Genomic DNA, 57,546 nt, shown 5'->3' with positions numbered 1-57,546 from the left:
CAAATTTAGTTTACTACTAACGGCTACAATTAATATGGTTAGCAACCAGCTCAAACTGGAACCAAGTAATTTAAATTTGATAAGTTGAGTTTTTTCTTTCTGCCAAGCTGTAACAGATTGGGCAATCAACCTGGTGGTGTAGGTGTGGATACCGAAATCGGCTAAAACAACGGTTAAGTTGGCAATAGCAAAGACATAAGATAATTCACCGAAATTAGAGCTACCCAAACTGTTGGCTAACCATACGACGACACCAAACAGAATGAAGCGGCTGACAAACTCGCTGGCGATTAACCAAGTAGCATTATGCTTGATGGATAAGGCGGTCATAAATTTGTTTTAAGGTAGCTGTTTGATTTGACCAACTAGATTGCTTGACAACAAAATCTTGCATGTGTTTTCTATAGTTTAAATCAACGGGTTGTTTTAAGATTTTATCCAAATCTGATAAAGACTCTATATAGGGATTAGCTTTTCTAAGTGCAATTGGTATAACACCGGCGGCCATATAATTTAATAGTTTACCACTACCCTCAGTTGATTCGATTGGTTTTGGTTCAAGGCCAAATTTGGTTGTCACTAACACATTAAGTAAGTTTTCGTACGGTACAGTGAGCCAGGTGAGTTTACTAGCAATGCCAAGCTGCTCAGCCTGAGTATGCCAATAACCCGTCACATCATTAGCAATTAACAGACATTTTACATCGAGTGATTGTAAAATGGTAAATAATAAATCTGTCCCTTTTTGTTTACCCAACCCGCCACTATAAACTAGATCATACTTATAATCTCCAGTGAGATTGGGTAAGGTACTACTGATACCATCAGGCAAAACAGTAATATTTTTTTTAAAGTGATTCGAACTGGCTACGACATAATCGGCGCTAGTTAGACACCAATTTTCATATATTTTACCTAAGGGTGATAATAATTTCCAGATCCCTCTATAACTGGTTAACTCTTCACTTAAATTGCTTTGTAAGTCTAATAAAATAGGGATACGATAAAAAAAACGCACCCACCAGGCAATGAACATACCTTCATGTAGGTGAGCATGGATTAAAACCGGGTGTGTTTTTTTAGTTATGTGCAAGGCTTTTAATATTAATAGTTTATCTAAAATAATTTTTGATAAAGCCGGACCAGCCGAAGTTTTTTTGTACCAAAACAAATTAGCCGTTCTTGTAATATGAGCTGAACCGATTGATCTACCTAATGGATAGGTGACTAATTCGGCTTGATAACCTAAGTTTGAAATAACTTTGAGTTCTTCATAGATTCGAATATGACAACCCCGATCAGAAAAGTACGGCGTTGGGGCGATGACCAAAATAGTTGCTTTAGCCATTGGTAACGATAGTTTTGATGGTGTAAGGTTTTCTACCCTCACTATAGTATGATTTTGCTAATACCTCGGCGATTAAACCGGTAATAAAAAGTTGTAAGCCAGCCAGAATTGACAGCACGGCAATCATTGGCCAGATGCTGGTAGAAAGCGGGTATTGCCAAACCAGTCGAGCTAGGGCTAACAAAAATAATAAGATACTACCGGATGACATTAATATTAAACCAAGTCCGCCAAATAGATGTAATGGGCGATACGAGTAATTTCTCCAAAACCAGAGACCTAATAAATCAATAAAGGCTCGAATAATTCGGCCGGAACCATATTTGGATTGTCCGGCGCGACGGGCCTGATGTTCTACAACTATTTCTCCAACTGAGAAGCCACTCAAATGTAAAATGGCTGGAATAAAGCGATGACTCTCGCCATACAAATTCACATCCTCGAAGCAGGATTTTTTGTAGACCTTTAAGGTACATCCGGAATCATGAATACTATCATGTAATAATATTTTTCTTAATACTAGCGCACCATAAGAACTAATTTTTTTTCCAAACCCATCTTGCCGGTTCTTCCTCCAACCAGACACAACATCATATTTGTGTTCCTGCATGTAGTTGATCAATTTTGGAATCTCTTCTGGAGGATTTTGTAAGTCACCGTCCAGTGTCACAATCACATCACCCTTGGCTTGTTTAATACCGGCGTCTAAAGCAGCGGTTTGACCAAAATTCTTCCGTAAGGTTATTACAGTTATACTGGGCAGTTCAGCTAATAGTTTGCTCGTATTATCAGTACTGCCATCATCGACCATAATGATTTCAAAATTACCAGACAGTTTTTTGGTCACGTCCAAAAGACGCTGGTGTAATTCAGGTATATTTAGGGCTTCGTTATATACTGGTACAATAATGCTATACATAAAACAGCGAGACTATACCAGTATTGCGCCCTTTTGGCAAGCCCGATATACTGTTTTCATGTCATCTGTACGGGTGGTTCGTGTTATCGGGGGATGTTTCATTATTCTAAGTTGTGTCTGGATAGTGTATTTGTATTTTGGCGGTAACGGTACGTTGCAGCTTAGTTATAATTTTAATGATACAAAAGGATCGGTGTCGGCTTTTTCGCCACATGGTCGGGCTTTAGATATTGAGCGCAATCTAGATAATGGTGAAACATATCAACGTTTAGTTGGAGAACCAGTTTATTTTACGGTTGATTTACCCGGTGCCTTCGATCACGTCACGGTGACACTGCGTTACCAAAACCCGAACCAAACAGTTGTTGAATTAGGCGTCAAAAAAACTAAGGATGTCGATCTCTTTGATTATATTATTCAACCACTAGAAAATAAGTTAGTAGATAATAGTGACTGGTCGAGACTAGAAAATGATGAATTAATTTTATTGCAGAAAGAGCCGGTCTATTCTTCCATAGATGACTTTATTAAAAATCCACCCCTAGATAAAAAAGTCGGTACGTATTTAGCACCGCCGACACCGGAATTTGTTGATCCAGATTATATGCCTAATCCAGCTACCGGTAGTGATATCAATGTGCCACTGCGTGGTAAACATGAATTTTATCTCTATGCTGCAGCGGGTGAAGATATTTCAGTTATTTTATCTACAACCAACTTAAATGTCATACCGGGCGAAGATCCAATTATAATGACGCTGTTCAGAAATGATGCAGCGGTGGTGACATCAGAAAATTCATCCCTCCAGTATCTTGCAGATACAGCCGGGGTTTATCGTTTAAAGGTTGACACAACGGATGACATTATAATAACCAGATTACAATCAAATCAGGAACGGCTAGTGGTAAATAATACGGCTTTATTAGCTGAATCAGCGACGCCAGTGACGATTAATTCCGATGGAAACTGGTTGACAATGATGGCTAAACATCCGGCGGGCGTTGGAATTGTACCAATGTATGATAGAGATTTTTTGTTGAATCGCGTTGATGTGCCAGTGACCTGGAACAATCCAATTACACGATATCATTTCACTGCAGTATTCCCACATGGTGATGTTTATTTGGACAGCGATTCTTACTTAGCTTTACCTGGTGCAACAGAATTTGATCCCTGGTTTGGTTTTAGACCGATTGCTAGATCAAATGATGGGGCTAAACTGGATTATGTTTTGAGTCGTAAATATTCCGAGCCAAGTCGTTTACGTGGTTGGACAACAGCGACGGCATCGTTCGATTTAACCGGTGTGACACAAACTAGACCAAATCAACTCCAGTTTATGTTATCGGCTCCGGGTTTAGATACGGTTCCGATTGGATTAAAAGTCAGTTCAATTGATATAACGGCCGAACAAACACCTTTGACAATAACATACCTATGGCAAAAACTCTTTGGCGGGAAATAACTATTACGTTTACCATTTGGTTGTTACTGATGTACACATTAGATAGTGTGTTGCATGGCTTTGTGTCAATTATTATGCCGTTGAATCTATTGGGTATTGTCTGGGTAGCCAATTTAATTTTGTTGTGGTATTATCAGCGGCGATGAAAGGCATAATATTAGCCGGTGGTAGCGGTAGCCGATTGGCGCCTCTGACCAAAGTAACGAGTAAACAACTTCTGCCGATCTATGATCAGCCGATGGTTTATTTCCCTTTACAAACCCTTATTAAGGCTAGCATTAAAGATATATTGTTTATTGTCTCACCTGACCATGCCGGCGATTATTTAAACGCCCTTGGTTCGGGGGCACACTTTGGTTGTCGTTTTACTTACGAGATTCAAGATAAACCGGCTGGTTTAGCACAGGGTTTGTCACTAGCCGAAACATTTGTGGGTGGGGATAGCTGTATGATGATTTTAGGCGATAATATTTATGAACATGATTTTACTGAGGCGGTCAAACAATTTACCTCCGGCGCTCACATTTTTGTTAAAGAAGTACCAGATGCGGAACGTTTTGGAGTAGTAGAAATGGATGAAAATAATCATGTTTTGAGCATAATCGAAAAACCGAAGCACCCCAAAAGTAACTTAGCTCAAACCGGCGCCTATATTTATGATGAGCATGTCTTTGATATTATTCGACAATTGAAACCATCCCACCGCGGTGAATTGGAGATTACTGATTTAAATAATCTTTACTTAGAGAAGGGTGTTCTCACAGCTAGTTTGATTGAAGGGGAGTGGATTGATGCGGGCACCTTAGAAAGCTTATTTAAAGCTGCCGAATTTCGGCGTAAACATGTCATATGAAAAAAATTATTTTAACTAAGCAAGATTACCAACCAAAACCTAAAATTGACGGAGTCAAATTAGTTGATTTAAAAGTTTTGCAAGATGACGGCGGTTGGTTTTTAGAACTGGGTCGCTTTCAGAAACATGTCTTGGAACATTTTCCAGAATTCGATCTAAAACAAATCAACCTATCAGAAATGGATCCCAGTGTAATCAAAGCTTGGCATATCCATCACCAGCAAGACGACATTTGGTTTGTGCCACCCAGCCAAAGATTATTAGTGGCACTGCATGATATTAAAAATCATGTCACCATGCGGTTTGTGTTGGGTGGGGGTAAGGCTCAGTTATTGTTTATACCGCGTGGTATTGCTCATGGAGCCACTAATTTATGGAAGAAACCAGCCATGATTATATATTTGGTTAGTCAACATTTTTCCGCCGATCCAAAATTAAGTGATGAGTATCGTTTACCATGGGATCAGTTTGGCGTCGATATTTGGCAGCAAACCAAAGGGTAATATGAAGTTATTAGTGACCGGTGGAGCTGGGTTTATTGGGTCTAATTTTATTCTCTATTGGTTGAATAAATATCCAGCTGATCAGGTGGTGAATTTAGATAAACTCACTTATGCCGGCAATCTAGAAAATTTGGCTAGTATCTCGGAACAACCAAATTATAAGTTTGTTAAAGGTGATATTTGTGACAGTAAGATAGTGAATACTTTAGTGCAGACTTGTGATGTGATAGTTCATTTTGCGGCTGAATCGCATGTGGATAGATCCATAACTTCACCAGGTGAATTTATTCAAACTAATGTGGTTGGCACCCAAATGTTATTACAAGCTGCTTTAGAGTATAAAAAAAGATTTCATCATGTATCGACCGATGAAGTATTTGGCACATTGCCCTTAAGTAGTTCAGCTAAGTTTAACGAATTATCACCATATAATCCACACAGTCCATATTCTGCCTCTAAAGCAGCTTCAGATCATCTCGTGCGTGCCTATCATGACACCTATGGGTTACCAATCACCATAACAAATTGTACTAATAATTACGGCCCGTGGCATTTTCCGGAGAAGTTTATCCCACTGGCTATTACAAATTTAATGTTTAATAAACCTGTCCCAGTTTATGGTCAAGGGTTAAATGTACGCGATTGGTTGTATGTGGAAGATCATTGTCGGGCGATCGATCTAGTCTTGAAGAAGGGTGTAATTGGAGAAACATATTGTGTGGGGGGTAATTCAGAAATAGATAATTTATCTCTCGTTAAGCTAATTTTAAAATTAATGGACAAACCAGAATCAGCGATTAAATTTGTGACAGATCGACTCGGTCATGATTTACGCTATGCCATGGATTACAACAAAATAGAACGAGATTTAGGTTGGCAACCCAGCGTGGATTTAATCACTGGTTTAAAACGAACCATCACGTGGTTTGAAAATCATCGTTCATGGATAAAAATACAACCATAGTTCTATTTGGCGGTAATGGTATGTTAGGCCGCGCCCTACAAGTTGCCCTAACAGGCTACCATCTGATTAGTTTAAAACACTATGATGTTGATATCACAAATAAAACCAAAGTATTAGAAAAAATTTCTGAGATTAAGCCAGATATAATAATAAATGCTGCCGCTTATACCAAAGTAGATGATTGTGAAACCAACCAAGAGATTGCCATGTTGGTTAATGGTCGGGCACCTGAATTTATCGCTCAAGCGGCTCGGGCAGCTAATGCTAGTCTTGTGCATTACAGTACTGATTACGTTTTTTCCGGAACTAAACCGACTGGTTATTCAGAAACTGATCAACCCGACAAACCGGTCAATGTTTATGGAGCCAGTAAGTTAGCTGGGGAGCGCGCTGTACAACAGTGGGAAAAATCATACATCATTCGTACTGCTTGGTTATATGGTCAACATGGTCCAAACTTTGTTGACACGATGCTAAAACTGGCTGATTCTAAACCAGAACTAACTGTCGTGAACGATCAACATGGTAGTCCAACTTATGTAGTTGATTTGGCTGAAGCTACTTTAGAATTATTAGAATCAAATCAAGCTTTCGGTATCTATCATCGAACAAATAATGGAACCTGTACGTGGTACGAATTTGCTCAAGAGATATTTAAACAGACCAAGCGAACTATAATGGTAAAACCATGTGCCAGTGAGGCTTTTCCTCGTCCGGCACATCGCCCGAATTATTCCATTCTACTAAATACCAAACTACCAGCGCTGCGCTCTTGGCAAGACGCGCTCGCTGATTATTTAGCAACCTCCAGAGGATAACTGTAAACTGTCGTTTGATTTTTTAGCAACATGGCTTTAGTGGATTTGTCATAACTCAATTGTGTGATGGGTTCAGGTAATGAACTAATTAATTGATCATGATAATCTGTCTGCTCACGCGTATCAATAATATGAAATTCACTGGCCGTAGAGTAGGCAATATATGGGGTATCATCAATCCAACTAGCCGCTGTTATGGGTTGGCTTAATCTGATTATCGTTTTTTTATTGGCACTAGTTTTAATATCAAGACTGTATTTGTTTAATGTCAAACCATCACGTAAATTCGGTTCAGATATGGCTGTAGTAGAGTCAATTTTAAATAAACCATGATCAGGCCACAACCGAATGGGCTCTAGTATGATTGTGGCACTGGGTTTAATTTCTAGAGTATAGTTGATTGGATAATAACCAGTAGCTTCAATTGAGAAATGATATGTACCGGGTAATAAGTGTGTAAAACTTCCGGCAGTTTTTGTGCTACTTTGGGCATCTGGTAGTAATAATACAAGCATGTTGTTGGCTGGCTCAATCGCAAAACGAATACTGCCGGTGGGCACTAATTTCCATTGTTGTGCATCAAGTCGATAACCGGAACCATAAATCAAAATATAAACTAAACAGATGAGAGCAGAGATTACTACACAAACAAAGATGAGTTGACGCGTTCGACTAGACATCGTAGACTCATTGTACATGTCCAAGTTTATTATACAAGGTGGTCATAAAATTAGTGGAATCATTCCAGTTTCTGGAGCAAAAAACCATGCTCTCAAGATGTTTGCAGCTGGCTTACTGAGTGATCAACCGCTAATCTTAGATAATGTTCCGGAGATCGAAGATATTTTTCGTTTAACTGAAATTATGCGTGATATTGGTGTTGATATAAAGCAGCTCGATCATGCTCAATATCAAATTACGACACCTAAAAAAATTTTCACTGAGTTGTCGGCACGCTTGGTACCACAATTACGGGCCGCCATCTTGCTGAGCGGCCCATTATTGGCACGGTTCGGTAAAGTCACCTTGCCGCATCCAGGTGGTTGTGCCATTGGCAAACGCCCAATTAATTTGTTTATTGATGCTTTTCAGGCCATGGGTGCAAAATACCGCTGCGTCAAAAATAAACATATTCTCATCGCACCAACTACTGGTTTACATGGGACGCATTATGTTTTTCCAGTGATCAGTGTAACAGGCACGGAAACATTAATGTTAGCTGCTGTCTTGGCTAACGGTGAAACTGTTATTGAAAATGCGGCGCGTGAACCGGAAATACCAGCGCTGGCAGATTTCCTCAATGCGGCTGGTGCGAAAATTTCCGGCGCCGGTACGAGTACTATTCATATTCAAGGGGTAAACCAACTCTCCGGTGGTAAAGCTCATATTATTCCAGATCGTATTGAAACATTGTCTTTTATATTTTTAGGCTTAGCGGCCAAAGCCAAATTAACTATCACAGCCTGTGAGCCAACCCATGTTGCTGTGCCTTTGCAAATTTTACGCGATAGTGGAGCTAAATTTACTGTTACAAATGATAGTATCACTGTTCATCCCTGGAAGACATTAAAACCATTATCGGTTATTACTCGTGAATATCCCGGTTTTCCAACTGACGGACAATCACCACTAACCGTATTATTAACGCAAATACCTGGCCAAAACGAAGTTATCGAAACCATTTATACTAACCGGTTATTTTATACCGATGTGTTAAACCGCATGGGGGCAAACATTACCATGCACACTTCCCAACATATTACTATTCAAGGTGGTACGCCCTTGAAAGGGAAGCAAGTAGAAAGCCCAGACTTGCGCGCCGGTATCGCCATGATTATCGCCGGAGCCATTGCTCAAGGGACAACTGAAATTGGCAATGCCTATCAAATTGATCGTGGCTATGAAAATATTGATACGCGTTTACAGCAAATTGGTGTCAGAATTTCTAGGGAAAAATAGGAGTATTGCTGGAAGTAAAGTAAGCTGCTAAACTACGAAAGTTATGTCGACTGAACGATCAGGAAAATTCTTTATTTTGTCTGTCTTAGTACTCACTATCAGTGCGGTGGCTTTTACCGGTGGTTATGGCGCTGCGTTAATCACTCAAAGTGCTGCGGTTAGTAGTCCGGCATACAGAGAACCATTGAAATCCGACATGTTTTGGAAAGTCTGGAATGCTGTAAAAAAGAACTATGTTGAACAACCAGTGGAAGATGAAGTGTTGTATTATGGGTCACTACGTGGTTTGGCGGGCTCGGTAAATGATCCCTATACAGTTTTTTTTGATCCGACGGAAACGAAGGAGTTTAATACATCAATTACCGGTAGTTTTGAGGGGATTGGTGCTGAAATTGGCGCCAAAGATGGTCAAATTGTAATTATTACACCATTGCACGGTACACCGGCCGAAGCAGCTGGGTTACAACCTAATGATGCTATCATTAAAATTGATGGGGCAGACACAGTCGGATTATCAGTTGATGAGGCGATTCAAAAAATTCGTGGACCCAAAGACACAGTTGTTACCCTAACCATCTATCGTACCGGTATGGATAATTTACTCGATGTTCCTGTCACCCGCGCTGCTATCGACATACCGAGCATGGAATATCACACGGTTGATCAATCTGGCAAAACTATTGGTGTATTATCTATCTCCATCATTGATGAAACCTCCACTGAGGATATGCGCGAAATATTGAATAAAATACTTTTAGACATGCCCGATGGTTTAGTCCTGGATGTGCGTAATAATCCCGGTGGTGTTTTGAATAAAGCCATCGACATTGTATCATTCTTTGTTGAAGATAGTGTCGTCGTATCTGAGCAAGATAGTAGTGGTGCAATTAAATCTTATCGTACGACCGAAGCCAAGATGGTACCGGATAGTTTGCCAATTGTCGTTTTGGTAAATGGCGGTAGTGCCTCCGCCGCTGAAATTATTGCTGGCGCTTTACAAGATACCAAGCGGGCTCATCTAATTGGTACAACTACATTCGGTAAAGGGTCAGTGCAACAACTACAGGAATTTCCGGATGGTTCAAGTTTAAAAATGACCGTATCACATTGGTTAACACCAAATGGACGGACAATAAATCACACTGGGATAACACCAGATCAAACTTCTGACGATGCCATGACCAGTGCGCTAGAATATCTGACTAACAAATGATATAATAACTCTATGCAAGTAATATTGAATAAAACCGGTCAACTAAAAGTAGTATCAGATGGTTATGCCAGAAACTATCTTTTTCCGCAGAAATTAGCCGTTCCCGCGACGGAAGCCGAAGTGGTGAAGGTCAAGAAAAATCAGAGCGTAGAAGAGGCTGTGGCTATAAAACAGGCTGAATTAAATGCGGCTTTAGTGGAAAAACTTAGTCACACCAGACTAACGTTAACGTTACCAGCTAATGAGCAAGGTAAATTATTTGCCGCGGTGCAGAAATCTGATGTTGCCACCGCCTGTAAAACTCAGCGTATGGATGTGACGGAAGATATGATCAATTTACAAACCATCAAACAAGTAGGGGAACATACTGTTGCGGTTCAGCTGCCCGGATTACCCGTGGTTGAGTTAAAATTAACCGTTCAAGCCGCATGAAATACATCTTTGTCGTTGGTGGAGTGATGTCTAGCGTAGGTAAAGGTATTACTGCCGCTAGTGTGGGTAGAATTCTTTTAGCCAAAGGTTTACGGGTTACAGCTGTTAAGGCGGATCCATACATTAATCTTGATGCCGGCACAATGAATCCAACCGAACACGGTGAAGTATTTGTGACCGAAGATCGCGACGAAACCGATCAAGACCTTGGTAATTATGAACGTTTTTTGAATGAAAATATTTTGTCAGTAAATTATATGACCACCGGTCGAGTGTACGACACTGTCATACGAAAAGAGCGAAATTTAGAGTATAAAGGTGCCTGTGTAGAAGTGGTTCCACATATTCCAGAAGAAATTATTAAACGTATTAAAGATGCTCAAAAACAAGCCAAAGCAGATGTTACTATTATAGAAATTGGTGGCACGGTCGGTGAATACCAAAATATTTTGTTTCTAGAGGCGGCGCGCATGATGAAAACACGTCAGCCAAATGATGTGTGTTTTATGTTGGTAAGTTATCTGCCGATACCGGAACGGGTAGGAGAAATGAAAACGAAACCCACTCAGTCAGCCGCTCGAGCTTTAAATGCCGCTGGCATTCAGGCCGACTTTATTATTTGCCGAGCCGCCAAACCATTAGATAAAAAACGTCAAGAAAAATTAGCCACGTTCTGTGGTATTCACAGTGAGAATGCTATTTCAGCGCCTGATGTGGATATGATTTATCAAATACCCCAAGTACTAGAAAAACAACAGTTAGGTGACAAAATATTAAAACAACTTCATCTTAAAGCTCGTCCGACTCATTTACAGAACTGGAATGCCATGGTGAAGCGGGCTATGCAGGTCACTAAGCCGTTAAATATTGCCATAGTTGGAAAGTATTTTGGCACGGGTGAATACACTTTGTCTGATTCATATATATCAGTTATCGAAGCACTAAAACATGCGGCCTGGTCTCAAGATCGTAAACCGCAGTTAACCTGGATTGACTCTGAAGCCTATGAAACTAATCCAAAAAAGGCTAAGGAATTATCAAAATATGATGGCGTGATTGTACCGGGTGGTTTTGGGACTCGTGGAGTTGAGGGGATCATCACAGCCATCCATTATGTGCGCGTTTCTGGCATCCCATATTTAGGCTTATGTTACGGCATGCAGTTAGCTATGATTGAGATTGCTCGACACGAGGCCGGTTTACTAGAGGCTAACACCGTGGAAATGCGCCCAAATACGCCAGAGCCGATTATTCATATCAACCCAAAACAGTCAGAGAATGTTAAGTTAAACCATTATGGCGGAACCATGCGGTTAGGCTCATTCCGGTGTGTTGTCCAAAAACAAACCAAGGCTTATCAAGCCTATGGTAAAGCCGAGATATCCGAACGCCATCGCCATCGTTATGAGTTTAATAATGCATATAAAGAAATCCTAGAACAAGCTGGTGTAGTGTTTTCTGGAATTAATCCAGAACAGGATTTAGTTGAAATAGCTGAATATACCAAACATCCCTGGTTTGTTGGAACCCAATTCCATCCAGAGTTTAAATCACGTCCATTAGAACCACACCCGTTGTATACAGGTTTCGTGAAGGCTTGTTTGAAAAAGCAGTGAACGAATAAAAGCAGTGAACGAATAATATTCGTTCACTGCTTCTTTTAAGCGACGTTTACAAACTGACGACGAACGATTTTTCCAGTGAAGCTTTTTACTTTTCTGATAACAAAGCTAACTGTGCCAGTTTTGGCGGCGTACAAAGTGTCATCTTCACCGCGTCGGACATTCTTACCGGGGTGATACTTGGTACCACGTTGTCGGATAATGATATCACCAGCTTTGGCAGTTTGACCGCCATACACTTTTACACCGAGTCGTTTTGATACTGAATCGCGGCCTAGCGCTGTAGAGCCGCCTGCTTTTGTGTGTGCCATACGTGACGATGTTAACAAGGCTTTACAAGCCTGTCAAGCATGTGGCATACTGTGCCCATGCTGACACTCACCAACAAAGAGTTTAACGAGTTAATTGTCTATCCGTTTACAGGTAAAAATTGGTTTGTTTTGATAGGTTTACAAGGTGCAGTACTGATGCTGCTATGTCCATTTTTGATCGGTATTCCATTGATCAATGGCTTCATGATTGCACATATTCAATCTGGTATTAATGGCACAAAAAATTATCCGGAGTGGGATTTTCAACTGTATTGGAAGTTGGGCTGGAAAGCGCTCGTAGCCGGTTTAGTTTACGGTTTGCCAATGATATGTTTTTTGCTCCTCTACGCAGTAATTCTAGTACTTGGAACCCTTTTAACCGCACTTATTAATGATGATGCAATCTTAATAATGTTCATGATCGTTTCATCGTTGTCATCTGTATTATTTTATTTGGTTTTCATAATGTATGCGCTATTTAATGCGGTTGTACAAGTGGCTACTAGTACAAAAATAGCAGCCGGTGGGTCGATTGCAGAGGCGATTAATCTGAAAAAATTTGTCTGGCCATTTTTAAAAGCCAATATATTTAATGTCGTGATTATTTTCCTGATCGGTTATTTTGCTTCACTAGTCAGTGGGCTAGGTGCGGTGGCCTTTTTTATTGGCATGTTTTTTACCATGCCGTTTGCGTTTGCTCTGATCGGTTACGGTTATGGCATAGTTTATCGGTTATCTCCCGTCAAATAAGGTATGGAGATGGAGCAATTAGTCGCGTTATGTAAACAACGTGGTTTTATTTTCCCTGGTAGCGAAATCTATGGTGGCCTGGCCAATTCGTGGGATTACGGACCACTTGGCGCACAGTTACGGATGAATATTAAAAATGCCTGGTGGAAAGAGGTCGTGCAGCAACGGAGTGACATGTATGGGCTAGATGGAGCCATAATCATGAATCCAAAAGTATGGGAAGCCAGTGGCCATGTTAGTACATTTCACGACCCATTAGTAGAATGCAAGCAGTGTCAGCATCGTTTTCGAGCTGATCAATTAACCACCAAACAGTGCCCTGATTGCTCTGGTGAATTGTCGGCGCCGCGCGAGTTTAATTTGATGTTCAAAACTTATGTCGGTCCTGTATCAGCGGACGCTAGCCCGGTATATTTACGACCAGAAACGGCTCAGGCTATGTTTGTAAATTTTAAAAATATTATTCAGACCATGCATCCAAGATTACCTTTTGGGATGGCGCAAATTGGCAAAGCCTTTCGTAATGAAATCACGCCTGGTAATTATATTTTTAGAACTTTAGAGTTTGAACAAATGGAAATAGAATATTTTATTCAGGCTGATACCTGGGAACAACATTTTGCCGACTGGAAAAAGTTCATGTTAACTTGGGCTCGTACAATTGGGATAGATGTTGATAAATTGCATGAATTAGATGTCCCTCAAGCAGAATTAGCTCATTATTCTCAAAAAACGATTGATTTTGAGTTCGATTTTCCCTTTGGTCGTAAGGAACTATGGGGCTTAGCCTATCGGACAGATTTTGATTTAAAGAATCATAAATTAGATTATACCGACCCGATTGACCCAAAGAATAAATTTACTCCGCATGTAATTGAACCAACTATGGGCGTGGATCGTACTTTATTAGCTTTATTAGTCAGTGCTTATCATACTGAAAAAGTAAATGATGAAGACAGAGTTGTCTTAAAATTTACGAAGGAAATGGCTCCATACCAAGTGGCAATTTTACCCTTATCTAAAAAACCTGAATTACAAAAGGTGTCTCAGCCTCTATTTCAAGATCTATTAAAAACGTTCCGCTGTAATTATGATGAAACCCAAAGTATTGGTAAGCGGTATCGCCGGCAAGATGAAATTGGTACGCCATATTGTATCACGGTGGATTTTGAGTCATTAAACGATCAGCAGGTTACTATCCGTGAGCGTGATACTATGCAGCAAATTCGTTTACCTATTAACAAAGTAAGTGATTATCTCCATGATCAAGGTCTCTAAAAAAATTCTCAACAATAAACTAACGGTTTTAACCATCCCGCAAGACACGACGGATACTGTCACTGTTATGGTGTTAGTACCAGTTGGATCACGCCATGAAGTGCCACACAATAACGGTATTTCACATTTTCTCGAACATTTAATGTTCAAAGGTACTGAACGTCGGCCTAGTACGCTGGAGCTAACCAAACAACTTGATGCTGTTGGTGCAGAATATAATGCTTTTACCTCAAAAGATACTACTATCTACTATATTAAAGTAGCGGCCAGTCAACTGGAGTTAGCTTTAGATTTATTTTCCGACATGTTGTTTCATTCTTTGTTTGATCCGGCTGAAATTGATCGTGAGCGCGGTGTGATTTTGGAAGAATTAAACATGTATGAGGATAATCCTTTAATGCATGTTGATACTTTATTTGAAATGTCTGTGTTTAATAAAACCCACCCCTTAGGTTACGACATTGGTGGTAAAAAAGATAATATTCGTAAATTACCCCGCCAAGCGTTCATTGATTACAAAAAAACTCATTATTCACCGGCCGCCATGCATTTAGTAATAGCTGGTAACATTGATAAACGCGTGTCACGGTGGGTTAAACAATATTTCGGTGATCAACCAGCTGGTCAAGGTAAGCCGTCATATAAACATTTCCAACCATATCAAAAGAATATTCAATTTAATCATAAATATAAAGACACCAAACAAACTCAGCTTGCTTTAGGTGTTTTGGCACCGGGTTTACGTGAAGACAAACAGCTGGCAACCTTATCGGTGTTATCTACCATCCTGGGTGGCAATATGAGTTCTAGATTATTTATATCAATTAGGGAAAGACAAGGCTTGTGTTATGTCATTCACAGTGATATTAGCCCGTACGTTGATAGCAGTGCCTTAATGGTTCAGGCAGGAGTGGATAATGAGCGCGTTTATCCAGCCATCATTGCCATTGTTGAGGAGTTAGCAAAACTTAAAACAGATTTAGTGACAACAGAGGAGTTAATAAATGCCAAAAACTGCATGGCTGGTCAGACGGCTATAAAATTAGAAAGTTCTTCCGCTCTGGCTGGATATTATGGCAAACAATCTGTCTTGCTTGGCACTTTACTCCCACCGCAAAAAAAACTAGCTCTAATCAACACTGTCACCAAAGCAGATATTCGACGTTTAGCTCGGCATTTGCTAAACTTTAAACAGTTAAACATCGCCAGTATTGGTCCACAACGGCAGCTGGCTAGTGTGGCAAAAAAACTTACATGTTAGAACAACGCGCTCCCACTAATATAAATATTTCTAGTTTAACGATTGCTAAAATTGTTTTGCTTGGTTTGGCTTTAATAGTTTTTTGGTTAATTCGGGATGTTGTGGTAATGATTTTTGTCGCTTGGGTTTTATCGATGACATTACAACCCTGGGTAAATTTTGTGCAACGTTTTCATATTCCTCGTTTTGTTGGTATTTTATCGGTCTATATTCTGGCAGTTTCTATTGTGTGTGGCTTTTTTATTGTCCTGGTACCGGCTGTAACCACAGAGTTAACCAGCATCGCGCAGAATTTTCCAAGTTATTATGAGCCGATTCAAGCAGCCTTGAATCAAATTAGACATACCGGAGAAACTATTGGTTTGGTTGATACTTTGCAAACTACTCTTAATAATGCCGTAAAAAGTGTGGCCCAGTTACCCTCTGGTATTTATTCAGCCGTTGCATCTGTGTTAAATGGTTTGGTGGCAGTATTAGCTGTATTAGTAATTGCTTTCTACATGACCAGTGAAGAGAACGCCATTAAGAATTTTATTCAATCAATTGTGCCAATTAACTACCAGCCTTACGTGGCACATAAGTTCAATCAAATCCAACAACGCTTGAGTAATTGGCTATGGGGTGAGTTAGTATTAATGATCTTCGTTGGTACCTTAACCGGATTAGCGTTATGGTTACTAGGTGTAAAATACTGGTTGGTATTGGGTATCGTTGCCGGTTTACTTGAATTTATTCCCGTAGTTGGCCCGGCAGTGTCCGCTGTCCCGGCGCTTTTTTTCGCTTTTACCGATTTCGCTGAGGCACCCTATAAACCATTTGTGGTGCTCGGTATTTTTATTTTGATTCAACAAATTGAGAACCAATTACTGGTGCCAAGAATTATGAAACAAGCCCTGGGTGTGAGCCCAATCATTATCATCATTGCTTTGTTAGTGGGTGTAAAATTAGGTGGCTTTGTTGGCGTTCTTTTATCCGTACCGTGTGTGGCTATATTAGATGTTTTTTTGCAGGACTTCATGGAACGCAGACAGCATGAAGAAAATCGCTTAGAAGCCTAGTTTATGGCCAAACCATACTATCTCACAACGGCTATACCGTACGTCAATTCAAAGCCACACGTCGGTTTTGCGCTGGAACTCGTCCAATCCGATGTGCTAGTTAGATATCATCGTATTATTGGTGATGATACGTATTTTTTAACTGGTGTTGATGAAAATAGTTTAAAGAATGTGCGCGCCGCCGAACAAGCCGACTTAACTGTGCAAGAGTTATGTAATCAACACGCCGCTAGTTTTCAAGACTTGGTTAAATTACTAAATATCACAACTGATCAGTTTTTTCGCACATCATCCGAACAGCATCATCGTGGAGCGCAGGCCTTGTGGTCAGCATGTCGACCAGAAGATATTTATAAAAAAACCTATCATGGCTTGTATTGTGTTGGGTGCGAAGCTTATTACACGGAAAAAGATTTGGTAAACGGGTTATGCCCTGAGCACAATACGAAACCTGAGGAAATCCAAGAAGAAAATTATTTCTTTAGATTATCCTCTTATCAAGATCGTTTGAAACGTTTGATTGAATCTGGTGAATTGTTAATTTATCCCAAATTTAGAAAAAATGAAGTACTGTCTTTTATTAATATGGGGCTGGACGATTTTTCTATTTCACGGTCACGTGGGCGCGCCAAAGATTGGGGAGTGGCCGTACCGGGTGATGCTGAGCAAGTGATGTATGTTTGGTTTGATGCTTTGAGTAATTACATCACAGCACTTGGCTATGGATCAGGTGATACAGCCTTATTTAAAAAATATTGGCCAGCCGATTTACATGTGATTGGTAAAGGCATATCAAGATTTCATGCCATCTATTGGCCGGCCATGTTGCTCTCAGCGCATATTGCTCTGCCTAAGGCACTTTTTATTCATGGTTATGTTTCGTCTGAAGGCAAAAAAATGAGCAAGACATTGGGTAATGTAGTTGATCCATTCGAGTATATTCACAGTTATGGCGCGGATGCAGTTAGATATTATTTATTAAGAGAAATTCCGCCTGTAGAAGACGGTGATTGGTCTGAAGCTAAATTTATTGAGCGTTATAATGCCGATTTAGCTAATGATTTGGGTAATTTAGTTAGTCGCGTATCAAATATGGTGGAACGTTATTTAGCTGGTGTCTTGCCGGCCATTGAATTACCAGAGCCGGAATATCAACTGGAAGATGTTAACCAACTCACTAGCCAGTTTCGGTTTAATGAAGCCTTGGAGGCCATTTGGAAAATTGTGCGTCAAGCCAATAAAATGGTGGATGATGAAAAACCTTGGGAGTTATTTACTAAAAGTAATCCAGAAAAACTCAGTTTAGTATTAGCTAAATTAGTGGTTTTAGTGCAAGATATTGGCTTAGCCCTAGAGCCATTTTTACCAGATACTGCTAAAAGTATTCAAGAGCATTTTGCTCAAGATCACATTAAAAAAATGCCCCCTTTATTTCCCAGAATTTTATAACATACCTTTATGAACATAGTTGATTGGATTATATTAAGTTGGTTAGGCCTAAGTTTTCTATTAGGCACAAAATCATTCAACATCCCTTTCTTGGCTTTATTGAGTAAATTAATTGGTGGCTTATTAAGTGTGATAATAAATTTAGTACTAATAACCGTCCTGTTTGGATATTTAGACACTATCTCATTACCAAAAGAAGTCAGCACGGTTATTGAGAGCTCTTTTTTAGGCACGTGGCTTACTATTATCGGTACAGTTCTATATGGCTATATTAGTGGATACACACACCCACGTTAATTTTCAGCCTTTTCTCAATGATTATCGAGTAGTTTTACAACGAGCCATTGATAAGAATATTGGATTAATCAATGTTGGAACACAATGGGAATCATCGCAACGCTCCGTGCTCATCGCTGATGAATTAGGTGGCGATATTTATGCGGCGGTTGGTCTGCATCCATTACATTTACTCGAAGATGTAGTTGAAGCACAGGCCATTGGTGAATCGGTGCAAATCATTAAAACACGAGCCGAAACATTTATTCCTGACAACTATAAAAAGCTGGCCTTATCATCTAAACGAGTTAAGGCCATAGGTGAGTGTGGTTTGGATTACTACCATGGCCGAGGTTATGCTGAAAAACAGAATGAAGTATTAAGACAACATATTGAACTAGCTCAAGACCTAAAATTACCGGTGATTATTCACTGTCGCGATGCGGCCACACACACAACGGACACAGTGGCTGCATTTGATGATTTACTCAAAATCCTTAATGATTATAAAAATAACATAACCGGGACAATCCATTGTTATACTGGCACACCACAGTATATTCCAAAATTTTTAGAGTTAGGTTTTTATATTGGTTTTACCGGAATTGTCACTTTTCCGAGTGCCAAAGAGGTGCAGGCCAGTGCCAGATTAGTGCCACTAGATCGTTTGTTATTAGAAACCGATGCCCCATATTTAGCGCCAATACCAAAGCGCGGTAAAAGAAATGAACCTAGTTTTGTGGAGTTCGTGGCGCGTCACCTGGCCGATATTAAAGGTATCAGCTATACTGATTTAGTTAAGCAAACTACTAAAAACGCTAAGGATTTATTTCATATTTCATGAATCTTAAAACTACAACATTACTCGATTTGACCCATACTGAGCATGCGGTGTTATTTAAGGATAAAAAATTTCCTTGGGAAATTTTGTTAGCTTTAAAAAGCTATGTGGATAACTTAACAAAAGGAAAGACTGATATTATTTGTGGTAAAAATGTAGTCATTGATTCTCAAGCCAGAATCGAAGGACCGGTAGTGATCGGTGATAACACCACGATTGGTTTTGGAGCCTATATACGCCCGTACAGTGTGATTGGTAGAAACTGTATTATTGGGCATGCCACTGAAGTAAAACACTGTTTGATCTTTGATGATGTGGTACTACCTCATTTTAATTATGTGGGTGATAGTGTGGTGGGGTATAAAGTACATTTGGGTGGGGGAGCGGTGTTGGCAAATTTTAAAACTGACGGCAAAAATGTAGTGATTGTCACTGAAACAGAAACAATTGACACTGGTTTACGTAAATTTGGCGCTGTGTTGGGCGATAATGTTGAAATTGGATCAGGTGCTATTCTTAATCCAGGTACCATTATTGGTAGAAATACAACTATTTATGCTGGTAGTAGTATTAGAGGTTGCATATCCGAAAACAGTATCGTAAAACTACGCCAACAGATTGAGATTGTACCGCGTCACCAGTAGAGACATGTTTATTTGTGCCATTTTTTGGCAACATGCAGTTTGGCACGTTCAGCTTCGAGTTGACGCTGCAATAATGTATAGGTATTGAGATCAAGGTCGGTGCGCTCTTTAAGATCTTGCTCGAGTTGTTGGGTTCTACTTTCCGCGGCTGTGATGTCGATATCTTGAGCATGTTCGGCTGAATCGGCTAACACGTAAAGAGTATTTTTATTTACTTCTACCAAACCACCACTGACGGCCAAGGGGAATTGTTTGTCATCGTTACGAACAATTAATTCACCGGCGGTGAGCACACTGACTATTTCAGTGTGATTTGGTAAAACCGTGATCTGACCCATTTGCGTGGGTAAACTAACCCCGTCAACTTCCTGCTCAAAGACAGTTGTAATCGGCGTAACCAGTTTGAGCTGTAGTTTCATATTATTCGGCTTTAACTTCTTCAATGCCACCCTTCATGTAGAAGGCTTGTTCAGGCTTATCGTCGTGCTTACCGGCGATAATTTCGGAGAAAGCGCGAATGGTGTCGGTTAATTTGACGTATTTGCCTGGTGCTCCGGTAAAGGTTTCAGCCACAAAGAAAGGTTGTGATAAGAAACGTTGAATTTTACGAGCCCGTGACACAGTCATTTTATCTTCATCGGTTAATTCTTCCATACCCAGAATAGCAATAATATCTTGCAGGTCTTTATAGCGTTGTAAAACCTGCTGCACCGCTCGAGCCACCCGATAATGTTCCTCACCAACAATCTGCGGTGACAAAATGGTCGAAGTTGAATCTAATGGATCAACCGCTGGATAGATGCCTAATTCAGCCAAGGAACGGTTCAATACCACGGTGGAATCTAAGTGAGAAAAGGTGGTGGCCGGAGCTGGATCAGTTAAGTCATCGGCTGGCACGTAAACAGCCTGTACAGAAGTAATTGAACCATTTTTAGTCGAGGTGATCCGCTCTTGTAAGCCACCCATTTCTTGAGCCAACGTTGGCTGGTAACCGACGGCTGATGGAATGCGACCAAGTAAGGCAGACATTTCTGAACCAGCCTGCGTGAAACGGAAAATGTTATCCACGAAAAGCAATACATCCTGGTGGTCGACATCACGAAAATGCTCAGCAATGGTTAAACCAGTTAAGGCTACGCGAGCGCGGGCGCCAGGTGGTTCATTCATTTGGCCAAAAACCATGGCTAGTTTTGGTAAAACACCGGCATCTTTCATTTCATGAAACAAATCATTACCTTCACGAGTTCGTTCACCGACACCGGCAAAAACCGAGTAGCCACCGTGCGCAGTAGCAATGTTGTTAATCAACTCTTGTACAATAACGGTTTTACCAACACCGGCGCCGCCAAATAAACCGATTTTACCACCCTTGATAAAGGGGCAGATTAAATCGATGACCTTAATACCGGTTTCGAGAATTTCTACTTTAGTAGATTGATCTTCAAATTTTGGTGGTGCTTGATGAATACTATTGCGTTTAACAGAAGTGGCAATAGGTTCACCACCATCTATTACATCTCCGGTGACATTAAAAATTCTACCGAGTGATTCTTTACCAACTGGCACAGAGATGGAGCGGCCGGTCGCAACTACTTCTAAGCCACGCTGTAAGCCATCAGTTGAGCCCATGGCAATGGTGCGCACTGTAGATGACCCAACATGTGCCTGGACTTCTAAGACAATTTTTTTACCGTCTAGGGTAATTTCTAAAGCGTCTAACAGGGCGGGTAACTCACCTACAAAGGCAACGTCTACCACTGGCCCGATTACTTGTGATATTTTTCCGTTCGACATACCGTGTGAATTAATAATAGTTATATAAGTTTATTAAGCGACTGCGGCTGTTCCAGCTGAGATTTCAGCAATTTCTTTAGTAATGGTGGCCTGGCGTGCCCGATTAAAGGCCAGTACTAATTCATCAATCATATCACCAGCCGCATCAGTAGCGTTCTTCATCGCTAACATTCTGGCACTATGTTCAGACGCATTACTTTCTAAAAGAGCTTGGTACAGCTGAACTTCAGTCAGGCGCGGTATGACGTATTCTAACACATCAAGTTTATTTGGTTCATAAATGTAATCAAGCATCGTTGATGTATCGACTGAAATATTATCGACCGCCGCGGTAATGCTACTAGCTTCTATCAAGGGAAATAACTGTTTTACCACCGGAGTTTGTAAGACGGTTGATTGATAATCGGTATACGCTACCAGTACTCGACTAGTTTTTCCCAAGGCATATTGTTTATGTAAATACGCAGCTATTTCAGCAATAGAGGCGGTAGTCTTGGCACTATCATCTTTTACATAAGCGAACTCTGCTTTGATACCAATATTATTTAAAGTGCTAACGCCTTTTTTACCAATCGCCACTACAGTAACATTATCTCGCCCAATTTCTTTAATGATTTGAATGACTTTTTTTATCACGTTAGAATTAAACGCTCCACACAAACCTCTGTTTGATGTGAACAAAACTATCGTGGTATGTTCGCCCTTGGGTTTATCAAAAAAGATATTAGATGAATCGGTTGGCTTCACTCGTCTGATAATATCCCACAGTAAATTCGAATAGGTGCGTGTATTCAAAGCCGATTGTACGGCGCGACGCATTTTGGCAGCCGAAACCAGCTCCATCGCTTTTGTTATCTTTTTGGAGTTTTTGATGGACCGTAACCGGTTTTTTATTTCACGACCTTGTAATGCCATATTACCGCGCTAGAGTGTTTTTATATTCTTTAATAGTAGCTTGTAGTTTTTCTTCCCAGGCATCATCGAAGGCTTTATCAGTACGAATCTTTTCAAATAGTTGTGGTGCGTGTTGTTCAATGTATGTAATTAAATTGCTACTAAAACTTTCAATAGTATGAGCCGGTACGTCATCGGTTAAACCTTTGGTGACAGCATATATTTGCACCACTTGATGCTCAACGGCTAATGGTTCAAATTGCTTCTGTTTAAGTAGCTCTTCTAAACGTTTACCACGTTCTAATTGTTTTTTGGTGGTTTCATCAAGATCAGAACCAAACTGGGTAAAGGCTTCTAATTCACGAAATTGAGCTAGACCAAGCCGCAAGGTACCGGCGACTTTTTTCATAGCTTTAATCTGAGCCGCACCACCGACACGAGAAACTGATAACCCAACGTTAATGGCTGGACGGAAACCCTTATTAAATAAATTGGTTTCTAAATAAATCTGCCCGTCAGTAATCGAAATCACATTAGTCGGAATATAAGCTGACACATCATTACCTTGGGTTTCAATAATCGGTAGGGCAGTGAGTGAACCATTACCGTTGTCTTCATTTAATTTTGCAGCGCGTTCTAATAAACGTGAGTGTAGATAAAATACATCGCCTGGGTAAGCTTCTCGGCCGGGTGGGCGACGGAGTAATAATGAAATTTGCCGGTAAGCGACGGCATGTTTGGAGAGATCGTCATAAACAATTAAAGCATCTTTGCCATTATCCATAAAATACTCACCCATGGCACAACCAGCATAAGGTGCTAAGAAAGATAATGCGGCCGGCTCAGCAGCACTGGTACATACCACCACTGTGTATTCCATAGCGCCTTTCTCTTCAAGTTTAGCCACCAATTGAGCAATTTTACTTTCTTTTTGACCAATCGCTACATAAATACACATCATATTTTGACCCTTCTGATTGAGAATGGTGTCAATGGCCACGGCGGTTTTTCCAGTTTGCCGATCACCGATAATCAATTCGCGTTGACCACGCCCGACCGGTGTCATAGCATCGATTGATTTAAGGCCGGTTTGTACTGGTTGATGTACCGATTTCCGTGTGATTACACCAGGCGCAATGCGCTCCATGGGGTATGTCTTATCAGTTTTGATTGGTCCCTTACCATCTTTCGGTCGGCCAAGTGCATCAACCACGCGACCAATCATGGCCTCACCCACTGGCACTTCTAATATTTTACCAAGCGCTTTAACCGTCATACCTTCACTGATGCCACTAAACTCTCCCATCACCATGATACCAACCATGCCTTCTTCCAAGTTCAAAGCGACCCCTTGGACACCATTATCAAACTCAACCATTTCTGAACCGCGCACATTCGCTAAACCAACCGCTTTTACGATACCATCGCCAATTTCAATCACTGTGCCGATTTCTTCAGCTGCTACCGTCTGCTTAAAGTTGGCAATTTCTTCTTTTAGGTGTTGTACAATCGATTCGTTCATAAAGAAAGGCTATGTGCTAAATGGTTTAAATGTCCCAGCACTGAGGCATCCCAGCGTTGGTTTGAGGTGGCAAGTTTAATACCACCGAGCATGGCTGGATCAACGCGCTGTTCGATGACAACGGTGGTGTTGGGTAAAATTTTGTCTGTCAATTGTTTCACGAGATTTTCGTCAGCATTATGCGCGGTAGTGACAACCACTGGGGTTGTGCCATTTTTCTTGTGTTCTAATTCCGCAATTAATCTGACAATTTCCGGTAGCCATTTTATATGACCATGGCGATAAATGTGCTGTAAGTAATTAGTCGACAGCTTTGCCCAGTCAGAATTTGGTGCCTCAGACAAAGAGGAAAACCAAGTTTCAGCGTAAATACGGGCACTATATTTCATGGATAGTTTTTTCAATTAAACTTTTATCCGCCTCAGCTGTTAGTTTCTGTTTGAGAATTTTTTCGGTCGCTAATAGCACTAACTCACTTAATTCAGCTTTAGCCCCTTGCATCATTTTATCGTGCTCTAATCTGATGTCATGTTTGGCTTGCTCAACTACTTTACTGGCCGCGACTTTACTGCGTTCAACCAGTTGTTGCCCTTGTACCAATGATTGCTCTTTGGCTTCATCTAATAGTTTTTGAGCAGCTACCTTGGCTTGTTTGATAATATTTTGCTGATCAGCGGTCGCTGCAGTGATGGCTAGCTTGGCCTCCTCAGCTTGTTTTACGCCCAATTCAATGGTGGCGGTACGATCCTGCACAAACTTTAAAATTGGTTTATAGCCAACTTTGTACAAGATAAAACCAAGTACAGCAAAATTAATCACCTGCGCAATGAGGATTTTGTAGTCTATGCCGAGCGCAGAGAACAGTTCCATAGATTACTAGACAAACAGAATGAGCAAGGCAATAACCAATGAGTAAATACCGAGCGATTCGGTGATAGCCATGGCAATAACCAACTTACTAAATATGGTGTTTTCGATACTGGGATTACGCCCGATCGATTCCATGGTTTGTTTAGCCATTAGGCCTTGCGCGATCGCTGGGCCAGCACAACCGACACTGACGGCGATGGCGGCGGCGAACATTTTTGCAACTTCGATATCCATAAGAGATATATAAATAATTATGAATTAGTTAATTGAGCATGCTGGGCATGAAGGCCTTCCTCCACGGAAATATTTACAAACAGCAACAACAGCAGGGGAAACAATATCGCCTGAATGGTGGCCGTTAATAAACCAAGCATGGCAAAGGGAATGGGGGCAACAAATGGTGCAATCGATAACATTACTAACATCAAAACTTCTTCCGAGAAAATATTACCAAATAAACGAAATGATAATGACAACACCCGGGCGACTTCACCGATCATTTCCAGCAAGCCAACAAAGAAATTTATTGGACTAGAAAAATTAAAAAAGTGTTTTAAGTACATTTTTACTCCAACAAACTTAAAGACGGTAAATTGAGAAAAAATAAACATGCATAAAGTCACCCCAATAACTAAGGCGTAATCGGCCAAAGCCGGGCGATATAAATGAGCTCCATTCACGCGTAAAGCCAATAAACCAGGGATAAAATTAGCCATATTAGCCGTCCAAAAGAACATTACCAGGGTCATAAAGACTGGGAAAAACCATTTGGTTAGTGGTTCATTTTTGGTGGTATCCTTAATAAAACCATATACACTAGTAAGTACTGTCTCATAGAAAAATTGTAATTTGCCTGGAACAGTTTTTAATTTAAGACGAATAATAACTGTCAACACTATTAAAAACAGGCTAACTGTATAGGCCGATAGCATTGAATTTGTTACTGGCATTGGGCCGATATTGAAAATAACCTCGGGTTTTAAGCTAACATGAATGCCACCTTCCTCGGAGTGTTCTTCACTGACTTGCTCAGCTGTGATCGGTTGTGTGTCCGTTGTCTCGGCCATGTTGTAAATAGGAAAGAAATTTTCTTGTGGTTGTAAAAATTAACAGGTTTGATGTGATAAAGGCAACAAATATGCCCGCAAGCACATAAATATTTGATCCAGTTTGCTTACTTATTAGGTAACCAATGCCTCCAAATAGGAGTAAAGGACCAAGTATGTTTCCGCTAGAAACAGCCATGGCCATAAGGTATGGTGATTTCATGGCGCCTATAGAGTACTGGAAAGACAGTAACCAGTCAATAAATAAAGCCATTTTTATTGTGGATAAGTCAAAAAAATATTGACATTTTCAAAAAAATGTTATATAAAGTATCAAGTTAATAAGAATCTACTAAATAAATAATAAAATATATGGATCCAGTGAATGAATTCGTGCTAAATCTAATGAAAGAGGCCAAATTAGATACCTTGCCAGACGATTTTAAACAAAGTCTTCAGGATCAATTAATGGTACAAGCCTATCGCCGTATTGGAGTGGTTATTATGGAGGAACTAAACGACGAGCAAGCTGGCCAATTTACTGAATTAGTTGCCAATCCTGATAAAATTGATCAAACAGCTGTGAATGATTTTTTGACCAAAAATACTACCGAAAAATTTGCCGACAAGATTAAAACCGCCCTCACCGATTTAGCGGTCGAGTTTTTGAAGTCGCAAAAATAGGCTCTACTTATGGAGTTATCTCCACAGGAGGAAGCAAAAATAAAATTGATTCATCGCATTTATGACGATTTTATGGCACAACTGAATGATTTAAAAACTGAACAAGATGAAGTTATAAAGCGAGTGGTAGCCAAAATCGATCACGATAAAATCAAAGACACTTTAGATAAGTTACATCAAGCCTAAACTATGTCTGAACCAAAGCGCGAACCAAAACCACCTAGACCGTTACCTGAATCAGAAAGCAGGGAGAAAGAACCGTTTGATGTTGGTATTGCCCAAGAACCAGACCCTGGTCATACCGTGTGTGAAGACGCTTATACCGCCGATCCAGAACATGGTTTCTTTGCCGTTTATGATGGTGCCGGTGGTATTACAGGTGCCCGCGCTGCCGCCGAATTAGCCCGCGCCATGGTTACACAATATTTAGATAAAAATTTGACTGACGATATCACTGATATCAAAGCAATTCGCCAAATTATTGAACAGGCTGTGTATTTTTCCGATGGTCATATAATTGATGATTTGACAGAAGGTGCCACCACAGCGACGGTTGTTATAATACGAAAATTGGGGGATAAAACAATAGCCATTTGTGCGTCTGTTGGTGATTCTCGTTTTTATGTCAAGAAACAATCCAGTGAGTTACTACAAGTATCAGTCGATGATAATTATTTAACTCAATTAGATATAGCCGGTAAACCAATTACACTAGCAGAAATAAATAGGTTAAATCGATTATTTAGTACAATACGTTCAGTTGATGAATTGGATAGCGAAAAAAAATATGTTCTTGATGATAATAAATTTTCTGAACGAACCTTGTATAAAATGTTAAATCTTACCAGTGTATTAGGTGGTCAAGAAGCAAATGAAGTACACATTGTTACAAAAGTGCTAGAAGCCGGTGATACACTAGTGTTATGTACTGATGGCATATCCGATCTTGTGCCACATAACGATCTGGCAGCTGGTATTAACCCTGATGACTCTGCCCAAGTTAATGCCGATCGTTTATTACAGTTATCCAAAGATGGCTTACGGATTGGTCCGAACAATAAAACAGAGGATGACCGAACGGTGATAGTGATTAAAGGTAAAAATCAAACCAAATAGTAAATAATAACCTTAAAAAATCCTATGTCTGACCCAACGCCACGACCAGAAATAAAGAAAATTGAATCTAAAAGACCAATTGGTTTTTCTGCTGAGATGTCCGCTGCCAGAGCTAAAGGTGGTATTCGTGAGTTAGGTAGATATATTGCCGCAAAACAACGTGAATATAGAGGTGTGGCTACTCCTGAAGATAGTAAAAAACTGTATGAAACAGACAAACATGCCGCCGATTTACAACGCGCCGCCGAGACGAAAATTGATGCTGTGGCTAATCCTGAAAAACGCCTACGTAAGATTAGTAACAAAACAGAAGCTGGCCCTGAACATCCTGGTAAAAATGAAAACGAAGATGTTGTATTAATGGAGCCTAGTAAGGAATTATACGGTATTTTTGATGGCGTTCATACGGCAGTTGGTGGCAGTGAAGCCGCTCTTATGGCGCGCCATATTATTAAGACTATTGATTTCAGTAGTTGTCGTAGTATCGATGACTATAAAGCTGTGCTGCGGGATGTTTTTAACGAAATAAATGACCGAATTAAACAGGATAATGTTGATCAAGCCAGACCATCCGGTAGCGAGATCAGTACCGCCGCTACCGTTGTAAAAATCGTTCGTCGTGCTGATGGTAAAAGAACGGCCATTATTGGAAATTTAGGTGATTCAAGAGTTTATCGACGTTTTGCTGGTAGCGATAAACTGGAAAAACAAACCGTCGATGCGGATAGAAACACTGATTTATTAGGTAAAATTAATACAGTTGGTGATGAAGCTGTAATAAGGGTTGAACTTGATGATGGTGATGATATTGTTATTACTTCAAATGGAATTCATTTATACACCTCTGAAGCCGAGATGGGAAAAATCTTAAATGATGAACCCAACACTAACACTGCGACACAACAAATCATGCAAACAGCCACTAATAAAATAAATGAGCAGCTAAGAAAGAATGAGAGTGTTACTGCCGGTGATGATAAAGATCGTAGTATTATTGTTATCCCTGATGATAAAGATCCATTAGAGGATTTGATCATAAAGGATAAAGACATGTATCTAACCACGGCACGTAATCTGACTGAACCTTTGCCGGTTCCTTATGATGTTGTAAAAATTGAAGCTTTTAAATTAGCTTATAAAGAGAATGAGAGATTAATGCGGACGGCGTTTGCTAATACTTATGATAATGGGTTAATTAACCCAGTGGATTTAGAAGCCTGGAAGGCAGTTGGTGTTGAAGATTGGATTAGGTTGTTAAATGATCGAAAGGCTGATGAAAGATTTGTTAGAGTATTACCTGAATTCAGACAAAAATTTCTTGAGCGTAAAGATGATATTGAAATCACTGAACTGGGAGATGTATGGGCTTTACATCAAATATTAGACGATGCCCGTGATGCCGGACAGATTAACATATACGATATTTGGATTAAAAAAATTGTTCAACGTAACCCAAAAATTCTTGATCGACTTAAAGAACTAGGTCAACCTGAATTGACAGCCTACAAAACTGCTCCCGATGACTATCCTGTTTCATTTGATCCAGCGAAAATTGAAATGGATCAATTTGATCGTTCTATTGTTCGTGAAATGCAGGCTAAAAAACCCGGAGTAAATACTCAATATTTGGAACAAGCTGAGATTAAATCTGATACTAATGTAATCAAAGCCTTGGCTGGTGTAATTACTCTTGAAAATCTTAATAAGTCTGATACTGAATTGAAGGCTTTGCCTGAAGTTATTGCTTTGGCGACAAAACTTGGTATTAGTCCAGAAGGAGTTGCGCAAGTGATTGTGGCGCAGCGCATGCTGATTACTGAACAAGCCGCCGCGCAAGAACGCGCTGGACGGAGTACTTTAAAAACCGTAGGTAGGCTCGGTGCTATTGCGGCCGGCGGTGTAGCACTTAGCATGACTGGAATCGGTGCTATTCCAACTATTGGCCTTTTGGCGGGAGTAAGAATGGCCGATAGAATAAGAACCACCCAGAATCAAGCCACTGAGCAAAGCAGGCATGAGGCTACTTTATTAAACCAAATAAAACAAAGTAGAAAGAAGTTCATTGATGGTAACCTGACACTAGGCCAAGCCGAAGCTACTTTAAAAACCACTTTAGAAACTCTCGCGGCGCTGTTGGCGACACAAAAAGAGAAAGAACTTGTTGACAAAGGTGCACTGACACAGGCTGATGTACAAGGAGAGATTTACGGGAAGTTAATAGATGATAATTGTAAAACAGAGACAGATAATTTAAGGCAAGCACAAGCAGACTATTATAGTGCATCAGAAGATCAAAAATCTTTTTATTATCAAGCGGTATTAAGAGCCCAGGCTGAATTTGATCGTGTCGCCGAACCATACAAACGAATTGCCCAAGCTCAGGCGAATTTAGTTGACATGGAGAATAAAACCGCCGCTCAGGAAAAAGCCCAAAGTCAATCTTCATCGCGTATTTTAAAAGAAATATTTGGTGATAAAAGTGAAGTATTAGAAGCTGTGGCAACTTCAGCGGTGTTTACATCCATTGGTATCGCTGCCCGTGAGTGGCCTGGTTTAAGAGTTGGTATGACAACTTTGGCTGGCGCTAGACTTGGCGACACAGTAGCACGTGCTTTGATCAGCCGGGCTGAAGGTACGTCAATTACTGAACAGAATAAGCGAGTCAAATTTTTTGATATCGAATTGAGAAAACCAATGAATGGTAGTTGGATCAACTTTGTGCTCAACAGCCGACAAGAAATGAATAAGTTTAAAGAACGATTACAGGACAATGATTTTAGACAAAAATCACCCACTGATTATAGGGCTATGCAAGAAATCGTCACCCGATACGAGCAAGCCTTATCCTATATTGGTGCTTTAAAAAATATTAAAGATTTAGCCCGGCTTGAACCGGATGCACCGACTGCTAAAAAACGTTATCATGCCTGCGTTCGTGGCGCGCTAGCCTTCACTGGTGCTGTAGCTGGCTATTTTGTTGGTGACGAATTAGTATCTTTAGCCGCCCATCGGGTGGAAAGTGAATCTGTACCAGTTGATCACGTTGAACCTAATCCAGTGGAAAATCCGGTTGTGATACCTCCACCAGGTGGACATACTCCAATACCATTTGTCGGTCCAATTTTACCAGAACCACCTGTTCAATCGGCTGATCTAACTCACATCGTTCACCACACAGAAGGTGTCTCTCATGCCATTAAAGGGCAAGTATCCGATCGAGAGATGTCACATTTGTTGAATTCTACAGAAGTAAAAGTTAACGGCCATAATGTAAAATTACTTGATGTGGGTGTTAAGGATAGTGAAAAAATCAGTGTGGCAGTGCATGACGTTGGTGGTCATAAACAAGTTGAGTTTTATGATGTCGCCACTAAACAAAAAATTGCTCCGGAACACTTGAACGATTATCTTTATGAACGTGGCCATGAACATGATGTGCCTGTACCGCATGAACCAGTTGAAGTAAATCCGAAAATCACTAATTTTGTTAATGATTATGCAGAACCGCGTCCGGGTCAAAGTGTTGCGCGATATATCGATTCAGGTTTATATACTTATGTTCATAGTAATCCAGATCAGTTTCCCGAATTACAAGAAATACCCGCTGAGGAGCTATATGAAAAACCAGAATTAAGAGCTGTGTCTATAGAATTAGTAAAACATTATCGAGCCGAGAGTGGCGGATCGTGGACGGGTGAAACCGCTGGTCGCGTGGCTGAACCATTGGCTATACCGGTTGTAGTTGAACCAAAAAGTGTGGATTTAGGTCAGCATTTCATGGGCAATGGTGAACCACAAAATCATGGTGCTTTTATCGATAATATAAAAACTCTACTTAACAGCGATAAAAACCATAAAATTGTCAGCCCAAATGGTTTGGTGTTTGGATTACACGATGGTCAGGTCACGGTGGATTTACATAATGTCACAGGTAATCATCCACCACTAAGCGAAAAATTGTATCATGAGTTAATGACTGAATATAAAACTAAATTGAAAAGTTCTAGTGATCATGAGTTTCACCGTGAGTCATTTTTTGCTGTGCTGGATCGAGCCAATGAACCGCACGAAATGAGATTATTCGAACAAGATCAATTTGGTTTGGATAAATTACCGCGGGATTATTCCAAATTTGTGACAGAAGTCAAACACGTTATGAGTGTCCATGCGGATATTGATAAATTTCGCGGACCCAATGGCCTGACTTATATAGAAGATCATGATAAATTGTATGTTCGTTGTGCTGCAACGCGGGTTGAACTTACACCTGAGACTTACACGAAGTTAATAAATTACTTTGATAGATTCATTGTTACCGATAAATCTTACCATGGTGTTTTCGTACCAGATCAATTCAATGCTGCCCTTAAATAGTTTAGTTGAATATCTCAACTGATTCTGTTATTCTATCACCATGCCCGTGCGCCGATTTTTAATTCTAATGAGTTTAGCCGGTCTGGCTAGTTTAGCCGCCTGGGTGGTTGTAATTAAGTTTATTGACCCCACACAAACCGGGTCAATCGGAATTGGTTTGTTTTATGCCACATTGGGCTGCTGGGTATTCGCTGTGATGGTGGTATTTGGTTTATTGATCCGGATTGTCTTAAAACGCTGGCACAAGCAAACTGTCGTGGCTTTTCATTTAATGCTACCAACCTTTCGTCAAGCGATTTTTTGCACCTGCATTGTTCTACTGTCACTAGTTTTAACGGCTCATGAGTTATTTACCTGGATGACGGCCGGCTTACTCGTGTTATTCTTTAGCTTGTTAGAGGGCTTCTTATACAGTTTACAAAGACAACCAACCCATGAAGAACCAGTTAATTGATCAATCATTACCGGGAGAAGCTATCAAACTTGGTCAGCTTCACCCGCTGCGTTTAGTACAAAACGAGTTGGTCGATGTTTTTCGATCGATGAGTTTTGCTGTGTATGAAGGTAATGAGCGTGAAACGGAAGATTATTGTTTTGAATTTTTAAACATTCCTAAAACTCATCCGGCGCGCGATTTGCAAGACACTTTTTATCTTGATACTAACCGCCCTGACGGCTTAAAAGAAGTGATGCGCACACACACTTCCAATATGCAGGTTCGGCTCATGCAAAAACTTACACCACCATTACGTGTGGTTGTGCCAGGCCGAGTGTTTCGTAATGAAGCCATTGATGCTTCACATGAGCATACTTTCTATCAAATGGAAGGTTTTGTGGTGGATAAAGACATCTCAATTGCCAATCTGACATATATGTTAAAACTAGCTATGTCGAAATTACTGAATAGTGATATCAAGGTAAGGCTTAGACCGGGTTATTTCCCATATGTCGAACCAGGTTTTGAAGCGGATTGTTCGTGTGTGGCTTGCGCTGGTAAAGGCTGTGCGGTTTGTAAACATACCGGTTGGGTGGAAATGTTAGGCTGCGGCATGATTCATCCTAAAGTGTTTGCCGCAGCTGGATATAAACCCGGCCAATATACTGGCTTTGCCTTTGGTATGGGTATAGATCGGCTCGCTATGATGAAATACGGTATTAAGGATATTCGTTACTTTATGAACAATGATTTAAGGTTTTTGTCCCAATTCTAATATGAAATTATCCTATAATTGGCTCAAAGAATTTGTCGATCTACCGGCCGATCCAAAACAGGTAGCTGAATTAATCACAGCTCATGTGGCCGAAGTTGAAACCATCCATGATCAAGCCGCTGCTTTTGAACATATTGTGGTAGGGGAAGTACTTGAGGCTAAACGACATCCTAATGCTGATAAACTAAATATTGGTCAATTTAATGTCGGTGAAGCTTTGCCGCGTCAGATTGTCTTTGGTGGTAAGGCCATATTAGAACCTGGTCAAAAATTACCCATTGCCCTAACTGGTGCAGTTTTACCAAATGGTCTGACTATTGTGGAGAGAAAATTACGCGGCGAGGTCTCACAAGGGATGTGTTGTTTGAACTCTGAATTAGGTATTCTTGACGGTGCAGATAAGGTAAATTTTTTTTCGGAATCGGTTGCGCCTGGTACGTTGTTATCAGAAGCCTTAGGTTTTACTGACACGATTATTGAAATAGACAATAAAACCCTGACGCATCGCGCTGATTTATTTTCTCATGTCGGTTTTGCGCGGGAACTTAGTGTTATTTTAAAAACCCCTCTAAAATTACCAGCTTTAACGCAACCAGACCCCAACTCTGACATCTCATACAAAGTAAAAGTTGCAGCTGTTAAGGATTGTAAACGGTACCTGGGAATCGTTCTGGATAATATTAACGTAAAATCTTCACCAGACTGGTTGAAACAAAAACTTCAAGCCGTGGGTGTGAGATCGATCAACAATGTAGTAGACATTACCAATTATGTCATGTGTGAATATGGTCAGCCGTTACATGCCTTTGATTATAATAAAATTTCCGGAACTGTGTCCGTGCGGTTTGCCAAACAAAGTGAAACACTAACTGGTTTAGATGGAAAAAATTATGAACTAAATGATTCAATTCTAGTGATTGCTGATAGTAAAATACCGCTAGCCTTAGCTGGAATAATGGGTGGAGCCGATTCGGCTATTACTGATCAAACTACTACAGTGGCGCTAGAATCGGCGACCTTTAATCCAACCACGATTCGATTAGGAGCCCAGCAATTATCTATCCGCACCGATGCCAGTACGCGCCATGAAAAAAATTTACCAACCGTTCTAGCGGAACTTGGTTTTCTTAGAGCTATTCAATTATTAATTGAATTAGCCGATGCTAAAATTGTCTCAAATATTGTTGATGAGGATAATGATTTGTCTACCACCGAACCTATTAATTTAGATTTAAATTATGTTCATAAACTTATTGGAGTCACACTACCGGAAACTGAGATAAAAAATACGTTGACGGCTTTGGGTTGTACTGTAACTAAGGATTGGTTGGTAACGTCACCCGCGCACCGTACCGATCTAATTATTCCAGAAGAGTTAATTGAAGAGATTGCTCGGATATATGGTTATAGTAATATTGAACCTCAACCATTAGTGGCGCAGTTAGTTCCACAAGTGATTGAGTCAACTTATGAATTAGGACAAAGTCTGATTGAACGAGCTGCACGAGCTGGGGGAGTTGAAGTGTGTAATTACTCATTTAATAAAACGGGTCACACTAAATTATTGAACCCAATCAATCCGGAGTTGCCTTATTTACGAGAAAGTTTAATCCCAAATTTATTGGAATGTATAAAAAGAAATCTAAATACCGGGGCACGTGATTTTACCTTGGTTGAGTACGGTCATGTTTATCTTGAATCTGGAGAAGAAATTCATTTAGCTTTAAGCTGTGTTGGAAATAGTGCACAAATTTACCGAAAGACAAAAGGTTTTGCTGAATTGTTAAATCTACCCAGTGACACTATCCAATTAGATCAAATCAAAAAATGGTTTGTCGCCACTCTCGAAGTAAACCTGTCTGCCCTAGCTACCCTGCTACCAGCTACTAAACCCATCACCCCCATTTCCGAATTACCCGGTATTGAGTTAGATATCTCCGTGGATTTTCCTGAAGCCACACCTTGGTCAGATATCAAACCTGTCATTCTCCAAGCCGGTGAACCATTGATAAAAAAACTGACGGTTTTTGATATATTCAAAACTGCTCTGGGTATCAGAATGTATCTGCATGGCGGAAACAGAACCTTAACTATGGACGAAGCGGAGAATTTACGGCATACTGTTATCGCTAAGTTAACGAATAAATTTCATGCCATCCACCGAAAATAAAGCTAAGAAGAAAGCCTCAGTTTACGGAGCCCAACAAATCACCGTATTAGAGGGTTTAGATCCAGTCCGAAAGCGCCCGGGAATGTATATTGGCAATACCGCTTATGCTGGGTTACATCATTTGATTTGGGAAGTAGTGGATAACTCCATTGATGAAGCTATGGCCGGTTTTTGTAACGAAATTACGGTAGTACTATTGCCCGATGGTTATGTATCAGTTGAGGATAATGGCCGTGGTATACCAGTCGAAAAACATCCTGTTACTAAACTTTCTGCCCTGGAAACAGTATTAACAAAACTACACGCCGGCGGTAAATTTGGTGGCGGTGGCTATAAAGTATCCGGTGGGTTACATGGGGTAGGTGTATCGGTAGTGAATGCTTTATCGACTGATTTTATCGCCCAAGTAAAACGTGATGGAAAGTTATACGAGCAACGCTTTTCGATTGGTAAATCGAAGGGAAACGTAAAAGTAGTAGGTAAATCTACCGAAACTGGCACAATTATAAAATATAAGGCCGATACATCTATCTTTACCGTGAACGAGTATGATTGGAAGTATGTCTTAGAGCATTTACGTCAGCAAGCCTATTTAACTAAAGCGCTCAAGATGGTGATTCGTGATCAGCGCGATAGTCGTAATGAACAAAGTTATACCTATTATTTTGAAGGTGGAGTGGCTTCATATTGCCGTCATCTCAATCATAATAAAGATGTAAAACAAGAAAAAGTCTTTTATATCGAGAAAGATCAAGATAACGTGAAGGTTGAAGTCGCTTTACAATATAATGCTGACTACAATGAACTGGTGTATGGTTTTGCCAATAACATTCATACGGTTGAGGGCGGTATGCACATTCAAGGTTTCCGTACTGCCTTAACTAGAACACTCAATAATTATGCTCGCAAACAAAACTACTTAAAGGAAAAAGATACCAATCTACAAGGGGAAGATGTGCGGGAAGGTTTAACGGCCGTTATTTCTGTGAAATTACCTGACCCGCAATTTGAAGGTCAAACCAAAGCCAAATTAGGTAATGCCGAAATAAAACCGATCGTGGAAACCGTGTTTGGTGATTATTTTGCCGCCTTTTTAGATGAAAACCCGCAAGACGCTAAAGATATTATTGGAAAATGTTTAATTGCCCAACAAGCCCGTGACGCCGCCCGGGCGGCTCGTGATACCGTCTTACGTAAAGGTGCCCTAGAAGGCATAACCTTACCAGGCAAATTGGCCGATTGTTCCTCGCGCAAACCAGAAGAATGTGAAATCTATATTGTGGAGGGTGATTCGGCCGGTGGCTCAGCCAAACAAGGCCGAGATCGAAAGTTTCAAGCCATCTTACCGTTGCGTGGTAAAATTCTTAATGTGGAAAAATCACGCCTTGATAAAATGCTCGCTAATAATGAAATTAAAAGTTTGATTATTGCCATGGGTACCAATATTGGTGAACAGTTTGATATCACTAAATTGCGCTATAATCGCATTATTATTATGACCGATGCTGATGTTGACGGGGCTCATATTCGGACGTTATTATTAACACTATTTTTTAGGCACTTTCCTGATGTGATTAACCAAGAGCATTTGTTTATTGCCCAACCACCACTGTATCGTTTAAATAAGGGTCGAGAAGTACACTATGCCTACGACGAAGCTGAGCGTGATAAAATTATTAGTCAGTTTACTGGCAATAAAACCACCAAGGTAGTTGTTGAAGAAGGTGAGGGTCAAGGGGTTGGTCAGAATGTGGCCGGTGTGAATATTCAACGCTATAAAGGTTTGGGTGAAATGAATCCGGAACAACTGTGGGATACCACCATGAATCCAGCTAGCCGGATGATGCAAGTGGTGACCATTACCGATGCCGAAAAAGCCGATGAAATGTTTGATATCCTCATGGGCAGTGAAGTCGCCCCGCGCAAACGGTTTATTCAAACCCGCGCCAAATCGGTAACGAATCTCGACATTTGACTCTTTTTTGGCTTTATAGTAACCTAGTACTTGCCCGCAGGGCTTTTTTAAGTTAAGGATATTATCATGAAGAAACTCATAAAATATATAAAAGAATCCTACGCTGAGTTACGTCGAGTAACGTGGCCAACGCGTCAGGAAGCCTTACGCAGTACTGGCATAGTAGTGGCCTTTGCTGGTGGCTTTGCAATATTTCTTGGCGTGGTAGATTTTCTTTTCAATTTAGGTCTTAACTATCTCATTTCAATAGCCTAACGCTTATGCCAAAACAAACTGCTGCGCTTGGTCGCCGCTGGTACGTCTTGCACACCTATTCTGGATACGAAGAAAATGTTTCAGACAATCTGAGACAAAGAATCGAATCCATGGGTATGCAGGATAGAATCTTTAATGTGCTGGTGCCAACCGAGAAGAAAATAAAAATCAAAAATGGTAAACGCAAGGTCATTACAGAAAAAATATTTCCAGGTTATGTGCTAGTAGAAATGGTGGTAACGGATGATTCCTGGTATGTAGTCAGAAATACACCAAATGTGACTGGTTTCGTCGGATCCGGCACAACGCCAACACCCATTTCTGAGCAAGAAGTTAAAGAATTACAACGCCGCATGGGTATTGATCAGCCCACCATGAAGATGGATTTACTGCCGTCTGACCCGGTGCGGATAGTCGATGGACCATTCAAGGATATGGAAGGTAAGATTTCAGAGGTTGATGAGGTACATGGTAAAGTGAAAGTATTAGTCTCGATGTTTGGTCGAGAAACACCAGTCGAATTAGACCCCTTACAAATAAAGAAGATTTAAGCTAATGTATAACTGCTATGGCAAAAAAGATAAAGACACAGATTAAACTACAGATTCCCGCAGGAGCGGCTAATCCAGCCCCGCCGATTGGTCCAGCTTTAGGGCAACATGGTGTAAATATCCAGGATTTCTGTAAGCAATTCAACGAACGCACTCAAGAGCAACGTGGAAATATTTTGCCGGTTGTGATTACAGTGTTTGAAGATCGTAGTTTCACTTTTATTTTAAAAACACCGCCGGCGGCCGAGTTACTAAAAAAAGCCGCTGGCATTGAAAAAGGTTCCGGTAAACCTCTCACTGACAAAGTCGGCAAAGTAACCATGAAACAAATTCGGGAGATTGCCGAAAAGAAACTAGCTGATTTAAATGCCAATGATGTTGAAGCAGCCAGCAAAATGATTGCCGGAACTGCTCGGCAAATGGGATTAACTATAGAAAATTAATTTATGCCTAAACCTTCCAAACGTTATCGCACCGCCGCTGAACTGATTTCTAAGCAAAAGACTTATTCAGTGCCTGAAGCATGTGCGGCTGTAAAAAAATCACCTATCAAATTTGATGCGAGTGTTGAATTGCATATCAAAGTTGGCATCGATACTAAAAAATCCGATCAAACCGTGCGCGGTTCTATTCAATTACCGCATGGGACCGGTAAGACCAAACGCATTATTGCTTTTGTTGGTTCAAACCAAGAAGCTGACGCCAAAGCCGCTGGCGCTGATATCATTGGCACGGCCGAAGTTATTCAACAAATAAAAACTACCAGCCAGATTGACTTTGATGTGGCAGTGGCTACACCTGATATGATGAAGGCCCTTGGCCCAATTGCTCGTATTATTGGTCAAAAAGGTTTAATGCCTAACCCGAAAACTGACACGGTTGGCCCGGATGTTAAGAAAATGATCACGGCTTTAAAAAAAGGTAAGATTAATTTTAAAAATGATGCCACCGGTAACATTCATCTGGCCGTTGGTCGTGTATCCTTTTCTGAACAACAACTCACTGAGAACATCACCGCTGCGCTAGAGGCTATTCGTAAAGCCAAACCGGCTGGTTCAAAAGGGACATTTGTACGCTCAATTACTGTGGCTAGTACCATGGGTCCAGCCATCCCCTTAGCCATCGGCGCGTAATATGCGACCAACCCCTGAGCAATATTTCATCAATATTGCCAGTGTGGTGGCAACTCGAGCCACGTGCGATCGCGCACATATTGGTGCTGTGTTGGTGCGAAACAAATATATTATTTCAACCGGTTACAATGGAGCTCCCCGCGGTTTGGCGCACTGTGATGAAGTTGGTCATCTCATGGAAAACGGCCACTGTGTGCGCACCACCCACGCTGAACAAAATGCCATTATTCAGGCGGCTGTACATGGCAGTACTACCGCAGGCACAACTCTTTACTGCACTCATTCACCCTGTAAGATCTGTACTAAATTGATTTTAAATGCCGGCATAGTAAGAGTGGTATCAGCTCAATTATATCGTGATGAATCAGTGACCAATATGTTTAAAGAAGCCGGGGTTGAATTTATCGTTGTAAACCCATGATTATTGCCCTAACTGGAGAAAAATTAGCCGGTAAAGGCACCGTTGCAGACTATTTAGTAAAAACAAAGTCGGCTCAAGTGGTAAGATTTTCTCAACCCTTAACGGATATTTTACACCGTTTATATCAACCCAACACGCGTCAAGAATTAGTTGCCCTTGGTACATTTTTAAGACAAAGATTTGGTAATGATGTATTAGTTAAAGTCGTTATTAACGATCTGAACAAACTATCAGACCAATTAGTGATCGTTGATGGTATGAGATATCTCGTTGAATATGAGGCGTGTGCAAAATTACCAGATTTTTATTTGTTAAATATTACCGCCCCCATTAAGACACGTTATGACCGCACGAAATTTCGTCAAGAAAAAGTTGATGAAGCGAACATGACCTTAGCTGAGTTTGAAAAAAAAGAAAGTGACCAAACTGAACAAGAAATAACGCTAGTGCAGCAACACGCCAATTTCACAATTCATAATACGGGCACGCTAGATGATCTATATAATCAAGTAAACCTATGGTGCGCCACTTTATAATTAGTCTTGTCTTACTTGGCTTCGCTTGGCCAAGTTTGGCGGACACTAATTTTATCTATCCGTTACCCACCTGGCATGTTTCTACACAACAAGGTGAGGAAATTAGTAGTGGTTTATATCATATGGGCGTTGATGTCGGCGGTGATTTGCCAGCCGGAACGCCTGTCTATGCAGCCGCTGATGGCATCGTGCGGGAAGCTCAAGAGCGTAGTCAGTTTGGTTTAGTGGTTTTGCTTGAACACACTGATATTGGTGTATCGTTGTATGGGCACCTTGATCCAACCGATATTAGAGTCACACCGGGGCAAACAGTGGCGATGGGGGATGTTATAGGAGTGTTAGGTGACACTGTTAATAATGGTGGGTGGCCAGTACATTTGCATTTCGGTATTAACAAAGCGGCTTACACTGGTGAGTGGATCTATTACGGCCACGTGCATGATCCAGCCGAAGCCGCCAACTGGTACGACCCAATTACTTTTATTCCGGAACATTTATTAGCAGATATTTGGAAACCCACCTTTATCCCAGACTTAGAAAATGGAGCCGTGATTGGAAATTCCTTGTCTGTCACTGGCACAATAGGTGATAAGGGTAGTACTATTAAATCCGTTCGTATTAAAGTTAGTAGTGATAATGAAACTTGGCAGACAATTTCAAATTACGCCAATCCGACTTACGTGCTATCAAGTGTAGTTGATATTTCTGATTACGCCGATGGGAAATTATACGTGAAAATTATAGCTCGAGATTGGTTTAATAACAAAACTGTGGTGAATCGAACTGTTACAAAGGATACATATCTTTTTACGGTACCAATGTTTGTGGCGATGAAAAGTGGCAGCAGCAATGCTGAGATCACGCAATGGTCGTACGGTGGCTCAGTTACTAAATCATTTTTTCCTTATCGCGAAAATACTGCTAAACGGACATATTTGGCTGTTGAAAATGACAATATCATTACCGCTCGTGGTAATCACGTTAAAATATTCTCAGCAACTGGAGAAAATATTAATCAGTTAAAGATTAATCAGTTTGATCTGCCAGATATTCGAATTGGTGCTTTAACAGTATCCAACGACCAAATTATTATTGCCGATAAAAATACTTATAATATTTCATCTTACAGTATGATCGGTGAATTAATCTGGACTATTTCACCACCAAACTTTCTCGCTACAGACATGGTGATCAAAGACGGTACTATTTATCTGTGTGGTAATTACCTTAACAAGGCCAAGGTGATGACTATGGATACGAGTGGCACGATAGTAAATCAGTTTAATCCATTTCGCCATAGCAGTACTATTACCAGTTGTAATCTGGCAATATTTAATAATCAATTAGTTGTTACCACCAATGGTAATGATGTTGGTACGGCTAAAGTATTTTCTCTAACCGGCGCACAAATTGGTCAATCATTTCAACCGTTTGGTAGTGATTTTACTGGCAGTATTGATGTCACCGCTTTATCCGATGGTACTGTGTTATTTAGTCAGGCCAGTCGCGGCCAAGCTTGGGTGAAGGGTTATAGTTTAGATGCTGAACCTGTGGTATTATTCACTGAGAGAGTTTACGAAGAAGATTTTAATATGGGAGCTAAAATTTATGCCTGGTAAATTCATAGTTTTTGAAGGTGGTGAGGGGAGCGGTAAATCGTCACATGTCCAATTAACCAGTGATTTTTTAAAACAGCACTCGATCTCTAGTATTACTACTCATGAACCGGGTGGTACTAAAATTGGTAAAATAATTAGAGAACTTATTTTAGAAGAACGAGTAGCGACCCGAGCTGAACTATTATTATTTCTAGCTGATCGAGCGCAACACGTGGCTGAAATTATTAAACCGACCTTAGATAAAAACACCACTGTGTTATGTGATCGTTTTACCGGTTCAACTTTGGCCTACCAAATTGGTGCTCGTAATTTACAACCGGAAAATCTAATTATCCAAATGGAAGACTTCGCTCGCTCTGGTTTAACACCAGATTTAACTATCTATTTAGATATTGATCCGGCCATTGGCATTGAACGTAAACGGGTGCAGACTAATCACACCATGAACAGCTTTGATGATTTTGATCTCGAGTTCCATCAATCCGTCCATGAGTACTTTTTGCAGTACGCCAAGCAACAAGCTAACTGGGTAATTATTAACGCTAATCGTAAATTAAGTGATGTCCAATTTGATCTTAACCAATTATTAGGTAAGTTTTATGGATTTACCCATTAAATTATTAAACCCTTTAGCCACATTACCGCACTATGCCCATACCACTGATGCTGGGTTAGATCTCTGTTCGGTTGAGGAATGCACGATTGCTGGAGGTGCACGATGGCTGGTAGGAACAGGTATAAGTCTGGCCATTCCTGATGGTTATGTAGGGTTAGTGTGGGATAAATCTGGTATTGCCACTAAAATCGGCGTAACCACTCTAGCCGGTGTGATCGATTCCGGCTATCGGGGTGAAATAAAAATTGCTTTATATAATACTGGTTCGGAAAATTACATCATAAAATCTGGTCAAAAAATTGCTCAATTATTAATTCAACCAATTGTGCAACCAAATATTATTGAGACGGATAATTTATCTGTGACAGATAGAAATGATCATGGTTTTGGCAGTACGGGCTTATGATTGAACCAATCGTAACATTCTTAAAAAAACACTTACATGATAAGCCGGCCGTGATTGGTTTGAGTGGTGGAGTAGATTCAACAGTAGTAGCTTATCTACTAACTAAAGCTATATCTACTAATAAAATTTATTCTTTTTATTTACCATCTGGCTCTAATACTCAACAAGATCTAGATGATGCTAAATTGGTAATTAGTAAATTAAAAATAACAAATAGGGTAATTAATATTGACCCTATTATTCATGAATTTCAAAAAATTGAGCCAAGTATCTCAGCGTTATCATTGGGTAATTTAAAGGCGCGAGTAAGAATGTCTGTTTTGTATATGCAGGCGAATGAATTAGGTGGGTTAGTAGTGGGAACGGGTAACAGAACTGAATTCGAGTTAGGTTACTTTACTAAGTATGGTGATGGGGGAGTAGATCTTGCACCGTTAGCTCATTTATATAAAACCCAGGTGTGGGAGTTGGCCAAACAATTGGGTGTACCCGAGCAGATTATCTCCAAAGCCCCATCGGCTGGTTTATGGTCTGGCCAAACAGATGAAACAGAATTAGGTATGACTTATCAAATGGCCGATAGCGTCTTAAAAGATAAAGATTATTCTAATCTAACTGTTGTAGAGAAAATAAAGCAATTACAAAAATCTGCCCAACATAAATTAGTTCTACCACCACATTTATAATATTATGACATCATTATTTATTGGACGATTCCAACCTTTACATCTTGGTCACTTATCTGTCTTGAAAAAATTTTCCGGTACCATACTAGTGGGAATTGGTAGCAGTCAATACGCGCGTACGACTAATAATCCATTGTCTTTTGCCGAACGGAAACAGTGCCTTGAAATTGTTTTACCCGGTATCCCTGTTATTGCCATACCGGATATTCATGATGATGCCCATTGGGTTGATCATGTTAAGAAAACCGTGTATGCTGCTTACCCAAGTGGTTTCGATCAAGTAATTAGTGGCAATCGGTTGGTACAACTCTTATTTAGAAAGCAGGGCATTCCTGTGTTGGATCCAGCCGTGAGTGTGTCCATTGACGGTACAGTGATTCGACGATTGATCAAGCAACATAACGATATTTGGAAACATTATGTCCCATCAAGCATCCAACCAATCATCGAACCAGTCATTGCTGGAACGGGTATTGCAGCTTAAACAAGAGCGCCGGGCAATTATTTTAGCGCATAATTATCAATTGCCGGAAATTTATGATGCGGCCGATTTTATTGGTGATTCGCTTGAATTATCACGGCAAGCTGCCACCACCACGGCTGCAACAATTGTATTTTGTGGAGTGCATTTTATGGCCGAAACCGCCAAAATTTTGGCTCCAGAAAAAACCGTGTTGTTGCCAGATTTAGCGGCCGGTTGTTCTTTGGCCGATTCGATCACTGCCGATCAATTAGTGCAGTGGAAAAGTGAACATCCCAAAGCTAAAGTTGTTATGTATGTTAACACCACTGCAGCAGTTAAAGCCTTATCGGATTATTGTTGTACGTCATCTAACGCAGTTAAAATTGTGCGAAGTATTCCAGCCGATCAAGAAATATTATTTGGTCCAGATATGTTTTTAGGGGCTTACATTCAACGCATCACCAAGCGAAACAATTTACATATCTGGCCAGGCGAGTGTCATGTTCACGCCGGCTTTCGAGCGGAACATTTAAAAACCTTACAAGCTAAGCATCCTCAGGCTGAAATTTTATTACATCCAGAATGTGGCTGTATCAGTCAATGTTTATATATGATGAATCAAGCACAATTAACCTCAGCCAAAGTCTTATCTACTAGCGGCATGATCAAAGAAGTAACACAATCTCCGGCTAAAGAATTTATTATCGGCACAGAAGTTGGTATTATTGAACGCATGAAGCGAGCCGCGCCACAAAAAACTTATATCCCACTAAAAGACACGGCTATCTGTGAATACATGAAAAAGATCACCCTGCAAAAAGTTTATGATAGTTTACTGTACAATCAATTTGCTATCACTATACCCAATGACATCCAACAAAAAGCCAAACTAGCTATTGATCGTATGATTGCCCTATGAACATTAGTAGCTACTACGATCGCAGTAGTGAATTAACAATGACGCACCCGTGGTATCGTGAGCAAGTCGAACGCTATATAGCTGGAGCGCTCGCCAGTGATGCCTACTATGATAATACTTCTAAAAAATTGATTTCCCGTAACCAACAGTGTCAGGCGCAAATTATTCAAAAACAACCGGGTGTTATAGCCGGTTTAGATGAGGTTATTTGGCTATTAAAACGTGAAAATATTTCAGTAACTTTAGGTAAAAAAGCCGTGCTTTTAAAATTATCAGGTAATGCTAGAAGTATCTTAAGATGTGAACGGACAGTTTTGAACACTTTACAACGCTTATCTGGTATTGCCACACTGACTAAACAATGTGTGCAAATGGTGCAGGACAAAGTAAAAATTGCCGCCACCCGCAAAACGGCTTGGGGTGGCTTAGATAAAAAAGCGGTCAGTTTAGGAGGCGGCTTAACTCATCGCCTGCACTTAGGTGATGGTATCATGGTAAAAGATAACCATTTAGCCTTACTCGACCATGCCAGTCTAAAAAAGGCTAATTTCGGTAAACAATTGTGTGAATTAGAAATAGACTCAATTGCTCAATTAAAACGGGCGGTTGTGCAATATCCACAATTTCAAATCTTATTATTAGATAATTTCTCACCCAATAAATTGCTCTATGCCGTACACTGGCTAGCCAAACATAAACTTCGTAATAAATATATTCTTGAAGCATCTGGTAATATTAACCTGACAAATATAAAGATCTATGCTAAAACTGGTGTTGATGTTATTTCAATGGGTTTTCTCACCCATTCAGTTAAAGCCTTAGATATTTCTTTAGACATTATTCCATGAAGCGAGAGGTAATTATTATTGGTAGTGGTGTGGCTGGTTTGTATTGCGCCTTACATTGCGCTGAACATAGTCATGTCACTTTGATTACAAAAAATAAAATTATCGAAAGTAGTTCTAGTTATGCCCAAGGTGGTATCGCCGCTGTGTTTGATCCGCAAGACAACTTTAGTAAACATATTGCAGACACTCTTAAAGCCGGGTCTTATCATAATGTAAAAAAATCTGTCGAGTTATTAGTTAATGAAGCACCGGCTCAGATTAAAGAGCTAATCAAATTGGGAGTGGCTTTTAATAAGTCACAAGGCCAGTTGGATTTAGGGCGAGAAGGTGGACACAGTTATCGGCGCATTGTCCATGCTACCGATATGACCGGAAAAATTGTTGAGCAAGCCTTAATTGCTGCTGTAAAAAAACATCACGCTATTGCAATTCATGAATGGGAGTTTGCGCTAGATGTAATTAAAAAAAATAATCGAGTAATTGGCGTGCAAACCAATAAAAACCATTATTTCGCTGATGCTGTCGTGCTGGCTACTGGTGGCGCCGGTCAAATTTATCCCTACACCTCCAACCCTAGTGTCGTAACCGGAGATGGCATGGCGATGGCTATTCGCGCCGGTGCTAAAATGTCTGATTTAGAGTTTGTGCAGTTTCATCCCACGGCTTATTATCTACCTGGCCAACAACCCTTTTTACTCTCAGAAGCCTTGCGGGGTGAAGGTGCTCATTTAGTAAATCACCTCGGCCAAAGATTCGTCGCTGAATTAAAGCCGCGTGATTACGTCAGCCGAGCAGTATTTCGGCAACAACGCCAGGGTTTGGTCTATCTAGATTTCCGCCATGAAACTAAAGCCTTTCTCAAACAACGCTTTCCTGGAATATACAAAGCCTTAGCCAAAGATAATTTTCATTTAGAAAAAGATTTAATTCCAATTACACCGGTCGCTCATTACATGTGCGGTGGTGTTGTTACCGACACAGCCGGTCGAACCTCTTTGCCGGGTTTATATGCCATCGGTGAAGTCGCCAGAACCGGTGTGCAAGGCGCTAACCGGCTGGCCAGTAACTCTTTACTGGAGTGTTTGGTATTTGCTACTCGAGCCGCGAAAAATATTATATCTATCACTCCGACCAAAAAACACAAAAATATTCCTAATCATAATCATGCTGTTAAAATATTCAATAATAATTCAGATACTTTAATTGGTTTAAAACAACAATTACAGAATATCATGTGGGAAGCGGGCGGTATTGTGCGCACAAAGGCTGGCTTAGCCTCCGGCTTGGCCGCCATGCAGATTTTGAAAAAAACCATTAAACAGGAAGGTTCGCCAGAGTTATACAACATGGCCACGGTGGGGGAACAGATTTTACAGGCGGCCTTGCAGCGAACCAAGAGCTTGGGTTGCCATTTTAGAGTAAATTAGTTATCCTATCGGCACATCATGAATATTAGTCAATATGATTGGACTTTTTAAAAAAATTATCACAACAAAACCTACTGTTATTTCGGCACCAAACACTGTGGCTGAGCCAGATTTATTGGTTGTTGGCGAGGCCATAAATGAGCGTGTCAAAAAATTATTTCACGGTTCTTTAGCGATCAGACAAATTGATGCTGGGTCTGATAATGCCTGCGAACAAGAACTGGTGGCTCTCACTAATAGTTATTATGATGTGGAACGGTTTGGTATCCACTTTGTCGCCTCACCGAAACACGCCGACCTGCTCTTGATAACTGGGCCGGTGACGCGTAATATGGTCAAGGCTTTACGGCACGCTTACGCCGTGACACCTGACCCTAAGATAGTTGTAGCGGTGGGGGACGATGCTATTAATGGCGGCATTTATCGCGGATCATACGCCAGCGCTGACGGTGTGAACGATGTGATCCCAGTTAACTATTGCATCCCAGGGGATCCACCGTCGCCGCTCACCATTCTAACTCATTTACTCCGGATTCTTAATTAATCATCATGTTAAGTTTTATTTCATCTCCCACTGGTTTCATTATTTTACTGGCATTTTATGTCTGCGGTGCACTCGGGTCTTTAGTCTGCCAAAAAAATAATAATCTAGCCAATGGTTGGCAAAATGGTTGGGGAATTTTGGCGGCCGGTTGGGGAATTCTTTTTGCGATTGGTGCATTTAATAAAAGTCAGGCAGTGGTTTTAACCGCACAGTCGAGTTTGTTTCCATTGCTCTCAGCCTCATTTCACATTGATAAACTAGCGGCTTTCTTCATATTCATCATCTCTTTAATTGCGTTGTTTTGTTCAATTTACGGTCTGGGCTACATCAAACACTATTATAGTAAATATAACCTTGGATCTTTAGGATTCTTTTATCACCTTTTCATTGTTGGCATGATTTTGGTTGTGTCATCGAGCCAAGCCTTGTTCTTTTTGATGGCCTGGGAAATTATGTCCATCGCCTCATATTTTCTTGTGGTATATGATCGCAACGAACCGGGCAATATTAAAGCCGGTTTTATTTACTTGGTCATGACACACGTTGGGACGGTTTTTATCATTCTGGCTTTTTTATTAATGTACAAATTTACCGGTTCATTTGATTTTAGTACGATCAAATCTGGTGTAACTATGATCCCGGCGGTATATAAAGATATCATCTTTGTCTGCGCGTTAATCGGTTTTGGAACGAAAGCCGGCATTATTCCTTTTCATATCTGGTTACCTAGCGCCCATCCCGCCGCACCGTCGCATGTTTCCGCACTAATGTCCGGCGTCATGATCAAAACTGGTATCTACATGATGGTGCGGTTATTTCTGGATGTACTTATGCCGATTCCGGCCTGGTGGGGAATAACCATTCTCATAGTTGGGTCAGCCTCAGCCGTACTGGGTGTTTTATATGCGCTCACTGAGCATGATTTAAAGAAGTTGCTGGCTTATCACAGTATTGAAAATATTGGGATTATTTTACTCGGACTAGGTAGTGCCATGTTTTTTTCTTCTACCAACCATCTCGCCTTGGCAGTGCTGGCCTTAGTGGCAGCGTTGTTTCATACTTTAAATCATGCCACATTTAAATCTTTACTGTTTCTTAGTGCCGGATCGGTGATTAATCAAACGCACACGCGCAACATGGAAAAATATGGCGGGCTGATAAAGTTTATGCCGCAAACAGCTGTTTATTTTCTGATTGGATCAATGGCCATTTCAGCTTTGCCGCCATTTAATGGTTTTTTCAGTGAGTGGTTAACCTATCAAGCCTTACTGCAAGGCATGGGCACAGCCGATGTTTTTGTAAAATCATTGTTTGTTTTAGCCGCCGGTGCACTGGCTTTAACTGGTGGTCTGGCTCTGGCCTGCTTTGTTAAAGCCTTTGGCGCAACTTTCTTAGCGCGACCGCGTAGTTCAGCAGTAAGCCAGGCGAAAGAATCAACTTGGCCACTAAAGTTGGGCATGGGTGCGCTGGCTGTACTGTGTTTATTGTTTGGAGTATTTTCCAATAATATTATGTTACTTTTAAATAAAATCAGTCATGAAATTTTTGTTATACAAAAACTACCAGTTGATAAACTAGCCATCAATTTAAACACTGTCTCTGGGCCAGCTATTTTGCTTAGTTTAGTGCTGGCACTACTGGTGGTTTGGTTAATTATCCAAAAGTTAATTTATAAAAAACAAACTACAACAATTGGTGACACTTGGAATTGTGGTACAGATCCCACTGCCCGGATGGAAATTACGGCCACCGGTTTTGCCAGGTCAATCGTGCAAATATTTTCCTTCAGCACACCAACCATCTACCAAACATATTTTTATCAGCCACTCTATCACGTGGTCGTTAATATTTCACGGCGTGCTAAAACGATTCAAAGTGGTAATATCAATGTTTATGTGTTATATATCCTAATTGCTATCACAATAATTTTATGCTGGTCATTAGTTGGTTAATTCAATTACTCTTCATACCGCTATTATCTCCGTTAGCTTTGGGTATTATTAAAAAGATAAAAGCCAAATTACAGGGTCGTACTGGTGCCAGTATTTTTCAAATGTATCGCGATATTTGGAAGTTACTACATAAAGATGAAATTATTAGTCGTGAGGCGTCTTGGATTTTTCGGTTTGCACCATTTATTATTTTCTCCAGCACACTGGTAATTGGTGTTAGCATCCCATTATTCGCCGCTTTCTTAAGTAACCCATATTCCGGTGATTTACTGGTCGTGATCTACATGTTGGCGCTTGGGACGTTTTTTCTAGCCTTGGCTGGGATGGATACGGGGAGCGGGTTTGGTGGCTTTGGTTCAAGCCGGGAAATGACAGTTTTTGCTTTGGCTGAAGCCGGTTGTTTAACTGCCCTGTTCACAATTTCTTTAATCACCGGCACAACTAATTTATTTGCTATGTCCAACTCTGCCGCGTTATTGTCCGGCCACTTTTTTCTGCCGATAATATTTGCCCTGGCCAGCTATTTTATAGTGCTATTAGCAGAGACGGGTCGCTACCCATTTGATAATCCGGCGACTCATTTGGAATTGACTATGATTCACGAAGCGATGATTCTTGAATATTCCGGCAAAAGACTGGCCTTAATGGAATGGGCTGCGGCGAACAAATTCATGATTCTAGCGGCGTTAGGGGCTAATTTATTCTTTCCCTATGGCATTGCTCAGCAAACCAGCGGGTTAGCCATTATATTCGGAATTATTGTACTGCTGTTAAAAGTATTTGGGGTTTGTTTGGTTATTGCAATTATTGAATCAACCATTGCTAAATATAGATTTTTTCAATTACCCAATTTGCTGATTACGTCTTTCATCTTGAGTGCGATCGCCATTAGTTTATTACAACTGGTATGAGTATATTTGTTTTACAAGTTTTACTGGGAATAATGTTTTTAACCATTATTTCCTTACACCTAATTGAGACAAATTTTGGCACAGTAATAGCTTACGTGATTCAATCGGTCATTATTACACTACTGCTCCTTAATTCATTTTTTGAAACCAATAATTTTTCTTTACTCATTGTCGTGTTATTAACCCTGATCGTTAAAGTTATTTTGGCGACCGTCTTTTTTACCGGTCTAATCAAACGACTCAGTCTAAACTTTTCCGTCAGCAACTATTTAAGCATGCCACTGACATTGATTGTCATTGCCGTAATAACGCTGCTGGCACATTCCAATTATTTATCGGCTCTGACGAATATTATTCCGGCGCAGCATAGTTTATTAGCGTTATCCTTGGCCGCTATTTTTATGGCGATGTTTTTAATCGTTAATCGGAAAGATGCTTTATTTCAGGCCATTGGTGTATTATCTCTGGAAAATGGCATTGTCGCTTTTGCTATTTTTGCCGGCCTAGAACAATCGCCGGTCCTGCAAATCGGCATTATTTTTGATATTCTGATCTGGCTGGTTATTGCCACTGTTTTTATAAGAATGATTTATCAACATTTTGGATCACTCGATACCAGTTTAATGAAACACTTAAAAGATTAATTATGGCCATACTCATTATTCTAGTAGCCTTAGCCGGAGCCGCGTTAATTACTGTATTAGCGACTGACCGCCGTCTCATTGAAGGCGCTACACTACTCGCCGCCGTTATGGCTCTCGTCGAAGCTGTTATCGTGTCACAAACGGTGGCCGCTCTAGGCAGTTATGATGCCTTGACATTTTTTTCAGTTGATAGTTTGGGCGCCCTACTGCTGTTGATTATTGCCTGTATTAGTTTGGCGACCGTGGCTTATTCTATTCCGTACCTCAGAACGGAAACTGCTAAAAATATTATTAGTTATAAGCAGGTGCAACACTACTATTTATTACTCAATCTCTTTATGATGGCGATGTTCTTAGCGGTATCGTCGAGTAGTCCAATTTTTACTTGGATCTCAATTGAAGCAACTACCTTAGCCACGGCATTTTTGATTAGTTTTTATAACAAACCGACCGCTACCGAAGCCGCCTGGAAATATCTGATTATTAATTCTATTGGATTATTATTAGGCTTCTTCGGCACCTTATTATATTTCACGTCGATCGAGGCAAACCTGACTAGTGGGTTTATCAGTTGGCAAGGTTTGGCAATAGCCGCCACACACCTTGATCCGGTGATCGCACGCATCGCTTTTATTTTTGTCTTAGTTGGCTATGGCACAAAAGTTGGTCTTGCTCCCATGCATACCTGGTTACCGGATGCCCATAGCAAAGCCCCCGTACCAATTTCGGCACTGCTCTCGGGTGTTTTGTTGAATGTCGCTTTGATGGCGGTATTAAGATTTAAGTTAATTACCGACCTGGTGATTGGACCGGATTTTACCGGACACCTATTTTTATTATTTGGTGGTGTTTCAATTTTGTTTGCCGCACTGATTATTTTTACGCAAAAAAATTACAAACGTTTGTTAGCCTATTCCAGTGTTGAGAATATGGGAATTATATTGCTCGGCTTTGGTCTGGGTGGCTTAGGCGCACTGGCGGCGGTTTTTCACATGATGTACCACGCGTTTATTAAATCGGCTTTATTTCTAGCCTCTGGTACAATATTTTTAAATTATAGTTCTACCAAAATTGCCAATGTTAAGGGCGTTTTGACTGCCATTCCAATTACGGGTGGGCTATTTTTGGCTGGTTTTTTTGCCATTACTGGGGCACCACCCGTTGGTATTTTTCTAACCAAATTATCCATTCTTGCTATCGGCATCAAAACCTATCCAGTCAGTACCGTCCTGGTCTTGTTGCTCATGGCCGTTTTATTTATTGGCTTTTTAAAACACACCTCCGCGATGATGTTCGGTGAAAAACCAACTCAACTAGTAGCTACCAAAGAAAGTGTCTGGCTGATTCTACCACCGCTAGCACTGCTCGTTATAGTGTTATATTTGGGTTTTTGGCTGCCACCCTTTTTACAGATTTTAATCAATAATGTTGCGGTACAATACTAATATGATGCCGACAGAAATAATTAATGTTACACCTGAAAAATTACTAAATGTTGTAACAGAATTGATTACAGTTAAGCATCTAAGTTTGAAATTGATCACTGCCTCTGATGATAAAATCTGGTATGTATTTGGGGAGGTAATTTTGTGTCTGTCCATAGCTGATAACCAACATTTTCCGTCTTTATCCAAACTGCTACCCGCCGCCAGTTATTACGAAAGGAAGCTTTTAACCTTTTTTGGTCTTAAGGCCGATGGCCTGGCCGATCAACGACAACTTATTCTCCACGACAATTGGCCAACCGATAAATTCCCATTACGTAAGGATTTTAATTGGCAGACACGACCAGATAATGTTACTGCTGGACAATATGAATTTACCACGCTCCCAGAAGAGGGGATATACGAAATTCCCGTAGGCCCCATTCATGCTGGAATTATCGAACCGGGTCATTTTCGTTTTAGTGTTATGGGAGAAGCCATCAGGCTGCTTGAACCAAAGTTGGGTTACACTCATAAAGGCAGTGAAAAATTATTTGAACAATTGCCGCTTGATAAAACAATTAGCTTAGCTGAGAAAATTTCCGGAGATAGTTCTTTTAGTCATGCCTTGGCCTATTGTTTAGCACTCGAACAACTATCTGATACTACACCTCCAAATCGTGCCAATTACTTACGTGTGATCTATGCTGAACTTGAAAGACTAGCCAATCATTTCGGTGATATTGGTGCCATCATGTTGGATACTGGCTACAATTTTGGTGGAGCACATGGCGCCAGACTGCGGGAAAGAATTATGCAAATCAATCAGCGCTTAACCGGTAACCGGTTTTTACGCGGAGTTAATATTTGCGGCGGTGTCACACAAGATATTACTAGTGCTGCCGCAAAACTTTTGCGTGTTGAGTTGGTTGACATTAAACAAGATTTTATGGAAGTATTGGCCATTGCTAAAGGTAGTGGCACACTGCTTAATCGTCTCACTGGAACTGGTAAAATTACACAGGAGATTGTATTGCGCTGCGGAGCAACCGGTGTGGCTGCTAAAGCCACTGGTATTGCGCATGATGTGCGGATTGATTTTCCTTACGCGGCTTATACAGAAATTAAGTTACCCACCATTGCTACCGAGCAAAGTGGTGATGTCTATGCCAGATTTTACGTTCGTGTTAAAGAAGTATTTACAGCACTTGAATTAATTGACCAGGCTTTAAAAGCATTACCAACTGGGTCAATCAAACAAAAAGTAGGAGCATTAAAAAACAATTCCGTGGCCACAGCGCTAGTGGAGGGTTGGAGAGGCGAAATACTCTATTTTGTAACCACTGATAAAACTGGTACCCTCTCCCGAGTGGCACCACAGGATCCATCCTTCATTAACTGGACACTATTAAGTCACGCCGGCTTGCATAACATGGTGCCCGATTTCCCCCTCATCAACAAAAGCTTCAATTTATCGTACACCGGATACGATCTATAATTAAATGATACTTAAGTTAAGTTGCCATATTAATATAAATTAGGTAATCTGACCTCAGGTTTCCGCGGGTTTAGATGTAGGCGGGGTATGGCCCAATTGGTAGGGCGCACGATTCGGGTTCGTGAGGTTCCGAGTTCGAGTCTCGGTACCCCGACAATATGAAAAATCATTTATAATAAAAAAATATGAAAAAAATTCTCATCGTTGAGGATGAAGCGCCTTTGGCAAAAGTATTAAATATTCAGTTTCAGAATGCTAAACTTGACGTCACTATGGCCAAAGATGGCATTGACGCATTAGAAAAATTAAAACTCAATAAACCTGATTTAATATTATTAGATCTATGGTTACCAAAAATGAATGGTTTTTCTTTTTTAGAGAAAATTAAACAGACCGATGCTTATAAGAAAATTCCGGTGATAATATTTTCTAATCTGTCTGAGAAATCTGATATTACCAGGGGTTTAGCACTGGGAGCAGAGGAATATATTGAAAAATTATCTATCACATTAGAAGACTTAGTTAAACGGGTGCAACACCATTTGAAATAGGAATGCTGACCTTCAATCCATCTTTGTTTTTTCGTTACGCTACCTGTCCACATTGGATCTGGCGTGATCTGTATGGTGATCAATCCAAAAAGGGTGACATGCCTGAACTGGCCGCTAAATTATTAGAGCAGGGCGTGCTGCATGAAGATGACTACATTAAAGGTTTAGCAATAACATCAGTTGCGACTCAATTAGGTGAAGCTGGTTATATTGAAACTGACCGGCTGATGCGGGCCGGAACACCACTGATTTATCAAGGTTCAATTCGAGCTGTGCTAAAAGGAGTATGCTATCAAGGACGGCCAGATTTGCTTGAAAAATTACCTGGTAAATCAAAGTTTGGTGATTATTATTACCGGCCAGTGGATATAAAAAATTCTAAACGAGTCAAACCAACTCACTGGTTGCAACTTACCCTATATGCTTTGATTTTAAAGCAAATCCAAGGTGTGTTTCCGCAAGACTGTGAAATTATCAATAGTGAGTATCAGCGAGTACCAATTGAACTTAGTGAAATGCATCGAGTAAAAACCTGGAAAAAGATTAAAGAAATACTGGCCATCTTAGAAGGCAAAAAACCGCCGTTAAAATTAGTCAGCACCTGTAAACAAAATCCCTGGTTTAAAGAATGTATTCGTGAAGCCGAAGCGGTCGATGATATTGCTTTGATCTATAAACTAGATTCTCGCGCTCTGACCGCTTTTCGCACGCTGGGTATTAAAACTGTGCATGATGCTGCCAAGATTGATCTGGCCAGTTTACCGATCATCCCTTTCACAAGCGCAGACAGTTTGAAGCGAATAAAGTTACAAGCCCAAGCTTTGATCAATCATGATATTTATTGGCTGCAAAAACCAATTATCCCTGAAGCACCACTCAAAATCTATTTTGATATTGAAGGTGACCCTTTATTGCAAGTGCAATACTTGTTTGGTTTTTGGATAGTGGATGGTAAAAAACCGGGTCGATATGTCTATTTTATTGCCGAACAACCAGAAGATGAAGCTCACTTGTGGCAGGAATTTATAGATTGGATAAGAACATTACCCATTAACGGGTATAAAGTTTATCACTTTGCCGATTATGAACGCTCGCGTGTTTTGGGTATGGCCAAAACCTACGGTGGTGAAGATATCGTGGCACCATTTGTTGAAAATTTCATTGATCTGTGTAAAACCGTTCAAGAGTCAGTGATCTTCCCATTGTATTTTTATTCTATTAAAGATATAGCCAAATCAAAATTCTTAAACTATAAATGGCGTCATCCTAAGGCCGGTGGAGCGCAAAGTATTTTTTGGTACGAAAAATGGCTAGAAACCAAAGATAAACAAGTTTTGCAAGACATTATCGATTATAATGAAGATGATGTGATTGCCACTGAATACTTACATCGTTGGTTAAGTAATGCTACAGGCCTTAAGCGATTCTGAAGCTAGTAAAGAATAATTGACCGGTAATGTGATTTGTGGCAAACTAGCCTAGATATGGAGCAAACATACGAGGCGGTTATTGGGCTGGAGATACACGTTCAGCTAAACACTAAGTCGAAAATGTTTTCGGCTGATTCTAACGCTGATTCGTTAGAACCGAATGTATTTGTTAATCCCACCTCGTTGGCTCATCCTGGTACTTTGCCAGTGTTAAATGCCACCGCCGTTGATATGGGCATATTGGCGGGGTTAGCCCTTAATTGTAAAATTGCTGAATTTACCAAATTTGACCGTAAACAATATTTCTACCCTGATCTACCTAAGGGATATCAGATTTCCCAACACGATTTACCGCTCTGCAGTAATGGAAAATTGGTGATTTATCCAGATGATGCCACACCTTTAGAAATAGGCATTGAACGGATCCATTTAGAGGAAGATGCGGCTAAAAATGTTCATACTGCCACCGCCACGATGGTAGATTTTAACCGCGCTGGCTGCCCACTGATTGAAATCGTGACCCGTCCGGATTTACGTACACCAAAGCAGGCGCGCATTTTCTTACAAGAGTTACAAATGTTAGTGCGTTATTTAGGTATCTCTGATGCCGATATGGAAAAGGGGCACATGCGCATGGATGTAAATATTTCATTGCGTCCAGTTGGGGATACTGCTTTGTGTCCCAGAACGGAAATTAAAAACATGAATTCGTTTAAAGCGGCCGAGCAGGCCTTAATTTATGAAATAACCGAACAAACCAAGTTGTGGGAAAACCAGCAAGCGCCTGAGCAACAACGCACTTGTGGCTGGGAAGATACCACCGGTAAAACTGTTGAGTTACGCAGCAAGGAGGAAGCCGCTGATTATCGTTATTTTCCTGAGCCAGACATACCGCCTTTACACATTACTCAAGATCAAATCAATGCTATCTTTAAAAAGATTCCAGAATTACCCTTAGAAAGACGGGCGCGATTTCGTGAAGAATATTTTTTATCGTATTATGATGCTAAGGTTTTAACGGCCGATCCACGCGTCGCGGAATATTATGAAAATACGGTCTCTGAATTACGCTCCTGGTTAAGCTCGATCGAT

62 protein-coding genes and 1 tRNA gene (1 of these 63 only partly in view) are annotated in these 57,546 nt (G+C 40.5%); 50 read left to right on the top strand and 13 right to left on the bottom strand.

All coding sequences use genetic code 11. The features are described from left to right. The 3 genes in view from WCV88_04985 to WCV88_04975 are tightly spaced (each overlapping or abutting the next) and all read right to left on the bottom strand, a layout consistent with a single transcriptional unit that may run on beyond the window. Nucleotides 1–330, bottom strand: the 5' end (the start) of a protein-coding gene (locus tag WCV88_04985; protein ID MFA6475521.1) for a flippase. 903 nt of this gene lie to the left of the window's left edge; only the first 330 of its 1,233 coding nucleotides appear in the window; its start codon is at nt 328–330; its stop codon lies beyond the left edge, outside the window. After that, nucleotides 305–1,348, bottom strand: a complete 1,044-nt coding sequence (locus tag WCV88_04980; protein ID MFA6475520.1) for a hypothetical protein — start codon at nt 1,346–1,348, stop codon at nt 305–307. Before WCV88_04980 ends, WCV88_04985 begins: the two co-directional genes overlap by 26 nt. Then, nucleotides 1,341–2,267: a glycosyltransferase family 2 protein gene (locus tag WCV88_04975; protein ID MFA6475519.1), complete on the bottom strand. Its 927-nt coding sequence runs from the start codon at nt 2,265–2,267 to the stop codon at nt 1,341–1,343. Before WCV88_04975 ends, WCV88_04980 begins: the two co-directional genes overlap by 8 nt. A 58-nt stretch (nt 2,268–2,325) precedes the next feature. On the opposite strand from WCV88_04975, the gene WCV88_04970 reads away from it, so the two are divergent. From WCV88_04970 to rfbD, 6 genes are read left to right on the top strand one after another with little or no spacing between them, the layout of a single operon-like run. After that, nucleotides 2,326–3,732, top strand: coding sequence for a hypothetical protein (locus WCV88_04970; protein ID MFA6475518.1), 1,407 nt, complete (start codon nt 2,326–2,328; stop codon nt 3,730–3,732). Then, nucleotides 3,705–3,878: a hypothetical protein gene (locus WCV88_04965; protein MFA6475517.1), complete on the top strand. Its 174-nt coding sequence runs from the start codon at nt 3,705–3,707 to the stop codon at nt 3,876–3,878. Before WCV88_04970 ends, WCV88_04965 begins: the two co-directional genes overlap by 28 nt. Further along, a complete protein-coding gene (locus WCV88_04960) occupies nt 3,857–4,585 on the top strand; it encodes a sugar phosphate nucleotidyltransferase (GenBank protein ID MFA6475516.1) in 729 nt (242 codons plus the stop codon). Before WCV88_04965 ends, WCV88_04960 begins: the two co-directional genes overlap by 22 nt. Continuing rightward, the gene (locus WCV88_04955) at nt 4,582–5,088 is read left to right on the top strand and encodes a dTDP-4-dehydrorhamnose 3,5-epimerase family protein (GenBank protein MFA6475515.1); all 507 of its coding nucleotides are present in this window, start codon (nt 4,582–4,584) and stop codon (nt 5,086–5,088) included. The genes WCV88_04960 and WCV88_04955 overlap by 4 nt, the downstream gene beginning before the upstream one ends. A gap of 1 nt (nt 5,089) precedes the next feature. Further along, entirely contained in the window at nt 5,090–6,052 is a 963-nt protein-coding gene (rfbB, locus tag WCV88_04950) for a dTDP-glucose 4,6-dehydratase (GenBank protein ID MFA6475514.1), read from the top strand. Beyond that, nucleotides 6,031–6,870: a dTDP-4-dehydrorhamnose reductase gene (rfbD, locus tag WCV88_04945; GenBank protein ID MFA6475513.1), complete on the top strand. Its 840-nt coding sequence runs from the start codon at nt 6,031–6,033 to the stop codon at nt 6,868–6,870. Before rfbB ends, rfbD begins: the two co-directional genes overlap by 22 nt. Here the strand turns inward: rfbD and WCV88_04940 are convergent. After that, nucleotides 6,846–7,568 (bottom strand): hypothetical protein, encoded by a 723-nt coding sequence (locus WCV88_04940; GenBank protein ID MFA6475512.1) that lies wholly within the window; start codon nt 7,566–7,568, stop codon nt 6,846–6,848. The two genes, rfbD and WCV88_04940, sit on opposite strands and share 25 nt — an antisense overlap. Here WCV88_04940 and murA point away from each other — a divergent pair. From murA to WCV88_04920, 4 genes are read left to right on the top strand one after another with little or no spacing between them, the layout of a single operon-like run. Continuing rightward, a complete protein-coding gene (murA, locus tag WCV88_04935) occupies nt 7,567–8,829 on the top strand; it encodes a UDP-N-acetylglucosamine 1-carboxyvinyltransferase (protein ID MFA6475511.1) in 1,263 nt (420 codons plus the stop codon). The genes WCV88_04940 and murA overlap by 2 nt on opposite strands. Nucleotides 8,830–8,872: 43 nt before the next feature. Beyond that, on the top strand, nt 8,873–10,042 hold the full coding sequence (locus WCV88_04930) for a S41 family peptidase (protein MFA6475510.1): 1,170 nt from the start codon (nt 8,873–8,875) through the stop codon (nt 10,040–10,042). 12 nt (nt 10,043–10,054) lie between these two features. Continuing rightward, nucleotides 10,055–10,474: a 50S ribosomal protein L9 gene (gene rplI, locus WCV88_04925; protein ID MFA6475509.1), complete on the top strand. Its 420-nt coding sequence runs from the start codon at nt 10,055–10,057 to the stop codon at nt 10,472–10,474. Then, nucleotides 10,471–12,090, top strand: a complete 1,620-nt coding sequence (locus WCV88_04920) for a CTP synthase (protein MFA6475508.1) — start codon at nt 10,471–10,473, stop codon at nt 12,088–12,090. Before rplI ends, WCV88_04920 begins: the two co-directional genes overlap by 4 nt. Before the next feature lie 44 nt (nt 12,091–12,134). Here the strand turns inward: WCV88_04920 and rpmA are convergent, their stop codons facing one another. Next, entirely contained in the window at nt 12,135–12,407 is a 273-nt protein-coding gene (rpmA, locus tag WCV88_04915; GenBank protein MFA6475507.1) for a 50S ribosomal protein L27, read from the bottom strand. Nucleotides 12,408–12,464: 57 nt separating this feature from the next. Between rpmA and WCV88_04910 the strand changes: the two genes are divergently transcribed. From WCV88_04910 to WCV88_04875, 8 genes are read left to right on the top strand one after another with little or no spacing between them, the layout of a single operon-like run. Continuing rightward, a complete protein-coding gene (locus tag WCV88_04910; GenBank protein MFA6475506.1) occupies nt 12,465–13,157 on the top strand; it encodes a DUF4013 domain-containing protein in 693 nt (230 codons plus the stop codon). 3 nt (nt 13,158–13,160) lie between these two features. Next, nucleotides 13,161–14,435 (top strand): glycine--tRNA ligase, encoded by a 1,275-nt coding sequence (locus WCV88_04905; protein ID MFA6475505.1) that lies wholly within the window; start codon nt 13,161–13,163, stop codon nt 14,433–14,435. Continuing rightward, a complete protein-coding gene (locus tag WCV88_04900; GenBank protein ID MFA6475504.1) occupies nt 14,419–15,696 on the top strand; it encodes a pitrilysin family protein in 1,278 nt (425 codons plus the stop codon). Before WCV88_04905 ends, WCV88_04900 begins: the two co-directional genes overlap by 17 nt. Further along, the gene (locus tag WCV88_04895) at nt 15,690–16,754 is read left to right on the top strand and encodes an AI-2E family transporter (protein MFA6475503.1); all 1,065 of its coding nucleotides are present in this window, start codon (nt 15,690–15,692) and stop codon (nt 16,752–16,754) included. Before WCV88_04900 ends, WCV88_04895 begins: the two co-directional genes overlap by 7 nt. Before the next feature lie 3 nt (nt 16,755–16,757). Beyond that, entirely contained in the window at nt 16,758–18,203 is a 1,446-nt protein-coding gene (metG, locus tag WCV88_04890; protein MFA6475502.1) for a methionine--tRNA ligase, read from the top strand. Between the two features lie 9 nt (nt 18,204–18,212). Further along, entirely contained in the window at nt 18,213–18,500 is a 288-nt protein-coding gene (locus WCV88_04885; protein MFA6475501.1) for a hypothetical protein, read from the top strand. Next, nucleotides 18,466–19,323 carry a TatD family hydrolase gene (locus WCV88_04880; GenBank protein MFA6475500.1) on the top strand — a complete coding sequence of 286 codons (858 nt, stop codon included), beginning with the start codon at nt 18,466–18,468 and terminating at the stop codon, nt 19,321–19,323. The genes WCV88_04885 and WCV88_04880 overlap by 35 nt, the downstream gene beginning before the upstream one ends. Further along, nucleotides 19,320–19,964, top strand: coding sequence for a UDP-N-acetylglucosamine pyrophosphorylase (locus tag WCV88_04875; GenBank protein MFA6475499.1), 645 nt, complete (start codon nt 19,320–19,322; stop codon nt 19,962–19,964). Before WCV88_04880 ends, WCV88_04875 begins: the two co-directional genes overlap by 4 nt. An 8-nt stretch (nt 19,965–19,972) precedes the next feature. Here WCV88_04875 and atpC read toward each other — a convergent pair whose 3' ends face one another. Genes atpC through WCV88_04835 form a run of 8 tightly spaced genes read right to left on the bottom strand, consistent with a single transcriptional unit; the run spans nt 19,973 to nt 26,111 of the window. After that, nucleotides 19,973–20,383, bottom strand: coding sequence for an ATP synthase F1 subunit epsilon (atpC, locus tag WCV88_04870; GenBank protein MFA6475498.1), 411 nt, complete (start codon nt 20,381–20,383; stop codon nt 19,973–19,975). A 1-nt stretch (nt 20,384) separates the two neighbouring features. Continuing rightward, nucleotides 20,385–21,758, bottom strand: a complete 1,374-nt coding sequence (gene atpD / locus WCV88_04865) for a F0F1 ATP synthase subunit beta (GenBank protein MFA6475497.1) — start codon at nt 21,756–21,758, stop codon at nt 20,385–20,387. A gap of 33 nt (nt 21,759–21,791) precedes the next feature. Beyond that, entirely contained in the window at nt 21,792–22,673 is an 882-nt protein-coding gene (atpG, locus tag WCV88_04860; protein ID MFA6475496.1) for an ATP synthase F1 subunit gamma, read from the bottom strand. A gap of 1 nt (nt 22,674) precedes the next feature. Further along, a complete protein-coding gene (atpA, locus tag WCV88_04855) occupies nt 22,675–24,174 on the bottom strand; it encodes a F0F1 ATP synthase subunit alpha (GenBank protein ID MFA6475495.1) in 1,500 nt (499 codons plus the stop codon). Beyond that, a complete protein-coding gene (locus tag WCV88_04850; protein MFA6475494.1) occupies nt 24,171–24,563 on the bottom strand; it encodes a F0F1 ATP synthase subunit delta in 393 nt (130 codons plus the stop codon). Before WCV88_04850 ends, atpA begins: the two co-directional genes overlap by 4 nt. Further along, nucleotides 24,553–25,044 (bottom strand): F0F1 ATP synthase subunit B, encoded by a 492-nt coding sequence (gene atpF, locus WCV88_04845; GenBank protein MFA6475493.1) that lies wholly within the window; start codon nt 25,042–25,044, stop codon nt 24,553–24,555. The genes WCV88_04850 and atpF overlap by 11 nt, the downstream gene beginning before the upstream one ends. Before the next feature lie 6 nt (nt 25,045–25,050). Continuing rightward, nucleotides 25,051–25,278: an ATP synthase F0 subunit C gene (gene atpE, locus WCV88_04840; GenBank protein ID MFA6475492.1), complete on the bottom strand. Its 228-nt coding sequence runs from the start codon at nt 25,276–25,278 to the stop codon at nt 25,051–25,053. 17 nt (nt 25,279–25,295) lie between these two features. Next, the gene (locus WCV88_04835; protein ID MFA6475491.1) at nt 25,296–26,111 is read right to left on the bottom strand and encodes a FoF1 ATP synthase subunit a; all 816 of its coding nucleotides are present in this window, start codon (nt 26,109–26,111) and stop codon (nt 25,296–25,298) included. Nucleotides 26,112–26,462: 351 nt separating this feature from the next. Here WCV88_04835 and WCV88_04830 point away from each other — a divergent pair, with 351 nt between their 5' ends. From WCV88_04830 to gatB, 32 genes are all read left to right on the top strand, one after another. Further along, complete coding sequence (locus WCV88_04830) at nt 26,463–26,774, top strand: hypothetical protein (protein MFA6475490.1); 312 nt, start codon at nt 26,463–26,465, stop codon at nt 26,772–26,774. A 9-nt stretch (nt 26,775–26,783) separates the two neighbouring features. Then, nucleotides 26,784–26,960, top strand: coding sequence for a hypothetical protein (locus WCV88_04825; GenBank protein MFA6475489.1), 177 nt, complete (start codon nt 26,784–26,786; stop codon nt 26,958–26,960). A 3-nt stretch (nt 26,961–26,963) separates the two neighbouring features. Next, complete coding sequence (locus WCV88_04820) at nt 26,964–27,890, top strand: protein phosphatase 2C domain-containing protein (protein ID MFA6475488.1); 927 nt, start codon at nt 26,964–26,966, stop codon at nt 27,888–27,890. A 24-nt stretch (nt 27,891–27,914) separates the two neighbouring features. After that, nucleotides 27,915–32,264: a hypothetical protein gene (locus WCV88_04815; protein ID MFA6475487.1), complete on the top strand. Its 4,350-nt coding sequence runs from the start codon at nt 27,915–27,917 to the stop codon at nt 32,262–32,264. Nucleotides 32,265–32,304: 40 nt separating this feature from the next. Further along, entirely contained in the window at nt 32,305–32,718 is a 414-nt protein-coding gene (locus WCV88_04810; protein ID MFA6475486.1) for a hypothetical protein, read from the top strand. Next, entirely contained in the window at nt 32,699–33,475 is a 777-nt protein-coding gene (gene pheS, locus WCV88_04805) for a phenylalanine--tRNA ligase subunit alpha (protein MFA6475485.1), read from the top strand. Before WCV88_04810 ends, pheS begins: the two co-directional genes overlap by 20 nt. A gap of 1 nt (nt 33,476) precedes the next feature. Further along, complete coding sequence (pheT, locus tag WCV88_04800) at nt 33,477–35,645, top strand: phenylalanine--tRNA ligase subunit beta (protein MFA6475484.1); 2,169 nt, start codon at nt 33,477–33,479, stop codon at nt 35,643–35,645. After that, complete coding sequence (gene gyrB / locus WCV88_04795) at nt 35,626–37,620, top strand: DNA topoisomerase (ATP-hydrolyzing) subunit B (protein ID MFA6475483.1); 1,995 nt, start codon at nt 35,626–35,628, stop codon at nt 37,618–37,620. Before pheT ends, gyrB begins: the two co-directional genes overlap by 20 nt. A gap of 66 nt (nt 37,621–37,686) precedes the next feature. Continuing rightward, complete coding sequence (secE, locus tag WCV88_04790) at nt 37,687–37,875, top strand: preprotein translocase subunit SecE (GenBank protein ID MFA6475482.1); 189 nt, start codon at nt 37,687–37,689, stop codon at nt 37,873–37,875. Between the two features lie 5 nt (nt 37,876–37,880). Beyond that, complete coding sequence (gene nusG / locus WCV88_04785; protein MFA6475481.1) at nt 37,881–38,426, top strand: transcription termination/antitermination protein NusG; 546 nt, start codon at nt 37,881–37,883, stop codon at nt 38,424–38,426. 17 nt (nt 38,427–38,443) lie between these two features. Then, nucleotides 38,444–38,869 (top strand): 50S ribosomal protein L11, encoded by a 426-nt coding sequence (gene rplK / locus WCV88_04780; protein MFA6475480.1) that lies wholly within the window; start codon nt 38,444–38,446, stop codon nt 38,867–38,869. A gap of 3 nt (nt 38,870–38,872) precedes the next feature. Next, complete coding sequence (rplA, locus tag WCV88_04775) at nt 38,873–39,559, top strand: 50S ribosomal protein L1 (GenBank protein ID MFA6475479.1); 687 nt, start codon at nt 38,873–38,875, stop codon at nt 39,557–39,559. Nucleotide 39,560: 1 nt separating this feature from the next. Then, the gene (locus WCV88_04770; protein MFA6475478.1) at nt 39,561–39,980 is read left to right on the top strand and encodes a cytidine/deoxycytidylate deaminase family protein; all 420 of its coding nucleotides are present in this window, start codon (nt 39,561–39,563) and stop codon (nt 39,978–39,980) included. Continuing rightward, entirely contained in the window at nt 39,977–40,516 is a 540-nt protein-coding gene (locus tag WCV88_04765; protein MFA6475477.1) for a hypothetical protein, read from the top strand. The genes WCV88_04770 and WCV88_04765 overlap by 4 nt, the downstream gene beginning before the upstream one ends. Beyond that, nucleotides 40,498–42,135 (top strand): peptidoglycan DD-metalloendopeptidase family protein, encoded by a 1,638-nt coding sequence (locus tag WCV88_04760; protein MFA6475476.1) that lies wholly within the window; start codon nt 40,498–40,500, stop codon nt 42,133–42,135. The genes WCV88_04765 and WCV88_04760 overlap by 19 nt, the downstream gene beginning before the upstream one ends. Then, nucleotides 42,125–42,751, top strand: a complete 627-nt coding sequence (tmk, locus tag WCV88_04755) for a dTMP kinase (protein MFA6475475.1) — start codon at nt 42,125–42,127, stop codon at nt 42,749–42,751. The genes WCV88_04760 and tmk overlap by 11 nt, the downstream gene beginning before the upstream one ends. Then, entirely contained in the window at nt 42,735–43,157 is a 423-nt protein-coding gene (gene dut / locus WCV88_04750; protein MFA6475474.1) for a dUTP diphosphatase, read from the top strand. Before tmk ends, dut begins: the two co-directional genes overlap by 17 nt. Continuing rightward, a complete protein-coding gene (locus WCV88_04745) occupies nt 43,154–43,843 on the top strand; it encodes an NAD+ synthase (GenBank protein MFA6475473.1) in 690 nt (229 codons plus the stop codon). The genes dut and WCV88_04745 overlap by 4 nt, the downstream gene beginning before the upstream one ends. A gap of 4 nt (nt 43,844–43,847) precedes the next feature. Continuing rightward, a complete protein-coding gene (locus WCV88_04740) occupies nt 43,848–44,327 on the top strand; it encodes a hypothetical protein (GenBank protein ID MFA6475472.1) in 480 nt (159 codons plus the stop codon). Next, nucleotides 44,263–45,225 (top strand): quinolinate synthase NadA, encoded by a 963-nt coding sequence (gene nadA, locus WCV88_04735; protein ID MFA6475471.1) that lies wholly within the window; start codon nt 44,263–44,265, stop codon nt 45,223–45,225. The genes WCV88_04740 and nadA overlap by 65 nt, the downstream gene beginning before the upstream one ends. Next, a complete protein-coding gene (gene nadC / locus WCV88_04730; protein ID MFA6475470.1) occupies nt 45,222–46,073 on the top strand; it encodes a carboxylating nicotinate-nucleotide diphosphorylase in 852 nt (283 codons plus the stop codon). Before nadA ends, nadC begins: the two co-directional genes overlap by 4 nt. After that, nucleotides 46,070–47,500 (top strand): L-aspartate oxidase, encoded by a 1,431-nt coding sequence (gene nadB, locus WCV88_04725; GenBank protein ID MFA6475469.1) that lies wholly within the window; start codon nt 46,070–46,072, stop codon nt 47,498–47,500. Before nadC ends, nadB begins: the two co-directional genes overlap by 4 nt. 34 nt (nt 47,501–47,534) lie before the next feature. Next, complete coding sequence (locus WCV88_04720) at nt 47,535–48,044, top strand: hypothetical protein (GenBank protein MFA6475468.1); 510 nt, start codon at nt 47,535–47,537, stop codon at nt 48,042–48,044. A gap of 5 nt (nt 48,045–48,049) precedes the next feature. Further along, a complete protein-coding gene (locus WCV88_04715) occupies nt 48,050–49,996 on the top strand; it encodes a proton-conducting transporter membrane subunit (GenBank protein ID MFA6475467.1) in 1,947 nt (648 codons plus the stop codon). Beyond that, a complete protein-coding gene (locus WCV88_04710; GenBank protein MFA6475466.1) occupies nt 49,975–50,907 on the top strand; it encodes an NADH-quinone oxidoreductase subunit H in 933 nt (310 codons plus the stop codon). Before WCV88_04715 ends, WCV88_04710 begins: the two co-directional genes overlap by 22 nt. After that, entirely contained in the window at nt 50,904–51,551 is a 648-nt protein-coding gene (locus tag WCV88_04705) for a hypothetical protein (protein MFA6475465.1), read from the top strand. The genes WCV88_04710 and WCV88_04705 overlap by 4 nt, the downstream gene beginning before the upstream one ends. Before the next feature lie 2 nt (nt 51,552–51,553). Next, the gene (locus WCV88_04700; GenBank protein MFA6475464.1) at nt 51,554–52,996 is read left to right on the top strand and encodes a proton-conducting transporter membrane subunit; all 1,443 of its coding nucleotides are present in this window, start codon (nt 51,554–51,556) and stop codon (nt 52,994–52,996) included. Between the two features lies 1 nt (nt 52,997). Next, nucleotides 52,998–54,473, top strand: a complete 1,476-nt coding sequence (locus WCV88_04695; protein MFA6475463.1) for an NADH-quinone oxidoreductase subunit C — start codon at nt 52,998–53,000, stop codon at nt 54,471–54,473. Between the two features lie 81 nt (nt 54,474–54,554). After that, nucleotides 54,555–54,627 (top strand) — tRNA-Pro (locus tag WCV88_04690). Between the two features lie 31 nt (nt 54,628–54,658). Then, complete coding sequence (locus WCV88_04685) at nt 54,659–55,024, top strand: response regulator (protein MFA6475462.1); 366 nt, start codon at nt 54,659–54,661, stop codon at nt 55,022–55,024. 2 nt (nt 55,025–55,026) lie between these two features. Beyond that, complete coding sequence (locus tag WCV88_04680; GenBank protein MFA6475461.1) at nt 55,027–56,454, top strand: TM0106 family RecB-like putative nuclease; 1,428 nt, start codon at nt 55,027–55,029, stop codon at nt 56,452–56,454. Nucleotides 56,455–56,508: 54 nt separating this feature from the next. Beyond that, nucleotides 56,509–57,546 (top strand): Asp-tRNA(Asn)/Glu-tRNA(Gln) amidotransferase subunit GatB (gatB, locus tag WCV88_04675; GenBank protein ID MFA6475460.1); only part of this gene is annotated, 1,038 nt, incomplete at its 3' end.

The sequence above is a fragment of the Patescibacteria group bacterium genome (assembly GCA_041665365.1).
In the GTDB taxonomy this organism is placed as follows: Bacteria; Patescibacteriota; Patescibacteriia; order UBA9570; family UBA9570; genus UBA9570.
The sequence above is the reverse complement of the archived record's forward strand: the minus strand, read 5'-3'. Positions and strand labels throughout refer to the sequence as shown.

What these genes read in the sequence shown, in the direction of transcription:
- rplA (MFA6475479.1), top strand. Translation starts at nt 38,873, where the DNA reads ATGCCTAAACCTTCCAAACGTTATCGCACCGCCGCTGAACTGATTTCT.
- WCV88_04875 (MFA6475499.1), top strand. Translation starts at nt 19,320, where the DNA reads ATGAATCTTAAAACTACAACATTACTCGATTTGACCCATACTGAGCAT.
- atpG (MFA6475496.1), bottom strand. Translation starts at nt 22,673, where the DNA reads ATGGCATTACAAGGTCGTGAAATAAAAAACCGGTTACGGTCCATCAAA.
- WCV88_04920 (MFA6475508.1), top strand. Translation starts at nt 10,471, where the DNA reads ATGAAATACATCTTTGTCGTTGGTGGAGTGATGTCTAGCGTAGGTAAA.
- rfbD (MFA6475513.1), top strand. Translation starts at nt 6,031, where the DNA reads ATGGATAAAAATACAACCATAGTTCTATTTGGCGGTAATGGTATGTTA.
- WCV88_04910 (MFA6475506.1), top strand. Translation starts at nt 12,465, where the DNA reads ATGCTGACACTCACCAACAAAGAGTTTAACGAGTTAATTGTCTATCCG.
- pheT (MFA6475484.1), top strand. Translation starts at nt 33,477, where the DNA reads ATGAAATTATCCTATAATTGGCTCAAAGAATTTGTCGATCTACCGGCC.
- gyrB (MFA6475483.1), top strand. Translation starts at nt 35,626, where the DNA reads ATGCCATCCACCGAAAATAAAGCTAAGAAGAAAGCCTCAGTTTACGGA.
- WCV88_04745 (MFA6475473.1), top strand. Translation starts at nt 43,154, where the DNA reads ATGATTGAACCAATCGTAACATTCTTAAAAAAACACTTACATGATAAG.
- WCV88_04970 (MFA6475518.1), top strand. Translation starts at nt 2,326, where the DNA reads ATGTCATCTGTACGGGTGGTTCGTGTTATCGGGGGATGTTTCATTATT.
- nusG (MFA6475481.1), top strand. Translation starts at nt 37,881, where the DNA reads ATGCCAAAACAAACTGCTGCGCTTGGTCGCCGCTGGTACGTCTTGCAC.
- WCV88_04965 (MFA6475517.1), top strand. Translation starts at nt 3,705, where the DNA reads ATGGCAAAAACTCTTTGGCGGGAAATAACTATTACGTTTACCATTTGG.
- WCV88_04830 (MFA6475490.1), top strand. Translation starts at nt 26,463, where the DNA reads ATGGATCCAGTGAATGAATTCGTGCTAAATCTAATGAAAGAGGCCAAA.
- WCV88_04825 (MFA6475489.1), top strand. Translation starts at nt 26,784, where the DNA reads ATGGAGTTATCTCCACAGGAGGAAGCAAAAATAAAATTGATTCATCGC.
- atpE (MFA6475492.1), bottom strand. Translation starts at nt 25,278, where the DNA reads ATGGATATCGAAGTTGCAAAAATGTTCGCCGCCGCCATCGCCGTCAGT.
- WCV88_04715 (MFA6475467.1), top strand. Translation starts at nt 48,050, where the DNA reads ATGTTAAGTTTTATTTCATCTCCCACTGGTTTCATTATTTTACTGGCA.
- WCV88_04880 (MFA6475500.1), top strand. Translation starts at nt 18,466, where the DNA reads ATGGCTATATTAGTGGATACACACACCCACGTTAATTTTCAGCCTTTT.
- nadC (MFA6475470.1), top strand. Translation starts at nt 45,222, where the DNA reads ATGAACATTAGTAGCTACTACGATCGCAGTAGTGAATTAACAATGACG.
- murA (MFA6475511.1), top strand. Translation starts at nt 7,567, where the DNA reads ATGTCCAAGTTTATTATACAAGGTGGTCATAAAATTAGTGGAATCATT.
- atpC (MFA6475498.1), bottom strand. Translation starts at nt 20,383, where the DNA reads ATGAAACTACAGCTCAAACTGGTTACGCCGATTACAACTGTCTTTGAG.
- metG (MFA6475502.1), top strand. Translation starts at nt 16,758, where the DNA reads ATGGCCAAACCATACTATCTCACAACGGCTATACCGTACGTCAATTCA.
- WCV88_04695 (MFA6475463.1), top strand. Translation starts at nt 52,998, where the DNA reads ATGATGCCGACAGAAATAATTAATGTTACACCTGAAAAATTACTAAAT.
- WCV88_04975 (MFA6475519.1), bottom strand. Translation starts at nt 2,267, where the DNA reads ATGTATAGCATTATTGTACCAGTATATAACGAAGCCCTAAATATACCT.
- WCV88_04810 (MFA6475486.1), top strand. Translation starts at nt 32,305, where the DNA reads ATGCCCGTGCGCCGATTTTTAATTCTAATGAGTTTAGCCGGTCTGGCT.
- rplI (MFA6475509.1), top strand. Translation starts at nt 10,055, where the DNA reads ATGCAAGTAATATTGAATAAAACCGGTCAACTAAAAGTAGTATCAGAT.
- atpF (MFA6475493.1), bottom strand. Translation starts at nt 25,044, where the DNA reads ATGGAACTGTTCTCTGCGCTCGGCATAGACTACAAAATCCTCATTGCG.
- WCV88_04815 (MFA6475487.1), top strand. Translation starts at nt 27,915, where the DNA reads ATGTCTGACCCAACGCCACGACCAGAAATAAAGAAAATTGAATCTAAA.
- nadA (MFA6475471.1), top strand. Translation starts at nt 44,263, where the DNA reads ATGTCCCATCAAGCATCCAACCAATCATCGAACCAGTCATTGCTGGAA.
- WCV88_04710 (MFA6475466.1), top strand. Translation starts at nt 49,975, where the DNA reads ATGCTGGTCATTAGTTGGTTAATTCAATTACTCTTCATACCGCTATTA.
- WCV88_04820 (MFA6475488.1), top strand. Translation starts at nt 26,964, where the DNA reads ATGTCTGAACCAAAGCGCGAACCAAAACCACCTAGACCGTTACCTGAA.
- WCV88_04680 (MFA6475461.1), top strand. Translation starts at nt 55,027, where the DNA reads ATGCTGACCTTCAATCCATCTTTGTTTTTTCGTTACGCTACCTGTCCA.
- dut (MFA6475474.1), top strand. Translation starts at nt 42,735, where the DNA reads ATGGATTTACCCATTAAATTATTAAACCCTTTAGCCACATTACCGCAC.
- pheS (MFA6475485.1), top strand. Translation starts at nt 32,699, where the DNA reads ATGAAGAACCAGTTAATTGATCAATCATTACCGGGAGAAGCTATCAAA.
- WCV88_04765 (MFA6475477.1), top strand. Translation starts at nt 39,977, where the DNA reads ATGATTATTGCCCTAACTGGAGAAAAATTAGCCGGTAAAGGCACCGTT.
- WCV88_04705 (MFA6475465.1), top strand. Translation starts at nt 50,904, where the DNA reads ATGAGTATATTTGTTTTACAAGTTTTACTGGGAATAATGTTTTTAACC.
- rpmA (MFA6475507.1), bottom strand. Translation starts at nt 12,407, where the DNA reads ATGGCACACACAAAAGCAGGCGGCTCTACAGCGCTAGGCCGCGATTCA.
- WCV88_04980 (MFA6475520.1), bottom strand. Translation starts at nt 1,348, where the DNA reads ATGGCTAAAGCAACTATTTTGGTCATCGCCCCAACGCCGTACTTTTCT.
- WCV88_04940 (MFA6475512.1), bottom strand. Translation starts at nt 7,568, where the DNA reads ATGTACAATGAGTCTACGATGTCTAGTCGAACGCGTCAACTCATCTTT.
- WCV88_04895 (MFA6475503.1), top strand. Translation starts at nt 15,690, where the DNA reads ATGTTAGAACAACGCGCTCCCACTAATATAAATATTTCTAGTTTAACG.
- WCV88_04770 (MFA6475478.1), top strand. Translation starts at nt 39,561, where the DNA reads ATGCGACCAACCCCTGAGCAATATTTCATCAATATTGCCAGTGTGGTG.
- WCV88_04885 (MFA6475501.1), top strand. Translation starts at nt 18,213, where the DNA reads ATGAACATAGTTGATTGGATTATATTAAGTTGGTTAGGCCTAAGTTTT.
- WCV88_04835 (MFA6475491.1), bottom strand. Translation starts at nt 26,111, where the DNA reads ATGGCCGAGACAACGGACACACAACCGATCACAGCTGAGCAAGTCAGT.
- rplK (MFA6475480.1), top strand. Translation starts at nt 38,444, where the DNA reads ATGGCAAAAAAGATAAAGACACAGATTAAACTACAGATTCCCGCAGGA.
- WCV88_04740 (MFA6475472.1), top strand. Translation starts at nt 43,848, where the DNA reads ATGACATCATTATTTATTGGACGATTCCAACCTTTACATCTTGGTCAC.
- WCV88_04760 (MFA6475476.1), top strand. Translation starts at nt 40,498, where the DNA reads ATGGTGCGCCACTTTATAATTAGTCTTGTCTTACTTGGCTTCGCTTGG.
- secE (MFA6475482.1), top strand. Translation starts at nt 37,687, where the DNA reads ATGAAGAAACTCATAAAATATATAAAAGAATCCTACGCTGAGTTACGT.
- WCV88_04900 (MFA6475504.1), top strand. Translation starts at nt 14,419, where the DNA reads ATGATCAAGGTCTCTAAAAAAATTCTCAACAATAAACTAACGGTTTTA.
- nadB (MFA6475469.1), top strand. Translation starts at nt 46,070, where the DNA reads ATGAAGCGAGAGGTAATTATTATTGGTAGTGGTGTGGCTGGTTTGTAT.
- WCV88_04850 (MFA6475494.1), bottom strand. Translation starts at nt 24,563, where the DNA reads ATGAAATATAGTGCCCGTATTTACGCTGAAACTTGGTTTTCCTCTTTG.
- WCV88_04905 (MFA6475505.1), top strand. Translation starts at nt 13,161, where the DNA reads ATGGAGATGGAGCAATTAGTCGCGTTATGTAAACAACGTGGTTTTATT.
- WCV88_04955 (MFA6475515.1), top strand. Translation starts at nt 4,582, where the DNA reads ATGAAAAAAATTATTTTAACTAAGCAAGATTACCAACCAAAACCTAAA.
- atpD (MFA6475497.1), bottom strand. Translation starts at nt 21,758, where the DNA reads ATGTCGAACGGAAAAATATCACAAGTAATCGGGCCAGTGGTAGACGTT.
- tmk (MFA6475475.1), top strand. Translation starts at nt 42,125, where the DNA reads ATGCCTGGTAAATTCATAGTTTTTGAAGGTGGTGAGGGGAGCGGTAAA.
- atpA (MFA6475495.1), bottom strand. Translation starts at nt 24,174, where the DNA reads ATGAACGAATCGATTGTACAACACCTAAAAGAAGAAATTGCCAACTTT.
- WCV88_04700 (MFA6475464.1), top strand. Translation starts at nt 51,554, where the DNA reads ATGGCCATACTCATTATTCTAGTAGCCTTAGCCGGAGCCGCGTTAATT.
- WCV88_04930 (MFA6475510.1), top strand. Translation starts at nt 8,873, where the DNA reads ATGTCGACTGAACGATCAGGAAAATTCTTTATTTTGTCTGTCTTAGTA.
- rfbB (MFA6475514.1), top strand. Translation starts at nt 5,090, where the DNA reads ATGAAGTTATTAGTGACCGGTGGAGCTGGGTTTATTGGGTCTAATTTT.
- WCV88_04685 (MFA6475462.1), top strand. Translation starts at nt 54,659, where the DNA reads ATGAAAAAAATTCTCATCGTTGAGGATGAAGCGCCTTTGGCAAAAGTA.
- WCV88_04720 (MFA6475468.1), top strand. Translation starts at nt 47,535, where the DNA reads ATGATTGGACTTTTTAAAAAAATTATCACAACAAAACCTACTGTTATT.